The following is a 57671-nucleotide window of genomic DNA, read 5'->3' as shown; positions in this document are numbered from 1 at the left end:
TGATCGTCTCGTTCAGGATCACCCGGCCGCTTCAGGTGCTCGTCCGCAATATCCGGAACATCAAGAAGGGCAACATGCAGGTCGATTTCGACCGACTCGGCAGCGACGAGATCGGCATCGTCGGCGATCAGTTCAAGTCCATGGTCGAGACGATCCGTTCTCTGATGATCAAGGAATACAAGCTGGAAATTCAGAACAAGACGCAGCAGCTCAATACGCTGCAGGCCCAGTTGAATCCCCATTTTCTGAACAACGCCCTGCAATCGACCGCGGCGCTCGCGTACGAGAACGGGGACTACGAGGTCTACCGGCTCGTTCGGTCGCTGTCGAAGATGATGCGCTACAGCATGGACTTCGAAGAAGAGCGAGTGCCGCTCTCCAAGGAAATCGAGCATGTTCAAGCCTATCTCGAGCTGCAGAAGCACCGCTTTGAGGAGCGGTTGAGCGTCGAGATCGAGGCGGACCGGCAGAACGACGGCTGGTTCGTGCCGAAAATGACGATACAACCGCTGGTGGAAAACTATTTCAAGCATGCGTTCGACCGTCAAGCGGGAAACGGTCATTTGGGCATAAGCGTCGGGAAGATCGAGACCGCCGGCGGACCCCGGCTGCAAATCGTTGTGGAGGATAACGGACAAGGGATGGACGAAGCGGAGATGGCGAGCGTAATGCAGGCCGTGCATCGGCAGCCCGACCGGCACGAGCCTTACGGGAAGGTCGGCTTGGTGAATCTGTTTCGCCGCATTCGGCTGTATTACGGAGAGTCAGCGGAGATGGGGATGGAGAATCGCGAGGGCGGCGGATTTCGGGTAACGCTGCTGCTGCCGGAACGTATGGAAGAACGGGACAGCTCGTTGTTGTTCGGCATCGGGGAGGAAGGGACATGAAGGCCATTATCGTGGACGACGAACGGCGTACCCGGAAGTTTCTCGGCATGGCCATCGATTGGCGCTCGCTTGGCATTACGGAAGTGCTGGAGGCCGCGGACGGCGATGAAGCCTATCGCTTGATTGTGGAAAAGCGGCCGACGATTATTCTGACCGACATGCGGATGCCCAACAAGGACGGCGTCGATCTGCTGCGGCTTCTGCGGGAGCTTCCGTATCCGCATAAGACGATCGTGATCAGCGGCTACGAGGATTACGCGTTCCTGAAAAAGACGATTGAGTACGGGGGCTTCGATTATTTCATCAAGCCGATCGACGAGTCCGAAGTGTACGACAGGCTGAAGGACGCGCTGCGGGAGCTAAAACAGGAAAACGATAAAGCGGTCGCACTGCTTGGCAACGCCCGGGCGATAAACGAGCGGAGGCTGATGCTGAGGGACAGCTTGCTGACGCAGATCGCGGACCGTTCGGCGGCCATTCCGGCGGGCGAGGCCGAGGAACTGCTGGGCGACGAATGGCGGCTCTGGCAGGGCCGTCCGTATACGCTCTGCATGTGCCGGATCCAGGAGCGGGCAGGGCGCATCGAGAGAGCTTTCTCGGACAGGAAGGATCTGCTGTATTTCTCGATCATGAACGTCGCCGGCGAATTGCTCGACTTCCCGAGGAGGGGGACGGCCTTTCGCTACCAGTCGGAAGAAGGCGTCATCGTGCTGCTGCTCTTCGATTTGAGCGACGCGAAGGGGGTCTGCGGAGAACTGACCCGCACGATGCTTCGCACGTTCGGCATCCGCATCGAGATCGCGCTCTCTTCCCGGCGCGTTTTCCCGGACGAGATGGCGAGGGCGTTCGAAGAGGCGGAGGCGGTGCGCCAAAGCGTCAACCATCTGCGCCCCGAGCCGGACGGCGTGTATGCGGAAGCTTCGGAGCCGGCGGGAATGCTGTCTCTTCTGCAGGAGGAACGGGAGCTAAGGATGATCCTGTTCGGGCGAAGCCGGAGCGATATCCGGCGGTTCCTGTCCGGGCTGCTCTCCGGCTGCGCGCAGGCGGGCTTCCTGACGACCCGGCAGATTTTATGGTGGGAGCAGGAGTTGAAATGGCTGAAGGAGCTTTACGCTGGAGCGGGACGGCCGGAAGAAGGCTTGGGCGCTGCAGACGATCGCTCGCTTGTGTACTGGGACGATACGGGGGCGTTCGCTTTGGAGCGGCTGGCGGAGAGTCTGGAAAACCGCCTGCTGCGGCTGGCCGAGGAAATCGGCCGATTGCAGGGACGGGAACGAAAGGAAACGATCTACGAGGTCCGGGATTATCTGAAGCGGCATTACCACGAGCCGCTGATGATCAAGGACGTGTCCGCGCAATTTTTCATGAATTCGGAGTACGTGGCCCGCTTGTTTAAGCAGGAGTTCGGAATCGGCATCAAGGAATTTGTCACCGAGCTGCGCATGAACCACGCCAGGCTGCTGCTCGGCAATCCTTATCTGAAGGTCGGGGAAATCGCAGATCAGGTCGGCTTCGCGGACGAGAAGTACTTCAGCAAAGTGTTCAAGAAGGAAACCGGGCTCACACCCCAGCAATTCCGCAGATCGGACAAAGGCAGCCCTGACGAGGAATAGGCCGAGAGGCCGAAGCAAGCCCGGATGACGCAGGGTTTACTTCGGCCTCCCGGCCTTAGTCTTCTCGGCGATAGACGACCGGGTTGAGCGGGCTCGCCGCCGGTTCGCCCGGTTTGCAGCCCGGAAGGCTGAGCTCCAGCGCGTTCCGGTGAACGTTGCTTTGGGGCTCTATCACTTTAGCGTCGTCGGCCATGTAGATGACGGTCATTACCTTGCGCATGTGTTCCGTCGGATTTCCGGGGGCGCTATGCAGCGTCCAGCCTGCATGAAACGTCGCGTCTCCCGGCGCCATCGCGCCGTAATTGACCTGGGGAATTCCCTTGGCTTCGATATACTGTCCCAGCGTGCTGTGGGACTCGTCGGAAATGACCAGTCGGCTCACGTAACCCTTCGTGTGGGTGCCTGAAGCGAAAGTCATCGAGCCGATCTCTTCCGAGATGGGGACGAGCGGCATCCACATCGTGATGGTCTGATCCGTGTCCAGCGGCCAATAGATCTGGTCCTGATGCCAGGGCGTATGCCCGCCTCCCGGTTCCTTAAACAGCGCTTGATCGTGGTACAGGCGAACGCCTCGAACGCCCATGAGATCGGCCGCGATCTTCGCGAAGCGCCGGGCTAATGTGAAGCGCCGGATCGCCTCGCTTTTCGTCCACAGATTGCCGACTTGAATGAACGCCTTGCCGTAAGTGTCCCGTTGGCTCAGAGGTTTGTCGTGATGGTTCAGCTTGCGTACGACCTCCGAAATGATCGGTTCGTACGCGTCCGTCTCCGAGGGGGTCATCACCTGCTTCAAGCGAATGTGCCCGTCTTGTCGATAAAGGGCGAGCTGCGTGTCGCTCAGCGGATAATCCGAGATCAACTCGGGCGGTTCATGGTTGTCGATGCTCATGTTCATGGCCTCCTTTTGATTCGATGGATATAGAATAGCGAATCGGAGGCCGCAAGTCGTTATCCCGGCTGTCTGATTTCGTTGTCCAATATGACCGGGATTCGCCGGTCGGAGAGAGGGATCCGAGATGCATACGCTCGAAGAATGGATGTCCGCCCAGCTCGTCGTTCCTTACCTGCGGCACTGCGATTTGCCCGTCCGGCAGCCGTGGAAGTACGCGGCCAGACGCAATCTGCTCGACTACTTGCTGATTTACGTCGAAGAAGGGACGCTCGAGGTTTGTGCCGAAGGGGAAGAGCTTCTGTTGGAGGCGGGCGATTTTTGTTTGCTGCAGCCCGGCACCGTTCATACGCTGGCCGGAATCACGAGAACGAACACGCCTTATGCCCATCTTGATCTTTTCTATCAGGATCGGAGAACGGAAAGCTTCGCGACTTTGCCCGGCCAGGTCGATCTCTCTCCGTTCGAGAGGCTGATGCAGCCGAGGCTTAACGGCATGCCCGGCGTCCGCGTTCCCGTGAAGCTGGCTCCGCGCTATCCCGAGCGCTTCCGCGAGCTTTTGGTCGGGACGATCGAACGATGGCTGGAGCCGGACGGGCTGTCCCGATTGGATGCCCAGCATATGGCCATGGAATTGGTGCGGCAATTGATTCGCGATCATTATCGGGCCCGACCGGACACGGAAAGAAGGGGACCGTTCTCCCCTGATTGGGTGACTCCGTTTCTGTCCTATCGGCTGACGGATCCGCTGTCCGTCGAGGAACTGGCGCGCCGGGCGCACCTTTCCCCTTCTCGCTTCCGTTATTTGTTTCGGGAGCACTTCGGCATGCCTCCCCGCCGCTATCTGACACAGCTGCGACTGCGCTACGCCGCGGAACTGCTGGAGACGACGGCCTATCCGTTGGAGAAAGTGGCGGCTTACTGCGGCTTCGCCGACAAGCATCATTTCTCCAAAGCCTTCAAGCAGGCGATGCGGGTAACGCCGGGCGCGTATCGTTCGGGCTTTCGCTAAGACGTCCGGCCGCCGGCCTCAGCGCTCCGCCGGCCTTGACGCTTGCCGACGATCTTAAGAAATGTCCACAATCCCTAAACGAAGTGCGTATTTTTCTTCGGTCGGAAAGCGCTACGATGGTGCCATGCCAAGCGCATCACACTACCGATCGAGGGGGATTAGAAGCATGAAACACATACGGTTAAGCTTTGCCCGCGCGTTCCTGGCGCTGTCGATGGCGGCTCTGGTGCTCGCCGCATGCGGCGGCGGCAATGAAGGAGGGTCGGCCGCTCCGGAGGGGAGCTCCGCCGCCTCCGGGGGCGGCTCTGCAGCTGCAGGAGGCGGCAAGAAGACGGAATTCCTGTTCTGGACGCCGTTCTCAGGCGCGGACGGCGCCTTCATGAAGGACATCGTCGAGAAGTACAACGCTTCCCAGGACAGCTACAAGATCAACTTCGTCATTCAGCCTAGCGGCGAATATTACAAGCAGCTTGACGTCGCGCTAAGCGCAGGCAAGGAAAGCCCGGATTTGGCGATCATGCACGTGGACCAGATTCCGACTTACGCGAGCAAGGGCCAACTGCAGCCGATGGACGGCATCGCCGCCCAGGCCGGCATGGCCAAATCCGATTATGTCGAGGCTCCCGTCGAATATTCGACGATCGAGGACCAGTGGTACGGAATCCCGCTCGACATTCATCCGCTGGTCATGTATTACAACAAGGATCTGTTCGAAGCGGCGGGCGTTACGGCTCCGCCGACGAACCGCGCCGAGTTCGAGGACGCGGCGAAGAAGCTGACGGACGAGGGCAAGGGCCAGTACGGCTACGTCGTGCCGACGCTCTGGCCGCAGCAGTTCATCTTCCCGACGCTTGTCTGGCAGAATGGCGGCGAGCTGTGGGACGGCACGGACGTCGCGTACAATTCTCCGGAGGCGGTTGAGATGGTCGCATGGCTCCGCGGCCTGATCGACGAAGGGATTTCCCCGGCCAACGTTCAGCAGGACGGCGAGAACACGCTGTTCCTGCAAGGCAAGAACGCGATTCAGTTCAACGGTCCGTGGATGAAATCGCAGTTCGACGAGGCCGGTCTGAACTACGGCATCGCGCCGGTGCCGCAAATCGGCAAAGCCAAGCAAGCCGTCTATGCGGGCTCCCACAGCTTCGTCATTCCGAAAAATACGACCGACGAGAGCGTGCTCGCCGGCATCGGCGACTTCCTGAAATACGTCGCGAGCAATTCCCTGGCCTGGGCCGAGTCCGGCCAGGCGCTCGCCTCCAAGCCGATGCTGGACAGCGCGGAGTTCAAAGCGCTGCCGCAAAGCTCGGTCGCCGACAGCTTCGCCTACGTCCAGTTCGCGCCGAACGTGCTGAACTGGGGAACGATTATCGAGCCGGTGTGGGGCGAGATCAACAACGCGCTGCTCGGCAAGAAGGATCCGCAGAAGGCGCTTGACGAAGCGGTCGCCAAGTCCCGCCAGGCTATGGGCAAGTAAAAACCGGCCGGCAACCGGTCCGCCGACGAAGGAGACGGGAATTCCGGAAGGGATGCCCCGTCTTCTTTGGCCATGAATCCGAAGGAGGAAATCCGCGATGAATACCGGCTGGCAATCCCGCATCAGCTCGTCGCTGTTCGTTCTGCCCTACCTGATCAGCTTCTCCGTCTTTTTGCTCTTTCCGATCGGTTACGGATTCTACATCAGCTTGCACGAGTTTGAGCTGCTGTCCGAATCCCACCGGTTCGTGGGCTTCGCTCATTACGTCAACCTGTTCGCTTCCGGCGCCTACCTGAACAGCTTGTTCTTCCGGGGACTGTGGGCGACGGTTCAGTTCGTCCTGTATTCCGTGCCGCTTCTGATCGCCGTCGGTCTTGCTCTGGCTCTGCTCGTCAATGCGCTGCCGGGCAGCATTCGCAGCTGGTTTCGCACCGTCTACTTCATGCCGTATGCCGTATCGGCTTCGGTCATGGCGGTCATCTGGCTGATGATGTACGATACGAACGCGGGCTTGATCAACAGCATGCTCGGCAAGCTCGGCATCGATCCGATTCCGTGGCTGACGAGCGAGCCTTGGGTGTGGGCGGCGCTCGTGTCGACGACGCTGTGGTGGACGATCGGCTTTAACATGATCATTTTTATCAACGCGTTGAATCAGGTTCCCGAAGACTATTACGAGGCGGCTTCGATCGACGGGGCCGGTTCGTGGCGCAAATTCGCCAGCATTACGCTGCCCTCTATTCGCCCGGTCATGCTGTTCGTGATGATCACGTCGACGATCGCCTCCTTCAATATTTACGCCCAGCCGTTCCTGCTGACCCGCGGCGGACCGGGAGACACGACGAAGGTGCTGCTGATGAACGTGCTCGACCAGGCGTTCATCCGGAGGGAAGTCGGCTCCGCTTCGGCGATGGCGATTCTGATGGCGCTCCTGATCATGATCGTATCGGTCGTTCAGTACCGCGTCACTTACGGCAGGAAGGAGGAGTAGACGGTGCATTCGCGAAAGCTGAGAACGTTCGTCCTGGTCGCGGCTGCGGCTGCGGTGGCCCTCGTGTTCCTCCTGCCGCTCGTCTGGATGCTTTCCACTTCGATGAAGAACGATTTCGAGGCGCTGTCCGGCAAGATGAATTTTATTCCGAAGAAGCCGACTCTCGACAACTACATCGACGGCATCAGCGGCGAGCTCATGAACGTGCCGATCGTCCGCTGGATTGCGAACTCCCTGTCGGTCGGCGTGGCCGGCACGGCGATCGTGCTGTTCATCGATTCCTTGGCGGCGTACGCGCTGGCGCGGTTGAAGGACCTTCCGTTCCGCCGAACGCTGCTGTCCATGTTCATCGCTTCGCTGATGATTCCCGGGGTGCTGACCTTTCTTCCGATGTACATGCAGTTCAACGCTTTCGGACTGATCAACACCTACTCGGCGCTCGTGCTTCCCTATACGGCCGGCGCGTTCGGCGTTTTCCTGCTGCTGCAGTTTTTCTCTTCCTTTCCGAAGGAGATCGAAGAAGCGGCGAGAATCGACGGCGCGAATAAGTGGCAGGTGTATTGGAGAATTCTGATGCCGGCGTCCGTATCGATCATGGTGACGCTCGGAATTTTTACGTTCATGGGCATCTACAACGACTTCGTCTGGCCGCTCTACGCCACGACCTCGCCCGAAATGCGCACGATTACGGGCGGCATCGCGATGATGGCGCAGGGCAGCTATGTGCAGGCATACGGCAAGCTGATGGCAATGACGACCATCGCCACCATTCCGATGCTGCTCATCTTCATGGTCGGGCAGCGCTCGTTCGTGAAGGCCATTACGCAGAGTGCGGTCAAATAACCGGCCAGGCAGGGGAGGACGGACAAGATGAGGCGCAAGACGATTCTGATCTCGATCGCAGCAGTCGCGGCGGCTTTGGCCGTCGCTGCCGCCTTCGTCTGGCGGACAGGAGGAAGCATGAGCCATTCCGAAGCGGTCCGATATTCCGGACACGGAGGCACCTTCAAGAACACGCTTGCGGATCTGGACACGCCCGATCCGAGCGTCGTGTATAGAGACGGCTTTTACTATATGACTTTTACGCATAACGGCGCCGATATTATGGTAATGAAATCCCGGACGCTGGACTTTAAGCAGGCGCAGAGGAAGGTCGTCTGGTATCCGCCGGTCGACACGATGTACTCCGCGAATCTGTGGGCGCCCGAGATTCAGTATTTGCGGGGAAAATGGTACATTTATTTCGCTGCGGACGACGGGGCGAACGAGAATCACCGGATGTACGCGCTCGAAGCCGAGACGGACGATCCGCTCGGTCCTTACGCCTTCAAGGGGAAGGTGGCCGACGACACGGACAAATGGGCGATCGACGGTCTCGTTCTCGAGCAGGACGAGAAGCTGTATTTCGTATGGTCCGGCTGGGAGGGCGACGTTAACGTGCAGCAGAACACGTATATCGCTCCGATGAGCGATCCTCTCACGATCAGCGGTCCGCGCGTGAAGATCGGCGAGCCGGACCTGGAATGGGAGAGGGCGGGAGGGCCGCCGTATATTCACGAGGGCCAGTCGATTCTGCAGCGCGACGGAAGAACGCATATCGTCTATTCCGGCGCCGGAAGCTGGACGCCCTTCTACAGTCTGGGCCTGCTCTCGCTAGCCCCCGGGGCGGATCCGCTGATCGCCTCGAACTGGACCAAAGGAGACGGGCCGATTCTGACGATGGACGATGAAGCGGGCGTATACGGCCCGGGACATAACTCGTTCGTCCCCTCCCCCGACGGAACGGAGACCTGGATCGTCTATCACGCCACGACCGGCATTAGCGACGGCTGGAACAATCGGAAGGCCCGCGCTCAACCGGTGTTCTGGAACGACGAAGGGCTGCCGGAGATCGGCAAGCCGCTCTCGCTGGATACGGCCATCCCGGTGCCCTCCTCCGACGGAGTGTTCCGGGCGGAGCATGCGAGCCGCGAAGGCGGGAAGCTGACGTTCGATCTGATTCCGGCGTCTGTGGATACGAGCGCGCCGCTTCTGCTGCATTACCGGAATGAGACGGGCGGTCCGGCGGAGGTCGCGGTGGAGACGGACGGCGAAGAGCCGGTTGTTGTGCGGCTTCCGGCAGCGGAAGAAGGCCAGACGGGGTACGCTTACGCTTCGATCCGGCTTCGGTCCGGAATGAACGAGATCTCCGTCTCCTTCCCCGATGAGAAGGAGGGCTTGCAGCTGCTGGCGATCGAGCTTCCCCGCTACGAAGCGGAGAACGCGCACGCCGAAGGGGAAGCCGCTGCGGAGAGCAATCCGTTCGCGTCCGGTTGGGGCGTGACGAGGCTCGCGGGAAGCACGGGAAGCTTGGCGCGCTTCGACCGCGTGAACGTGCCCGCCGCGGGGGTGTATCGCGTGAAGCTCGCCGTCGCGAATCCGTCCGCCGAGGAGCTGACGCTCGTCGCGACGGTTAACGGCGCTCGCCGCGGCGAGAAGCTGAGGCTGGTTCGAACCGAACGGAACGAATACGCGCTTGCGGAAGCGAGATGGACGTTGCAGGCGGGCTCGAATGAAATTACACTGAAACTCGAACAGGCGGGAGCGGCTGTCCTCGTCGATTATATGGATGTCATCCGATAAAGGGCAGGTCTTTCGAGATTGTCAGCTTAGGCGGGAGGGATGGAAAATGAAGGTCAAGCCGTTGAACGCAGCCATCGTCCTGATGCTGCTGGCGGCCGCGGCCGGGTGTTCGTCCGGCGCCGAGGAGCCCGAGCATCGGCAGGCCCGGCAAGCCTCGGCGATCCGGATCGAATACTGGACGCCATTCAGCGGCGGGGACAATCAATTCATGACCGAGATGGTGGAGAGGTTCAACCGGGAGCAGAGCGCCGTTCACATCGTGCAGACGAACTCCAGGCTGGACGACTATTATTCTCGTCTGCGCACGGCTATTCTCTCGGGGAACGCGCCCGACGTCGCCATTAATCATGCCACCAATTTGCCGCAGTTCGTTCAGAACGGCTACATCGAGGATCTGACCGGCCCCGCGTCGGAGGTCGGGCTGGACTGGGACGTCTTCAACGGGAATATTATGGCTTCGGCCATGTACGACGGCCGTTCCTACGCCGTCCCTCTCGACACGCATGCGCTCGTCATGTATTACAACAAGCAGCATCTGAAGGTGGCCGGACTGCTCGATTCCGCCGACAAGCCTGTGCTGGAGGGGGGAGAGGAAGGCTTTACCGCCTTCCTGCAGCGCATTCGGGCAGCCGTTCCGCCCGACATCGCGCCGCTGGCCCAGCCGAGCACGCGAATCGATTCCGTGTGGCTGTGGTGGAGCCTGTACAATCAGATCGAAGGGGGCGGATCGTTCTACGACGAGATGGGAACCCGTTCGACGCTGAACAATCCTCAGGCCTTAAAGGCGCTCAAATTCGTGAACGGCTTGTATGCAAGCGGGCTCATTCCGCCCGATATTAACGACGCCTTCAAAATGTTCTACGACGGCAAGGCGGCGGTGCTGATTACGGGAATGTGGGGGACGGGCGCGTTCGAGCATGCGCCGGGGCTCGACTTCGGCGTCGCTCCGCTGCCGACCGTGTACGACACTCCGGCGGTCTGGGGCGATTCGCATTCCCTGGTCATTCCGACCAAGCACGGCATGACCGACGAGAAGCGCAATGCGATCATGACGTTCGCCAAGTGGATGGTCGAGCACGGCGAGATGTGGGCCGAGGCCGGGCACGTCCCGAGCATGACCCGCGTCGTCCGGGGGGAAGCGTTCCACGCGCTGAAATTCCGCAGCGATTATGCCGCCGCCGCCAACGACGTGAAATACTGGCCGAGGCATGTCCGCCAATGGTCGACGACGGAAGTGCTGATCCGCGAATTCGAGCAAATGAACTACGGCCGGCAAACTCCGGAGCAGGCGCTAAGGAACGCGGCCGCTATCATCGACGCCGAACTGAAGAGGTAGTGGGGGAGCTATGAAACGGAAACGGAGTCTCGTGCGCTGGTTCACCAACCAAGGGCTTGCCCGGAAGCTCATTCTGATCAATTTCCTTCTCGTCGTCGTCCCGATCGGCGCAATCGGCTTCTACACCTTCTCCAGCTTCGAGAGCGCGATGGAGAAGAACGTCGGCTCGTATCAGCTGCAGACGATCCAGCAGCTCACTCTGAACATCGACACTTATATGAACGAGTTGAACCGGCTCACGTTGTCTCCTTATCAATACAGCGAGATTCTCGAATATTTGAGCGGGCCGCGAGAGCCGGGACAGCCGCTGACGCTGGAGCAGATCGGTCACCTGAACGGATTCGTGTCGAAAATATTCATTAACGGCCGCATCGACATTATGGGCGTATCCCTGTACGGTGAGAAGGGCGCCTCGTACGTGGTGCTGCCGGACAGCCAATACGTGACCAACTATATTCTCGACGAGAGCGCGGAATGGCTGAAACAGGCGAAGGGTCTTCCCGGGCAGCCGACGTTCATCACGACGCACCAGATTACGTCCACCGGCGGGATGACGTACGACGTCTTCTCGATTGCCCGGGAGCTGAGGAGCTTCGACAGCGGGGAGAGGATCGGGTATATCGTGATAGATATCGATCCGTCGGCGGTGCGCAGCATTCTGCAGCAGGTCAATCTCGCGGCCGAAGAGTCGATGTATATCTTCGACCAGCAGGGGCAGCTCGTCATTCGCCGGGAAGACGGGGATCCCGGTCTTCCCCGGCTCGGCCTGCTTCAGGGCCAGGGCGTGAGTCATGTCGACGCGTCCGAAGGAATGCCGGAATCGTTAGTCGCTTACGTGACGTCGCCCGTCACCGGATGGACGACAGTCAGCATCGTGCCGGTCAAGGAGCTGATGCGGGACAGCCACAAGGTTCAAAGCTCCATGACGCTGGTGATCGTCGCCTCCGTTGGACTGGCGATGCTGCTGAACGTGGTCGTCGCCTTTCGCGTGACCAATCCTCTCCGCAAGCTGAGCCGGCTGATGAGGAAGGTCGAGCAGGGGGAGCTTCAGGTTGCGTTTCCGGTTCACGGACAAGACGAGATCGGGCGGTTGGGCGGTTCGTTCAATACGATGGTGTCGAAGCTCAGCGAGCTGGGCTATCGGCTGTACGAGACGGAGATTCGCGAGAAGGACGCTCAGATCGCCGCGCTGCAGAGCAAGATCAATCCCCACTTTTTGTACAACACGCTGGGAACGATCAGCATGAACGCCGAATTGGAGGGCAACAAGGACATCGTGACGATGGCCAACAATTTAAGCCGAATGCTGCGTTACAGCCTAAGCAGCCACCAGGAAATCGTGACGCTGGGAGAAGAGCTGAAGCACGTCAATGGCTACATGGCCATTCAGCTGATCCGCTACGGAGATCGAATCCGGTTCCGGGAGGAGATCGACGAGAGGGCGCTGGACTGCGTCGTTCTGCCGCTGATCGTTCAGCCGATCGTGGAGAACGCGATTCATCACGGCCTGGATCGGGGCACGGGTTCGGGGCTTATCCGGCTGACGGGAGCGGAAAAGGCGGGCGTGCTGACGATCGGGATCGAGGACGACGGAATCGGCATGACGAACGAGGAGCTGGAGGAGATTCGCGGCCGGCTTCGGCATTCCAGGGATCTCGGGGGCAAGACGGGCAACGGGCTGCTGAACGTACACCGCCGCATCCTGCTCCACTACGGGGAGCCGTACGGCTTGGCGTTCGAGAGCATGCCTTACCAGGGGCTGAAGGTGACGATTACGCTGCCGGCTCTGAGAAGAGGTCCGGAGCGATGCTCGGAAAGCTAGAGGAGGAGGCGCAGCCATGCCCAGAATCTTAATCGTGGACGACGAAGCGATCTACAGGAAAGGCTTGCGTGCGATGATCTCCTCCGAAGATCCGATCTGGGACATCGTCGGGGACGCGAAGGACGGCTACGAAGCGCTGGAGATGATCGGCGACTTGAAGCCGGACGTCGTTCTGACGGATATCCGCATGCCGCGAATGGACGGCCTGCAGCTGCAGAAGTTCGCTCGCGAGCGGTTCCCGGAGCTGGTCTGTATCGTCATAAGCGGTTATGAGGACTTCACGTACGTGCGGCAGTCGCTTCGCCACGGAGCCAAGGACTACTTGATGAAGCCGGTTGAACGGGAAGAGCTGTCGAGGGTGCTGAAGAAGGTGAAGGAGGAGCTTCGGGAGGCGTCCCGGAGAGCGAACGAGTCCGCCGGTCCGGAGGCGGAGGACGTCTTGCGCCGGCAGGCGAGCGATCATCTGGCGGCAGGATTGATGCGGGCCAGCATGAGCTCCTCGGATCTGGAAGGGGTAAGACGGCTGGGGGTCGAGCTGGAGGAGCCGTATTTCGCCTGCATGGTCATCAAGATGGACAAGGAATCGGTCGGACGGGAGCGCTACGGCCGAACGGACCCTTCTCTGTTCCAGCTCTACATCCGGCAGTTCGTGCAGGAGATTCTGGATCATCGTCTGGGAGGGTTCTGCTTCGCGTTCTCCGATTCCGAGGTGGTCGCCCTGGCCAACGTTCCGGATCGGGTCGCGTCGCGCCGCAAGCTCGTCGACACGGCTCACTCGATCCGGCGGCAGATTCAATCGCTGTCCAATCTGACGGTGACGATCGGGATCGGCAGCACGATGGAAGGGGCGGAGACGATTCCGAAATCTTATCGGGAGGCGCAGATCGCCTTGCTGTACCGGCTCGTCGTCGGAGGAGACAAGGTGATCGATTACGAAGACACGACTTCGGAGGCCCAGACGAAGGCCGGAACGAAGAAATGGTCGTGGAGGCCGCTGGAGGAAGCCGTTAACGAAGGGAAGGCCGCCGAGATTGACGGCCGGGTGGAGGAAGCGATCGGCGGGCTGTGCCGCTGGGCGCAGACGCCGGAAAGCGTACATCAGCAAATCTGCAAGCTCATTCTGCATTACTACGAATTGACCGAGGAATGGGGAACGACGAAGGAATGGATGGGGGATCACGATATACGCGCCCAACTGGTCGAGATCTGTTCGATCTCGTCCAGCGACGAACTGATCGAGCTCTGCAAGCAGCTGTTCGGGCGGCTTGCCGCCGCCGTCGCTCCGGGGAAACGCTCCGCCGGGCGGGATCCGATCCATCAGGCTTTGCGCTATCTGGCGGAGCATTATCGCGAGCCGCTCACGCTGAAGGATGTCGCCGAACGGGCGCATCTTCACCCGGCGTACTTCAGCGCGATTTTGAAAAACAGGACGGGCCGATCGTTCGTAGAGCATCTGTCCTCCCTGAGAGTGGAGGAAGCCAAAAGGAGGCTGGCCCTCACCGACGACAAAATGACGCTCGTGGCGGAGAGGACGGGCTTCGCCAACATTCGCCAATTCAACCGCGTCTTCCGCAGCGAGACGGGACAGACGCCCAAGGACTATCGCAACGCCGTCCGCGGCAGCCGCGAGAGCCGGATGTAGTTAGCTTTAATGGGCGCGATTCAAGAGGGCCTTGCGGCCCTCGTCCATGCCATTAAGAGCGGGGAGCGATCATAAGGCCGGAACCGCCGGTTTCGCTTGGCGGACCGCCTTTGCCGTCGAGGATGAGCTGGCCTTTATTCTGAATGTCCTCCAACGCTTCGGAGACGGTTTTTTCGCCTTGTTCCGCTTCGGACATTTCCGCCATGATCAAGCTCAAAAGCTGGGAAAACGACTCGTTCGGAAGCTTGCCGTAATCTTTATAGACGGTTTCTTCCCTGGGCGTCAACGCGTAGAACGCCTGCAGGTTATGGCCTTCTTCATCGGAGAAGTACTTAGGTCTGGACGATAGTCCCAAGTCGGCCTTGGATGTGACGCGGGCATAATCGTCCCCGTTCACGTACCGGAGGAACTTCCATGCCGCTTCGATATTGGGAGATTGGGCGTCAATGGCCAAAATCTCATTGACCGATGCCAGATCGGTGTAGCCGGGGTTGTTCGGGTCGACAGGCACCGTCACGACGTCCCAGTTTTGTACGACCTTCTCTTTCACGACCGACTGGGCTTCCTCGATTTGAGAGATCAGGTAGGTGGAGTCTATGGTCATGGCGGCTTTTCCGCTGATGAAAGCGTCCTGCAGAAGATACTCCTCGTACGTTTCGAATGACACGCTATTCGATCCGGTGTAAAGAGAACCGCTTTTGAGCGCTTGGTCCGCCATCTCGACGACCTTTTTCCACGATTCCGAATTCGCCGTCATCTTCATGTCGGAGCCGCTAAAATAGCTCAGCCCCATCGCTCCGCCGATTTTTCCCGCCAAGCCGTTCAAGTCGGATACGAAGGCAGGCTTTAATCCGTATACGCGCTCGTCGGGCTCCCCGTCGGTCGGAAACCGGGCCGCCAGTTGCAGCAGGCTTTCCCAGCTCATGCGATCCTCGGGGAAGGGGACTCCGTATTTCTGGAACAAATCCTTGTTGTAGAAGAGGGCTTGGGTGAAATAGCCGGGAGACAGCCCCTGCAGCTTTCCGTCGCTTAATCCCCGTATATACTCCAGAATCCCCGGCGAGATGCCGGACAGATCGAATCCGTCCTTCGCGGCTCTCGTCTCGAGATCGAGCAATCTTCCCTCGTGGGACAACTGCTTGTATTGAGCGACGTTGAGCACCAGCACGTCCGGTCTCTTTTCCTCGATGAGCTTCAGGATCGCCTCGTCATACGTTTCGTCCTCGCCGTTTTGCACGCCTTGCGTCGACACGATCTCCACCTGGATCTCCGGATGCAGTGCGGAGAAGGGCAGGCCATATTGTTGATAAAACCCGCCTTCCGAATAGAACATCACCTTTAACGTGGTCGGCGTATCCGGCTCCATTTTCGGCCCTTCGCTGCAGCCCGCCAGCAGCGTGAAGATCAGGCCTAGCGACAGCATCGTTTTTTTGCTCGTCATGAGATTCCCTCGTTCCTGCATTGTTTTTCTTTCCATTTCGAGTGTAAAGGGGAAAGTTAAACAACTTCTCACCAATTCCTTAAATTCTTCTTAAAGATCTCATTCATCGCGCTCGCGGCCGAATGGCCGCCGAGTTGCCAACGGCTCCCGCGTCAAGGCATAATGTAGGGGAAGAGGTGAGGCGAGTGCTGCGGATTATGGCCGCGACGGACGACGGGGCGTGGTTGAAGGACATTTCTCTGGACGGACTGACCGCTCCCGACGTCAGCTGGTTCTGGGTCGACTTCGATTGTCCGAGGCCGGAGGAGATCGAGCTTCTGGACAGCTACTTTCAATTTCATCCGCTGGCGATCGAGGACTGCCTGCATCTGCTGCAGCGGCCGAAGGTGGACCATTACGACGAGACTCATTTTTTCGTTCTGCACGCGCTGCATCCGGAAACGCTGAAGGCCGAGGAGGTCGACGTTTTTCTCGGACCGAGGGGCATCGTCACGTTCCATCTGATGCCCTCGCAAGAAATCGACGAAGCTTGGCGGCGGATGCAGGATCCGGAGTTTCGGCGGGGGAGGAACCACAGCTACGTTGCGTATCTGCTGATGGACAAGCTCGTCGACAATTACTTCCCGACACTATACAAGATTGAGGATCAGTTGAACGAGATCGAGGACCAGGGAGAGAACAAGGTCGATCTGCAGGAGATGACGGAGCAGATCTACGACATTCGTGCGGATCTGCTGCGCATTCGCCGGACGGTGCTTCCGATGCGCGATTTGCTGTACCGGCTGCTCAATTCGGACAAAATACCGGCCATCAAGGAGCAGCATGCCTATTTTACCGATATCTACGACCATCTGCTGAAGCTGACGGAGATGATCGAGTCCAATCGGGAGATGACGGCTGACCTTAGGGACAGCTACGATTCCCTTCGCTCCAACCGGATGAATTCGATCATGAAGACGCTCACAGTGATGACGACGATTTTTATGCCGCTCACCTTTATCGCCGGAGTATACGGGATGAATTTCGTGAACATGCCCGAGCTGGAGTGGGAAGCGGGCTACTTCATCGTCGTCGGAGTGATGCTGGCGCTCGGTCTGGGCATGTACACCTGGTTCAAACGCAAGGGCTGGTTCGATTAAAAAGGGGGACAGGCGATTGAATCGTGAGTTGCAGCAATTCAAAGCGGAGTTCTTCAAGGCGCTCGCGCATCCGCTGCGCATTCGGATTCTGGAAGTGCTGAGCGAAGGGGAAAAAAACGTGAACGAGATCCAGGCGGCGCTCGGTCTGGAGGGCTCGGCGGTGTCGCAGCAGCTGGCCGTCCTTCGGGCGAAGAACGTCGTCAGCGGCGTGAAGGACGGGACGAACGTCATCTATTCGCTGCGCGATCCTCTGATCGTGGAGCTGCTGGAGGTTGCCAGACGCATTTTCGATAACCATCTGGTAGACGCGATTTCGCTGCTGGAGACGATACGAAGCGAGTAAACGGGTGGGAAACGGGGCTAATCGCCGTACGGCGAACGTGGCCTCGTTTTTTAGGTCCCGCATTGGGCCAGAATCGCCTACAACGGCGCAAACGCGTTTTGACTTTCCCTGCTCGCGCTCTTATATTCTATATATTCAAATAATCAAATATTCAAAAATAAGAAGGGGTATAATGAAGCTGCAGAGGCTTGGAAGGTTTGCGGATTACAGCGTCGGGGCACTGCGCCGGGACCTGCTTGCGGGATTGATTGTGGGCATCGTAGCCATCCCGCTCGGCATGGCGTTCGCGATTGCCTCGGGAGTGAGTCCTCAATACGGATTGTATACGACAATGACGGCAGGCGTGCTGATCTCGCTGCTGGGAGGCTCCAGGTTTCAAATCGGGGGGCCTACGGGCGCGTTCGTACCGGTGCTGCTGATGATTGTGCTGCAGTACGGCTACGAGAATTTGCTGCTTGCGGGCATGATGGCGGGCGTGCTGATGCTGCTGATGGGCCTGTTCAAGCTGGGCGCGCTCATCCGCTTCATTCCCCGTCCGGTGACGCTCGGATTTACGACGGGGATCGCGGTGCTGATCTTTGCGGGACAGATTCCGAGCTTCCTGGGAATGGAGGGACTGAGCAAGCACGAGCGGTTCCTGCCGAACATGAAGGAGATCGCGACGCATCTGTCGCTGGTCGACGGATACAGCGTGGCGACGGCGCTGGCCAGCTTGGCGGCGATTCTGCTCGTGTCGCGGCTGGCGCCCAAGCTTCCTGCGCTGCTCATCGGACTGGCTGCCGCCGCGCTGACCGCAAGCTTGCTGCCGGACGGAAGCGTGGCGACGATCGGCTCCGCTTACGGCGCGATTCCGAGCGAGCTTCCGGCCCTGCGCATGCCGGAGATTTCCCTTGAGCGAATCGGGCAGCTGCTGTATCCGGCCTTCGTAATCGCGATGCTGGGCAGCATTGAATCGCTGCTGTCGGCCGTTGTCGCGGACGAGATGACGGGAACGAAGCACGACAGCAACCGCGAGCTGATCGGGCAGGGAATCGCGAATACGGTCGCCCCGCTGCTCGGGGGCATTCCGGCGACGGGGGCGATCGCCAGAACGGCGACGAACATCAAGTCGGGTGCGGTCAGCCCCGTATCCGGAATCGTCCACGGCGCCGTCGTGCTTGGCGTGCTGCTGCTCTTCGCGCCGCTGGCTTCCCGAATTCCGCTGGCCGGGATGGCGCCGGTGCTGATGGTTGTCGCGTGGAGAATGAGCGAGTACCGCAGCTTCGCGAAGCTGCTGCGAACGAAGACAGGCGATTCGCTCGTGCTGGGAGCGACTTTCCTGCTGACCGTATTTATGGATTTGACGGCTGCCGTCACCGCCGGACTCGTGCTGGCGATTGCGCTGTTCGTGAGGCGGATGGGCGGTATGGTCAAGGTGGATAAAGTGCTGCCCGACCCGCTGAGCCGCCGCGGCAAAGTGGCGCCGGACGGAGTGACGGAGAAGCGGGACTGCCCGCAAATTCGCATCGCGACGGTGGAAGGGGCGCTGTTCTTCGGAGCGGCGGAGGCGTTCGGCCAGTCGCTTCGCGAGGTCGTCGGACAATCCCATCGCGTGCTGCTCATTCGGATGTCGAAGGTTCCGATGATCGATCTGTCGGGAGAAGCGAATCTGGCCGCACTTGTCGGAAAGTTCCTCGACGACGGCGGCGTCGTGCTCGTGTCGGGCATTCAGAGGCAGCCGCTTGAGCTGCTTGAACGGACGGGACTCGCCGAAGCGATCGGGCGAGGCCATTTCTTCGCGCATACCGGCGAAGCCATCGGATATGCGCTGACCTGTCTGGATAGGGGGCGGTGCGTCGGCTGCAAGCAGCACGCGTTCCGCGAGTGCGAGGAGCTGTCGAAAGGCCGCACGGAGTCGAGAGAGCTGCGGGGAAGCATGCCGGACCACCGACTTTCGCGTAATCAAAGTTTACATGTATAAAGGGATAAACTCTCCATTTCTAATGAGATGTATTTATGTGTTATATTATATAACATATACACTCGGGCATGGGGAGGGGAGAGAATGCAGGATGAAGGTGTGCTCGACTGTATCGTTAAAGGAGGCAAGGTTGTGCTCCGGGACCGCGTACAGGTCGCCGACATCGGAATTAAACGGGGCATGATCGTCCAGATCGCTTCCGAGCTTCCGGCCGCTTCGAAGGAGACGATAGACGCGAGAGGGCTGTACGTCATGGCTGGCGTCATTGACGCGAACGTGCACCTGAGCGAGCCCGGACTGGATTGGGAGGGCTTCGATTGCGGCTCGGCCGCGCTGGCGGCCGGGGGGAGCACGACGTTCCTCGACATGCCGCTGCACGGCCGGCCCCCGACATTAAACGCCGAGGCGCTGCGCCTGAAGCTCGAGGCGGCCCGGGCGTCCGGCTCTCATATCGATTACGGACTATGGGGCGGACTGTCTCCCGATAATCTGGAGCATCTGGAGGAGCTGGCGGAAGCGGGCGTCGTCGGGTTCAAAGCCTTCATGTCGGCGGCCGAAGACCCGGGCGGCGGCCAGTTTCGATCGGTGGACGACGTCGCTCTGTTCGAGGGCATGAAGGCGGTCGCCGGTCTGGGCAAGGTGCTGGCCGTGCATGCGGAGAGCGAGGAGATCGTCTCGTCGCTGTTCGACAAGCTGGTGCGGAGGAGAACGCCGCGCACGCTGCGGGATTACGCGGCGACCAGACCGATCGCGGCGGAGCTGGACGCGGTGCGCAGGGCGCTGCTGTTCGCGGAGCGGACCGAGTGCCCGCTGCATCTGGTGCGCCTCAGCAGTCCTCAAGCCGTCGATGCGGCCTGGGAGGCGAAGATGAACGGGCTGAACGTGACGGTGGAGACGTGTCCGCACTATCTGGTGCTGACTGACGAGGAGGCGGAGGCGCTGGGAGCGTTGGCGAAGTGCGCCCCTCCGATCCGCGGCGCGCGAGAGAGGGAAGGACTGTGGGCGAGGCTGGCGGAAGGCAAGATCGATCTGGTCGCTTCGGCTCATTCTCCATGTCCGCTCTGGATGAAGGCGGGGCAGGGGGAGGACGGCTTCGCGGCGAGGGAAGGCATCGCCGGAGCCCAAAGTATGCTGGAGCTGGTGTTGGACGAAGGTCACTGGAAAAGAGGGCTGCCGTTGACGCTGCTGTCCAGAGTGCTGTCGGAGGCGCCGGCCAGACGGTTTGGCTTGCTGCCGCGCAAGGGCAGATTGGCTGTCGGCAGCGATGCGGACCTCGTCATCGTGAATCCCGACGCGCCGTACGAGCTGCGGGCGGAGCAGCTCCTGTACCGGCATCGGCACAGCGCCTACGAGGGACGCCGATTCCGCAGCCGCGTCGTCCTGACCATGAGCCGGGGCCATGTGGTTTACACCGCCGATAAGGGGATCGAGGCCGACGGAGCGGGGGAATGGCTGCAGGCGCCGGAGCGGCCCAAGCGAAGGAGGCATCTGATATAAGACGGAAGAAGGGGCTGCTTGTCGAGCGGTCCCTTCTTCTTGTTTTCGCGCCAACGCGAGCAGCTCGATTGGAGAGGTACGTACAAGTGTGCCTGTGTGCTATAATGGCTCTAGCATGTTGGAGGGGTTCGTTCAACGAGGAGGAAAGAGCAATCGTGCAATCGCCGAAGTATATACAGCTGAAGGAAGAAATCATGTCTTGGATCGCTTCGGGCCGGTATCGGCCGGGCGACAAGCTGCCCTCGGAGAACGAGCTGGCCGAACAGTATTCGTTAAGCCGGCAGACGGTGAGGCAATCGATCGGAGAGCTGGTCCAGGAAGGCTGGCTCGCCCGGGAGCAGGGCAAGGGGACGTTCGTCGGCAGGCAGTCGCCGGAGCGCCGGGCGTCCTCGGGCAATCGGACGGTCGGCATTATTACGACGTCGATCTCGGATTATATTTTTCCCTCGATCGTGCGCGGCGTGGAGTCGGCCTTAAAGGATAAAGGCTACAGGCTGCTGCTCTCCAGCACCGATCATCGCAAGGACAGGGAGAGGGAATGTCTGGAGATGATGCTGAGCCATTCGGTATGCGGCCTCATCGTGGAGCCGACCAAGAGTGCGGAGGGCAATCCGAATTTCGATCACTATCTGGCGATCGAAGATCACGGCATCCCGATGCTGATGATTAACGAACGCTATCCGGACTTGGACTACCCGAGCGTCAGAATGGACGACGACGCGGGAGGATATATGGCGGCCGACTACTTGCTCGGGCTGGGTCACCGGAGAATCGCGGGCTTCTTCAAGACGGACGACATGCAAGGCGTCAGACGGATGAAAGGGTTCATCCGGGCCTGCCGCGATCGCCATCTTCCGTCGGAGGCCATGGAGATCGTCAGATATTCGACCGAAGACAAGGCTTCGCGTCCTCCGCGCAAGCTCAGGGAGATGCTGCTGTCCGAGCAGCGGCCGACGGCGATCGTCTGCTATAACGATCAATTGGCCGTGTCGCTGCTGGATACGATAAGGGAGCTCGGTTTGCGCATTCCCGAGGATCTGTCGATGATCGGCTACGACGATTCCTTCCTGGCGACGGCGACCGAGATTAAGCTGACGACGATCGAGCATCCGAAGTCCGGCATGGGAGAGCGGGCGGCGAATCTACTGATCTCGCAATTGGAGAGAGGCGAGCAGCTGCCGGGCAAAGACGTGCTGTACGCACCCAAGCTGATCGTTCGACATTCCGCATCGCCAGTCCAGGAACGGAATGCCTCGACATAAATGTACGTACAAGTGTATAATAAACCTTATTCGCACTCGATATTTATCGTAAAGGAACTCTTGTTTTTCTAAGGGAGGAAGTGTGTTTAACTTGTTAGGTCAACTTAAGGAGCAAGTCTGCAGAGCCAATGCCGAGCTGCCCAAGTACGGACTCGTCACGTTTACCTGGGGGAATGTAAGCGGCTTCGACCGGGCCTCGGGCCTGATGGTCATTAAACCGAGCGGAGTGCCCTATGAGGAGCTGGAGCCGGAGCATATGGTCGTTGTCGACCTGGAAGGACGAGTCGTGGAGGGCGAGCTTCGTCCTTCCTCGGATACGCCCACGCATCTGGTTCTGTACCGGGCCTTCCCCAACGTCGGAGGCATCGTGCATACGCATTCGCCTTGGGCGACGATCTGGTCGCAGGCCGGGCAGGGCATCCCGGCTCTCGGAACGACGCAGGCCGACTACTTCTACGGGACGATTCCGTGCACGCGTCAGATGACGGACGAGGAGATTCGAGGAGAATACGAGGCGGAGACCGGCCGCGTCATCGTAGAGACGTTTCGCGGCATCGACCCGGATCGGGTTCCCGGCGTGCTGGTGAACAGTCATGCGCCCTTCGCCTGGGGCAAGGATGCGATGAATGCGCTGCATAACGCCGTCGTGCTTGAAGAGGTCGCCAAGATGGCCTATCATACGCGCCAGCTTAACGCCGGCGTTCCTCCGATGAACCAGGCGCTTCTGGACAAGCATTATTTGCGCAAGCATGGCGCGAACGCTTATTACGGTCAGCCAGGAGAAGCCCGTCATTAACCGTCCCATTCCCATAATCAAGGAGGTCTACCATGAGCCAGAAATACGCTATCGGTGTCGATTACGGCACGCAATCCGGCCGCGCGGTTCTTGTCGATCTGTCTAACGGCAATGAAATCGCGGATCACGTTACCCCTTATCCGCACGGCGTCATCGACGAGACTTTGCCGACTTCCGGTCAGGCGCTGGAGCACGATTGGGCTCTGCAGCATCCGGACGATTATTTGGAGGTGCTGCGCCGCTCCGTCCCCGAAGTGCTTCGGCAATCCGGCGTATCCCCCTCCGACGTAATCGGGCTGGGCATCGATTTTACGGCATGTACGATGCTGCCAGTAGACGCGCAAGGGGTGCCGCTCTGCTTCAAGCCGGAGTGGAAAAACCATCCTCACGGCTGGGTGAAGCTGTGGAAGCACCATGCCGCTCAGGACGAGGCAGATCGCTTGAACGCGATCGCCGCCGAGCGGGGGGAGAAGTTCCTGCCCCGGTACGGCGGGAAAATCTCTTCCGAATGGATGATCGCGAAAATCTGGCAGATCGTGAACGAAGCGCCGGAGGTGTACGAAGCGACGGACCTGTTCACCGAAGCGACCGACTGGGTCGTATCCCAACTGACCGGACAATTCGTGCGCAACAGCTGCACGGCCGGCTACAAGTCGATCTGGCATAAGCAGGACGGCTATCCGAGCAACGATTTCTTCAAGGCGCTGGATCCCCGTCTGGACGGTTTGACGAATACGAAGCTTCGCGGCGAGATCGTCCCGCTGGGCACGAAGGCGGGAGAGCTGACGGAGGAAATGGCGAAGCTGATCGGCCTGAATGCGGGCACGGCCATCGCCGTCGGCAACGTCGACGCGCACGCGGCCGTGCCGGGCGTAGGCGTCGTCACGCCGGGCAAGCTTGTCATGGCGATGGGCACCTCGATCTGCCACATGCTGCTGGGTACGGAAGAAGTGGCTGTCGAGGGCATGTGCGGCGTCGTCGAAGACGGGATCATTCCGGGCTACCTGGGCTATGAGGCCGGACAGTCCGCTGTCGGCGACATCTTCGAATGGTTCGTCGAAGAAGCCGTTCCCGCTTACGTGAAGGAGGCGGCGGAGAAGGAAGGCGTCGGCGTCCATCAGTGGCTGACGGAGCGCGCGTCCTCTTACAAGCCCGGGGAGACGGGATTGCTCGCGCTCGATTGGTGGAACGGCAACCGTTCCGTGCTCGTAGACACGAATTTGACCGGCGTCATCGTCGGCTACAGCCTGCTTACGAAGCCGGAGGAAGTGTATCGCGCGCTGCTCGAAGCGACGGCATACGGGACTCGCAAAATTATCGATTCCTTCCACGAGAATGGGGTACCGGTAGAGGAAGTGTACGCGTGCGGCGGGCTGCCTCAGCGCAATGCGCTGCTCATGCAGATCTATGCCGACGTGACCAACCGGGAGATTAAAATCGCCGATTCCAAGCAGACGCCGGCGGTCGGCGCGGCGATGTTCGGCGCGGTTGCCGCCGGCAGCGCAAGAGGCGGCTACGACAGCGTCGTCGATGCGGCCCAGGCGATGGCCCGGGTTCGCGAGGAGTCGTTCAAGCCGATTCCCGAGAATGTGGCGGTTTACGAGAAGCTGTACCGGGAGTACAGCGAGCTGCACGACTATTTCGGCCGCGGCGCCAATGACGTCATGAAGCGCTTGAAGTCGCTGAAAGACGAGGCTTCCCGCTAACGACGATGCAAACATAAGAGCAGGGGGCGTTCCGAAATCGAGGGAGCGCCCCTTTTTGCCGTTCGCCCGTTCCTTCCGCACCGGGAGCCCGGCTCGGCCGGCAAGCTTCGGCGAAGCTGCGAGGCGCCGTTCGGCAGACGGCACAAAAAAATCAAAAAAATGTCGAATGATGGTGCAACCTTTGTCCTTGCAAATTGTGTATATAGTGAACAACATTGAGAAGAGAAAGGTTGATGACGATGAGACAAGGCAAAGTTGTGAAAGCAGCGCAAGGTTTACTGGCAGCAATTCTTGTCGCAGGCATCGCGTTCGTACCGCACGGTGAGACCGCTCGAGCGGCCGAGAGCCAGCCCTTCGCCGCGCCGACCGGGGCGGTTGCGCGGACAGCGGCTCCTCCTGTCGAGCCGTTCGGCATCTTTAACCCGAACCATCAGTATCTGGACAACGGGATCAGCTCGATTACGCCGAGTGCGGGGAAGGTGACCGTCTCTGCTACAACCGTCGCCAATACGACTGTCGATTCGGTTGGAGTTATATTCTATGTGCAGAAATGGAACGGAAACTCTTGGGAAAATGTCGGAGCGGGTGCCACAATGGGCAGCAATTCGACGTCTTTCTACCACAATACGTTGACCAGATCTGTAGAGGCGGGGTACTATTACCGGGCGCGGACGATTCATTGGGTCATTCATAACGGTGTTCAAGAACAAGGCGAAGTGATTACCGGTTCGATTCTGGGAATATAATGGGCTCTGCCGGCGAATGGATCAAAGAAACGCACCCTCAGCCGGATTCTATGGAAGTTCCGGAAGATACGCTGATCTCTATTACTTTCTATCCGGAGATTAACAGGAATACGCTGAACACGAGAAACATTCTGATTTTGGACGGCAACAACGGAGGCAGACTGATCTCGAACCGGTTTCTGTACCGGTACGAGCAGGAGGCGCGAACTTTGCTGATCTATCTGAAGGAAGAGGCGGAACGGCTGGGAGCGGGCAACACGATCGAAATCATTTTGACGGGAAGGATTGCAAACATTCGCAATCAGAGAATGGAAATCCCGTATCACTTGCGTTTCACGACAAAATAAGGTGCGGCGTCCGAGGTCTCTGCAGACTTTCGGGCGCCGTATCTTATTTTCGTTACCCACGCATCCCCTCGTAAATCCGAACGAGCGTCTCGACATCAAATTTACCGCTGATGGAAAAGCGAATCCCATTGGTGATCGTCTCAAGAGTACTGCTCGCATCATTCTCTGTCAGAAGAATGGCCGGTCCGTCGCTCAATTGCAGGGTTTGCGAGGAAATACCGTCCTGGGTATTCCTCGTTCCGAAGCTTGAACGTGCGTCCACCTTCTGCATTACAACGCTCAGAATATCGTCCTGCTCGGAGCGAAGCCTGAACACGGCATAATTCGCTTTTTCTTCCCCGTCTTGGAAGTACAGAACGGCATTATGGAATGCGACCCCTTCCGGAAGATATTCGAATGCCGGGGGCCGGAAGGAAAGCAGGCTGTTCGCCTGAGCCTCCGTCACGGTCGCCATGAGCGTCGAATCGTTGACCCTCTCGAAGGAGAGCCCCTCAAGGTGCGCCGGAGGCGGAGAGGTTTTCGCCCCGTAGGGAGCCGAATGCTCGTCGCGGCCGAAGATGAGGTTCAACAGCCCGGAAGGATATTCTTTAATCGTCGTGTAGATCGGTTCGATCGCTTTCACGGCGCGATCGCTGCCGAAGAGAAAGGCGCCCAGCGCAAGCGAGGCCGACACTACGGCCAGCTTGGCCAGCATCGAGCGGATGCTTTTCTTGCGGCGCTGGGCGTTCAGACGCTGCCGTACCCGCTGCCAGGAAGCGCGGTGATCGACCGACGGGCCTTCCTTCTCCGGCATGTCCGCTCCTTCGAATGCGGCATCGAACAACCGATCGAATTGCGCGTTATTCATCCCGGCTCCCCCATTCCTTTAACAATTTGCGCTTTAGATAGCTTCGGGCTCTGTGCAGCTTGTGCTTGACCGCGCCCTCCGACTCCTGAATCTCCGATGCAATTTCCTTGTAAGTCAGTCCTTTTTTCCACTTCAGCTCGATCAGCGTTCTCTGCTCGGGCTTCATTCCCATCAGATGCCGGGAGATTTGCTCCTCCAGCGACTTTGCCTCGACCTCCTGCTCGACCGACACCGCAGTGGCATGCGAGTAAGGGCCTCCGTCCCAAGTCAGTTCCAGGCTAATATCGTTTTTTGTTTTTTTTCGCTTGCGTATGTAATTAATCGTTAGATTTTTGGCAACGACTTTAATCCAAGCCTTAATATGCTCCTCGCTCTCGGCGGCCGGACTTTTGGCGAGCGCAGTCATGAAAGCCTCCTGAATAATATCCTCCGTTGCAGGATGATCGTTGATCATATACATAATAGGTTGATATAGAAAATGGTAAAACTCGCGGTAAATTTCCTCTTGCAGAGTTACGTTCAGTTGCTGAAAGTTCGATCCGAGCAAAAGGAGCAAATTCCGTTGCATACGAAGCTTCACCCTATTCCACGTCATGTGACCTTCGGCTTAATCTATTCTTTCTCCAGTGTAGTCGAAAAGGCGGAGCTAGAGAAGCTTATTTTATTTGACTTACCCAAGAAAGGGGTTTGTCCGTATGCGGTTTTCGACGGGGTGGAAAATAGCGGGGACTGTCGCAATCGCGGCGGCGCTCGTCTGGTTCGATCTCAAAATCCTCAAGGTCGACCCGGAGACGATCAGGGAGTGGGTGCTCGGCTTTGGATGGACAGCCCCTCTGCTCTATATCGGCCTGTACACGGTCCGTCCGTTCGTTCTGTTCCCGGCTGCCGTATTGTCGATGGCGGGAGGGCTCGCTTTCGGAGCGTGGCCGGGCATGCTGTATACGCTTGTCGGAGCGGTTGCGGGCGCGGTTCTGTCGTTCTTGCTGGCGGGAAAGATCGGCAAGAGACTGCTCCGGGGGGTGGGAGATTCGCGGCTGAAAAGCATGGAGCGCTCGATGGCGAAGCGGGGGTTCCTCATGGTCCTCCTGCTCAGAATCGCGCCGTTCGTGCCTTTCGACCTGGTCAGCTATGCGGCCGGAGCGGCCGGGGTGAAGCTGCGGGCATTTCTGCCCGCAACGGTGATCGGCACCCTTCCCGGCACGTTCGCTTATAACTTTCTCGGCGCCAGCTTCGCCAAGCACGGCTGGAGAGAGCTGATTGTCGCAGGCTGCGTGTTCGCCGCGGCCCTGTCGATTCCTTTCCTGTTCCGCCGCCGCGTCGAGCGGGAGCTGGAAGAGGAAGATCATAACGGAATCGGGATGGCCCCCGTCGACGAATAATGCAGCTCCAAGCCGACGATGCTTCCGGGCTCCGCAGGAGCGTTAAGCAGCGTCTGCGGGAAGATCCGGCCATTATAGCGAAGCCGGACTTCAACCGTTTCGAAGATCGGGATGCCGGCTACGTTGCGGATAAAGCCGGCGGGACCGAAGTCGACGAGACCGGTGGAAGCGAGCGCTTGTCGGATCGTAATGCCCGGGAAGTACGGAACGTAGCGCGTATAATGGACTCTGGGGAACGCCGTTCCTCCGGTGATCCATACGGTGATGAACGCCGGCGGCACCGGCAGGGGTCCAGGGACCGGAATCGGGACCGGGATCGGAAGCGGAATCGGGCCGGATCCCGGAAACGGAGGGGGCGTCGGGAACGGACCGGGCCCCGGCGCCGGGCCGGGGAAGGGCGGAGGCGAAGGGAAGAACCCTGGGCCAAGCCCCGGCCCTCCTGGTCCTCCTGGTCCTTCCATTCCGCCCGTTCCGCTTGCCGGTCCGCCAAGAAGCCCGCGCTCCTGCTCCTGCGGGAATACCCACCACGGAATCGGACGAGTCACTTGGGGGGCCTCGTCCTCGCTCTGATGCAGGTGCACGACTTCGCCTTTGTCGGTTTCTTTTTTATTCCCTTTGTTGGCCGGGTTTTTGGGGGAGGGGGGCGGGCTCGCAGAAAGCTTGGCCTTGGGATCGGCGGACGTTTTGCGCGTGAGCGGCTTCGCTTCCGTCGATCGTAATTTTGGCATAGTCACGTTCCTCCTTCGCTTTGGGCAGATGTCATTAATGCAGGATATGCGCCTACTCCCGACCGGGTGCAGAAGCCGCCGTCAGGCTGGCGCTCGCGGGGCGAAAGAGCATGACGGAACAACGTTGCCGGATTCCGCCAACGTTTTTTGGTGATTCACTAAGTCAAATTCGCAATCCTTATCTGAATCCCCTCCGACATAAACGTTATCCCGCCGATCCTAAGGACGGCGTAAGCCGTTTATGCTTGGTTGAAGAATGATTTTCCCGCGAAGGGAACTTTCCGCCGGTTGGCTCGTCCTATTGTTCGGGAGGGATTCGTTTGGCTTTCGATTATTTGAAGCATATAACCGGCGGGGTGGACAAGAACGCCCTGTTCGATGAACTTATGATGACCTACGGCAGAGACGTATGGAACTACGCCTACTTCATGACCAAACGCAGAGATCTGGCGGAGGATATCGCTCAGGACGTGTTCGTGAAAGCCTACGAGCATCTGGACTCCTTTCGCGGCGGATCGAGCGTGAAGTCCTGGCTGCTGACGATCGCCCGGAATACCGCCCTCGACTACCTTAAGACGGCCTGGATGCGCAAGGTGCAGCTGTTTCCTTCGTGGTTCCGGCAGGACGCCGCACGTTCCGCAGAGAGCGAATGGTTCGGAAGCGAGGAGAAGAACCGCATCTGGGGCCTGGTGCTGGAGCTGCCGCGCAAGCAGCGCGAAGTGCTGATCCTGTTCGCTCACTATCGCATGTCCATGAAAGACATCGCCGACATGCTGGGCATATCGGAAGGAACGGTCAAATCCCGCCTTCACCGAGCGAGGCAAGCGATCGGATTAAGCCTGTCGGACAAGGCCGAAGAGAGGAGCGGGCGATCATGATTCGTAACGAGGACCATTGGGAAAAGGAGCTGTCCGAGGCCCCGCTCGGAATCGGGGGCTTCAATGAACGAACGATACGGAAAATCAAGGAGCGTGTTGCCGTGACTTCCGCGCGCAAAAACCAATATCAACCCGTCCTAGCGGGCGCGATGGTCGTCATGCTTGCCGCTGTCGGTTGGCTGATGAAGGATCCGCTTACAGACTGGTTCGCCGGGAGGGGCGCCGGGGAGAACGCCCGGATCGACGCCTGGGACAACGAGCCTGTCGTCTTGAAAGTCCAATACCCCGACCGGGAAAGCTTCATGAGGGAGGTCGGTCTTCCTTTCGTCGTGCGGCATCCGAATGCGCAGTTCGAAATTCCTATCCCGCCGGACTCGATGGAGCCGGAGGATTACCTGCAATGGATTCGCGAGCAGGAGCCCGATCTGATGCAGATTCCGCTGTTTCTGGTCGAACCGCTGGCAGAGGCGGGTGTTATTCAACCGCTGGACGCCTGGGTCGGAAGGGACGGGGTTGAACTGGAACCATTTCACTCGCCGGTCATCCGCACGATACGGGAAGCGGGGGGCGGCGCCCTGTACGGCCTGACTCCGTTTTTCGAAACCTATGCGCTGTACTATAACAAAAGCTTGTTCGAGCGATTCGGCGTGGCGGCGCCTCAGGATAGAACGACTTGGAAGGAAGCGCTCGAGCTTGCCTCCCGGTTCGGCGGGCAGGACGCGTCCGGACAACCGATCTACGGGCTGACGAACGGCTGGGGAGTGTCGCCCTTCGAGCTGATCCGGACCGTCGGGGAAGCGGACGGACTTCGGCTGACGGACCCCGACCTGAATCCGACGATCGACTCCGTTTCGTGGCAGGACGTCTGGGAGCGCGTGATCCGGGGGTACCGGGAGGGCTGGATTTTCGACGGGCAGTGGCCCTCCTCGGCATCGGACGGCCACATGGCGGAGACGGATCTGTACAGAGCCGACCCGTTCCTGACCGGCCGAGCCGCGATGGCGTTCAGACCGCATTATTATCGGCAGAACGTTCTCTCCGCCGTCGACCGGATCGGATTCAAGGACGAATGGGGGATCGTAACTCAGCCGGTGTCTTCGGACCGTTCCGCTCTTGCCTCGGAATTCTCGATCGTGACGGTGTTCGCGGTCAACGCGAATTCTCCGAACCGGGATGCCGCCTGGGCGCTGCTTAAGTTTATGACGGGTCCGGAGCTGGCGAAGAGCAATCGGAGCAAGGGTTGGGGGGCACTGTCAACGAGGCTCCCCGATGCGGAAGAGGAATCGGCGACGGGAGAAGCCGCTTTCTACAAGCTCGACGTTGACAGTTCGGCGGTGCTTCGGCGAGAAGAGGCGAGGCTTAGGCCGTCGAGTTCGATCTTCATCCAGTCCTTGCAGTCGGCCGGAGACGAGGAAGTCCGCTCCGCGCTGAAGGGCAATCGGACTTTGGAGCAGGCGATGAGCCATCTGCAGAAGCGTGCGGAACAACTCGCCGCTTCGATGCGGACGGAGCCGAAGGATGGAAGGGAGAGTCAGGAGTGAGCGAAACGTTTAACGCGGCTTTGCGAGGGCGGTTATTGAAGCTGGCGATTGCCGCGGTCGCCGCGCTTGTTCTGGCCGGATGCCAGCCGGAGGACAAGCCCGAGGCGCCGAAAGAGCTTAGGCTGGCCGTGACGGATGAAGGAACGTATCAGCATTTCTTCCGGACCTTGTTTGAAGGGCGGTTTCCGGACTGGGACATCACAGTGCTGCCGATGGACGGCTTGAAGCTGCACGAGCTGGAGACGGAGCCAGCCCTTCAGGCGCTCGACGGGTTTCTGCAGCGCGAGAAGCCTGATCTTCTTCTTGTGAACAGCTTGATGTACAGGCCGGTGGCCGACGCCGGAATGTTAAGGGATTTGGGCGAGTGGACCTCGCGCGATGGGATGGATATGAACGTCTTCGTTCCCGGCATGCTCGAGCTGATGAAGGACAACGAGGAGGGCAAGCTGTTCGGGCTGTCTCCGGGCATCCGGACCTCGGTTCTGTATTACAACAAAACGATGTTTCGTTCCTACGGGATTGAAGAGCCCTCGGATCCGATGACCTGGAGCGCCTTGCTGAGCCTGTCCGATCGCTTTACGCAGGATGCGTCTCTGGAAGAAGGAAGCTACGGCTTCTACGAGCCGTATGTCAGATCGCCCTTCGATCTTGTCCAGGTTGCCGCGCAGACGGAAGGGCTGCATTTCGTCGACACTCGCCATGCGCGAATGACGATGCAGAGCGAGGAGTGGAAGCGTCTATGGCGCATGGTCGCCGACTCCTATCGCCGAGGCTCGCTCGGAGTGAACAGCCGGGAGCTTAAAGTCGTCGACGGCGTGACGTACGTCTCCCGGGAAGATCAGGAGGCTTCGGATCTGTTCTACAAGGGCAAAGTCGCCATGACTTACGGTCAGGTCGATCTGATGCAGAAGCTGAAGGCGAAACCGCCGTCCTTCGAATGGGGCGTGCTCCCCGGACCGGTCAGCGAGAGAGACCCGGAACGGACGTGGTGGTTCGTTTCCGATTACATTTTCGCGATCCCGACCGCAGCCGGCCGTCCGGAATCGGCCTGGAACGCAGTGCGCGAGCTCCACTCCGAAGAGGTCGGCAAAATCTACGCCTCGGCCGGCAGCGAGCTGTCGTCGTTAAAGGATTATCCGAAATGGAAGAACGATCCCGACTATGAGCCCTTTTACCTTCAGAAAGGCTGGCCGAATCAGCCGAACTATCGCATGAGCATCATCCCGACCGAGTTTTACGGTCCGTTCAACGAGCTTGTCGTCGAACGGATGAACGCCACGATCGCGAATGAGATAACGACGGAACAGGCGCTCGACTCTCTCCAGCAGGAGGGGCAGCAGCTGCTCGACAAGTTCGTTCCCGCGAGCGAATAAGAGGCTTGAACCGGCAGTTCCAGCCGGGAAGCCGGCTCATGAAAAAAAAGTAGGCTAGCGGCAACGGGCCGCTAGCCTCAAGGAAATCTATATCATTGAAAAGGGGGGTCATGTTTGTATTGTAACCCTTCAACATGAAAATCTGATGAAAGCTATATTACGGTTCGATTACAAATTGGGCGAGTTTCCTACGCATGATGGATTCGGGGCATCGGCATCGGCTCCTTGCCCAGCTCGGCCCAGATATATTTCAGCAGCAGCTTCCCCTTTAGTTCCCCGTATTCCGGATCGTCCCACAGGTTGCGGTGCTCTCCGGGATCCTCCTCCAGATCGAACAATTCTCCGTAGGTTTGGTTGTAATAAACGGTGATCTTATAACGTTCGTCGACGTATGTTTTCTGATGAATCGTCGTAGGCTCGTGACGAAATTCGCAGATGGCGTGCTCTCTCGCCTTGTCCCGGGTTCCGAGCCACACCTCCTTCTGGTCGACCCCCGTCATGGACGGCGGAGTCGGAAGGCCGCAGAAGGAGAGGAACGTAGGCGCCAGATCGACGAGCGACTGAATCGCACTGGACGTTGCCGCCGCCGGCACATGCCCTGGATACCGGACGATGAACGGCAGCTTGATCAGATCCTCGTAGTGAAATCCCCCCTTCGCCTGCAGACCGTGCTGGCCGAAGAAATGACCGTGATCCGTCGTGAACGCCACGAGGGTATTCTCCGTCAACCCGAGCTCGTCCAGCTTGTTCAGAATATGGCCGATATACTTGTCCATCATGCTGATCATTCCGTAATATACGGCGACCAGCTTCTTGCGGTCGGCATCGGTGAGCCGGAACTTCGCGCCGTATTCGTAATAGTGATGGGAGCGGTAGCCGTGGATTCCGTATCCGGTCTCCTGCAAGTGGGAGAAGTCGGGGTTCTCCTCCTGGGTCATGCGGAAGTGCGGCGGATTCCGGTCGTGCTCTCCCGGCGCGGCGGACGGAATCGTCAGCTTGTCCGGATCGTACATCGTATCCCAAGGCTCCGGCGCCAAGTATTCCGGATGCGGATCGAAGAAGCTCGCCCACAGAAAGAAGGGGGAATCCTCCTTCTTGTAGTTTTCCAGCAAAGCGTTCGTCCGGTCCGCTATCCACGTATTGTAATGATACTTCTCCGGAATGGGCCACTTGTACGTCGTCGCCGGATCCATCGTGCCGGTCGGAGGAAGAAAGTAATCCCGCCAATTGGCGCAGCCCTGCTCTTCCATCCACAGCGCGTAGTGCTGGCCGACATGCGCCTCGTTCGTGTGATTGCGGGCGAGCTCGACATGATCGAAGCCGTAGAACGGGCCGTTAAAGCTTCTCCAGTAGTCCAAATCCTGCAGCAAGGGATAAGCTTCCAGCGAAGGATAGCGTTCCGTCGATCTAAGCGGTTGAAAATGAGCCTTGCCGACCAATGCCGTTCGATAGCCGGCTTCCTTGAAATCTTCCCCTACCGTATGACGATCCTCCAGCAGCTTCGTTCCCAGCGTCCAGGCGCCGTGCTGGCTCGGATACGTCCCGGTGATAATAGAAGCTCTGCTGGGCGTGCAGGTCGGATTCGGACAATACGCTCGAGTGAAGACGGTGCCTTCACGGGCCAGACGATCCAAGTTCGGCGTAGAGATTTCCGGATTAAAAGCGCCGAGGGTATTCCAGTGCTGTTGATCGCTTGTAATTAGCAAAATGTTAGGTTTGTTAGACAATTGAAATCGCCTCCACCTATGATATTATGGAATATATCGCATTCAGTAAATGGCATGATGTTAGGTATCGTTTGTCATTTTGTTGTCTTGGGTAAGTCGATGAAGGAGGAGACGGGATGCAGGAGTACGATTACGAGTTCGCGGAATTTATTTATTATACCCCCGGCAGCTTGGACCGGGACGGGAGACTGTGGCCGGTTCGGGCCGGTCGCAGCCTTGCCAAGCCGAATTATAAAGTCGGACCGAAGCGGATCGAATGCTACAGCCTTCACTTCGTTCAAGACGGGATGATTCGGCTCGAATACGGAGACCGGCACGCGGATTTGCGGAAGGGCGACCTGTTCTGTCTCTTCCCGGGCCTTACCTATCATTATCGCATGCTTCCGTCCGATGCGCCGCTTCGGATGAGCTGGCTCGCGCTGGATGGAGACCGAGTCCGGCCGCTGCTGGAGCTCGCCGGATTGACCCCGGACAAGCCGTACGGCAGAGAACGGATCGACGACCGCGTCCGGGAATCGGCCGAAAGAACGATTCAAGCGCTGCAAGCCGGCGCCCGGTGGAGTCCGTCGACGGCGCTGGAGCTGCACGGTCTCGTATGCGGCCTATTTGCCGATCTGATCCCGGATACGGCAGCGGTCTATTCGTCGGAGCCCGCCGGATGGATCGAGGAATGCCTGGAATATATGGAGCTTCATGCATCGGAGGGAATCTCGGTTCAGCAGGTCGCCGACTTCGCGGGGGTTCATCGCTCCTATTTTACCCAGACGTTTACTAGGCAGATCGGAATATCGCCCATGAAGTTCATCCAAAGAATTCGTATGGAGAAAGCGAGCCGCCTGCTTCGGGAGACGAACGCGACGGTAACGGAGATCGCCCTCTCCCTCGGCTATCCGAATGTATACACCTTCACGAGAGCGTTCAAAAGCTACTACCGCGTTTCCCCGCAAGCCCTTCGATCGACAGGCAGTTAAGGCTAAATTCCCGTCCATTTTGCAAGCGCATTCAAGATAGGAGGCCTCCCCATGGCGTCAATGCTGCTTCGAAGATGGTTTACCCCCAAACTCAATATCCAAGGAAAAATATTTATCGCGTTCGGTCTCGTGACGCTGCTGTCCATCGTGTCCGTCACTTCCATCGTCTACGTCAACATGAGCGCGACCATCAAGAAAAACGCCGTGACGTCGGTGTCGGACAGCATCCGTCAGGCGGACGAGTCGTTGAATATCATGCTCCAGGAAATCGATCGGCTGAACACGGTGGTGGTGACGAACAAGACGACCGTCCTTGATACGCTGCTTAGCCCGAACGACCCGATCAGCTACGAAGGCTTTCAGGAGCAGAAACGAATGGAAGAATTTCTGTCCGGATTGATCACGTACAAGCCATATATTGCAAGGATGGCGGTCGTCGGCTTGAACGGGAAGGTCATCTTCTCCGGCGGACCGTGGCTGGATCGCCGGTTTCTGGACACCGAGATGATGGCCTACATGCTGAGCCACGGGTCCCGTCATGCTTATTTCAAGCCTCCGGGAGAGATGAACGTCATTACCGTCGGCAGGGAGATTCGTTATAATCGCGAGACGATCGGCGTCGTCATGGTGGATCTGGACTACGAATTTATTAAGAAAACGTTCGGCGTGAGACCGACGAAGGACAGCCTGCTGTACGTTCTGGACGCCCAGAACGAGTTCGTCTACCAGACGGAGGAGACCGCGCCCGACGCCAGTCCTTCGATGGCGACGATTAACGACATGAACCGGAAGCATGCGGGCCTGACCCATTCGGTAGAACAGGAGCTGGACGGCAAGCCCTATATCGTCGTGCGGCATCAATCGGATTATACGGGGTGGACGACGCTGGCTCTCGTTCCGATGGACTCGCTGCTCAGCGAATCGACCCGAGTGCGCAATCTGATGGTCGAGGTTTCGGTCATCGTCTTTCTCGTCGTTCTGACGGGTTCCTTGCAAGTATCGTTCCGGACGACGGTGAACATCAGACGGTTGAAATCGATGATGATGCAGGTAAAAGCGGGGAACTTATCGTTCCCCCGGACGGAAATCAAATCCAGAGACGAGATCGGAGAACTGTACCGCGTATTCGTCAGCATGGTGGAGGAGTTGAAGCGTCTGATGGCAGGGATCCGGGTCAGCGAGAAAAAGAAGCGGGAAGCGGAGCTCACGGCGCTTCAAGCGCAGATTCGGCCTCATTTTCTCTACAATTCTCTGAACACGATCAAGTATTTGGCCAAGCTGAACGGCGTGCCCAATATCGAGGAGGTGTCCGGATCGTTGATCGAGCTCATGAGAGCCGTATTGGGCAACTCCAACGAGTATCTTACGGTTCGAGAGGAGCTGGAGTACGTATCCAGCTATGTTTCGGTCGTGAAATACAAGTATATGGAGCCGATCCGGATCTCGACCCGAATCGAGGACGAGGCATTGCTGGAGCATCGGGTGCTGAAGTTGACGCTGCAGCCGCTTGTGGAAAATGCCGTCATTCACGGCATAGGAAGGTCCGGTCGTGAAGGAACCGTCGTCATCCGCGTTTACGGGGAGCGCAACGATCTTTTCCTGGAAGTGGAAGATAACGGCGAGGGGATGACGCAAAGTCAGATAGACGCTCTGTTGAAGCCGGAAAACGATGGTGCGTCGTCGCGGTTCAGCGGGATGGGCGTTCGCAACGTGCATGAACGAATCGTTCGCATGTACGGCGAGCCTTACGGCATCCGGTTGTTCAGCGAGCTTGGCCGGTATACGAAAGCGGTCATCCGGTTTCCCAAGCTCCATGAGGATGAAGTCCGAAATTTTGCCAAAGAGGTGAACTCGAATGCTTCAAGTGCTGCTGGTTGACGACGAGCCGTTGGCGCATCACCATCTCCGACATTTGCTGGACTGGGACAAGCATGGATTTCAGTTGGCCGGGGAGGCCTATTCGGCCGGCATGGCATTGGAGATGATCGAACGCAGCCGACCTCACGTCGTCATTATCGACGTGGATATGCCGGGCGCGAACGGCGTCGAGCTCAACCGGACGATCCGCGACCGCTATCCGGACATTAAGACGTTCATGCTCAGCAGCTACGACGATTACGACTACGTGCGGGAATGCCTGAACAGCGGCGCCCTCGATTATCTTCTGAAGCACCGGCTGGACGAGTCCGCCCTGATCTCGATGTTGAACAAGGCGGAGAGAGATTTGCGGCAAGAGAGCCGCAACTTCCATAGGCCTCCTTCCGCGCGCGCGAGTCTGGATCCGGCCGCCCTTCGCGACATCGTCTCCGATCTGGCCAGAGGCAAGCCGGAATCCGCCAAGGAGCTCGAGGCGTATGCCGACGGGCACGGCCTGTATCCCGATGCGAAAAGCTATGTGGCCGCGGTCGTACAGATCATTCCCTTCTTGCTGTTGACGGAGTCGTACAGCGACGTGCAGAGGAACCGGATGGTTCAACAGGCCGTCGATATCCTTCAGCAGAGCTTGGGCGACATTCGCGAGCGCACGGCCGCTTACGTCGAGGACGGAAGGTTCATCGTCCTGTTCGCTTTTCAGGAACGCAGCGAGCATGCCGTCGCAAGCGAGGCCGACAGACAGATGAGCAAGCTGCGTCATTCGCTGGAGCTGTTCCTAAACTTGAAATGCATCTGCGAGATCGGGCATGCCTGCGGAAGTCTGCCGCAGCTCGCCGCGAGCTACGCTTCCGCCCAACGGAAGCTGGATCGCCCGGGACCGGGCCTGTTCGAAGAACGCGCCTCGTTGTCGATCGAAGAGCAGAAGCTGCTGCTTCTGGCCGTCGAGAGGCAGGACCATGAAGCGATTCAGCGCCTGCTTGCCGCCATTTTCGCCTCTCTCCGCAGCTATCCGTTTCATTCCCATACCGTGCAGGCCATTGTCGGAGAGCTGCTAAAGGTGAGCGATAAAGCGTTTAAAGAAGGGCTGGCGCCGGCTCGAATCGAGCCGAACGAGCTGCCCCCGCGCGACGATCTCGGCAGGATCGCGGCGATCGGGCAGCTGGAGCGGTGGATGCAGAATTATTATGCCGCGATGCTGAATCTGCTCAAGCGGCAGCGGGCGAGCGGATCGTATTCCCGCCATGTGTCCCAAGCGATCCGCTACGTTCGCGAACGGTATCGGGAGAGCGTCACCCTGGAGTTGGCGGCCAAGCACGTCGGCTTGAATCCTTCGTATTTAAGCCGGATTTTCAAGGAAGAGACGAACTCGACCTTCTCCGAATATTTGAACCGGGTGCGTATCGAAGCGGGCCGCAAGCTGCTGGAAAGCGGCCAGTATTCGGTCAAGCAGATCAGCGATCAAGTCGGATTCGGGACGTACAACTATTTTTTTAAGGTGTTCAAGGAAACGACCGGAATGACCCCGCATGCGTACGTCAACAGCTTGGGCCGCCAATAAAACCGTAAAATATGTGGAGTAAATAGTCATATTATTGTAATTTTGCTCTTTCATCGGTGACTTATAATGAACGCACATTGACGGAAACGCTTACATGGGCCGTCGGTGAATCATCGATAAGTGGAGGTCACAGCTTTATGCGCACACATTGGAAGAGATCTGCGATCAGTCTCGCGATCGCGGCGAGTCTGGTGTTGGCCGGATGCAATTCCGGCTCCGACTCGAAGAACAAAGAGAACGATCCCCCGGCCGCTCCCTCGTCTTCGTCCGCAGGCGTTAGCGAGAGCGGGTTTCCAATCGTTCCGGAGCCGATCAAGCTCAAGATGTTCACCCGCATCGCGCCGGTCAACGGTCCGTTCAAGGACATGCCCGTCTTTCAGGATTACGAGAAAATGACCAACATCCAGGTGGAATTCATCGAAGCGCCGACGGACGGCTTCGCGGAGAGGAAGAACTTGCTGTTCGCGTCGAACGAGCTTCCTGACGCCATCTACCGCTCCGGCCTGTCGCCGCTCGAAGCGACCCGCTATGGGGCTGCCGGCCAACTGATTCCGTTGGAGGATTTGATCGACCGATACGCGCCCAACCTGAAAGCGTTAATGGATCAGTACCCGGAAATTCGGGCGGGCATTACGACGCCGGAAGGCCATATCTATGCGATTCCGGGCATTGTCACGCTGGGAGCGGCGCGTACGGACAAGAAGTGGATCAACAAGGCTTGGCTGGAGAAGCTGAACCTGAAAGTGCCCGAGACGACCGAAGAGCTGTACGAGACGCTGGTCGCTTTCCGGGATCAGGATCCGAACGGCAACGGCGAGAAGGACGAGATTCCGATGACCGCCCGGGCCGGCCTGTCCGTAGTCACGATGATGAGCGGCTCGTTCGGACTGGACCAGCAGCTCGGCTATAACATCAACATAAATGACGGCAAAGTAGAAATCTGGATGGGCAGCGATCGCGATAAGGAAATGCTGCAGTATCTCAATAAGCTGTATACGGAAAAGCTGCTCGACCCGTCGATCTTTAACTTTAAGGAAGCGGAGTATCTGGCCAAGCAAGGCTCGGGCAACGCAGGTTTCTTCTTCGATCAGACGAATAACAACTTCCGGAATCTGGAAGACCAGTATGTCGGGATTGCGCCGCCGGCAGGTCCGCATGGAGACCGGCTGCAGGCTCAGGCGGCGCCGATCGCTCGGGACTTCGGAGCTTTCGCCATCACTTCCGTGAACAAGCATCCGGAAGCGACGATGCGGTGGATCGATTACTTCTACAGCGATGAAGGCTCGACGATGCTGAGATTCGGCAGAGAAGGCGAGCATTATGAACTAAGGGACGGCATTCCGCATTATAGGGAAGAGTTCCTTGCGGTGGACGGCGAACAGGCGAAGATCACGCCTTACGCCGGCGGCGGAGCGCCTCACATCATCAGCGAAAAAGTGGCTTCCTACATCAACCCGCCGCTGGTCCAGGAAGCGCAGAAAACGCTGGATCCGTTTATGCCTGAGGTGAAGTACGGCCCGCCTATGTTCGATGAGGAAACGGCGCAGCAAGTCAATATCCTGCGCAACGACATCGATAAGTATTACGAAGAGCAAAGCACGAAATTCATCGCGGGGGCTCTCAGCTTCGACAAATGGGAAGAGTTCCAAAGCACCATGAAAAAGATGGGGTTGGAAGAACTGCAGAAGATTTACCAGGAAGCCTTCGACAAAGCTGTAAAATAACGATGGCCTACTTGGCTATAATCGAGCCGGCTAATCGAAGCGCCCGGAAAGATGACCACCCTTCCGGGCGCTCCGGCTAAAAACGGAATCCCGATATGCAAGTCGCGGGTTCCGAACAAGGAGCAGATTTTTATGGAAAGCGCGCGTGGAGATACGGGAGCCCCTCAGACGCTCATCGGCGACAACCGAGGCAGGCGCCTGTTGAAGCAGATGGCCAAGCGGTATGATTTGTATTTGATGCTGCTGCTGCCGGTCGCCTGGTATTTAATTTTCCATTACGGTCCGTTATACGGCCTGCAGATCGCATTCAAAAACTTCAACCCGGGCAAAGGCATTCTAGGCAGCAGTTGGATCGGTTTCGATCATTTCGAACGATTTTTCGATTCCTATTATTTCGGCAGGCTGTTATGGAATACGCTCACCATCAATTTATTTTCGATGCTCATCGCTTTCCCGATTCCGATCCTGCTGGCGCTTATCGTCACGGAAATCCGCAGCAGAAGGTACAGTAAGCTGCTGCAAAATATAACGTATATGCCGCATTTTATTTCAGTCGTCGTCATCGTGGGCATTCTGACCGTCTTCCTCTCCGCGTCGACCGGCCCCGTCAATAAGCTGATCGAAGCTCTGGGCGGTTCGCCCGTCGAATTTATGCAATCCGCCGGGTGGTTCAAGACGATCTATATCGGCTCGAATATTTGGCAGAGCATGGGGTGGCAGTCGATTATCTACATCGCGGCGCTCGCCGGGGTCAACCCGGACCTGTACGAAGCCGCGAAAATAGACGGAGCCTCGCGAATGCGCCGCATCTGGCACGTTTCGCTGCCGGGCATCATTCCGGTTATCGTCATCTTGCTCATCCTGGATGTCGGCCACTTTATGAACATCGGATTCGAGAAAATCCTGTTGATGCAGAACAATCTGAATATTGAATCCAGCGACGTCATTTCTACATTCGTCTACACCACCGGTATTCTAAAGGGCGAATATAGCTATACGGCCGCGATCGGACTGTTCAATTCCGCCATCAATCTGATCTTGTTGCTGCTAGTCAATCGGTTCGCCCGGAAAACGTCGGAGACGAGCTTATGGTGAGGGAGGGGAGATGCCGCTATGACCAATGAAACGACCATAAGCCGATCGTCGGACGATCGGGTGTTCGACGCGATTATATACGCCGTTGCTGCGGTGATAATCGTTGTCGTCTTGTATCCGTTGATCTTCATCGTCAGCGCTTCATTCAGCGACCCGACGAAGGTATTGGCTGGGGAGGTGTGGCTGCTGCCGAAGGGCTTCAACCTGAATGCCTACGCGAATATTCTGCATAACGAGAAAATCTGGATCGGTTACCGCAATACGATCCTGTATACCGTGATCGGCACTTTCGTCAATCTGATCATGACGATACTCGCGGCTTACCCGCTGTCCAGACCGGACCTTCCGGGACGCGGCTTCATCATGCTGATCATTACGCTCACGATGTTCTTCAGCGGCGGACTGATTCCGACTTATCTGCTGGTCAAGGACCTGGGCATGGTTAATACGATGTGGGCGCTCATCGTGCCCGGCGCCATCGCCACCTACAATCTGATCGTCATGCGGACGTATTTCCAATCCAGCATACCGTGGGAACTGCAAGAAGCCGCGCATATTGACGGATGCTCTAACTGGCGGCTGTTGACGAGCATTATTTTGCCCCTGTCAAAACCCATCATCGCGGTCATGGTGCTGTTCTACGCGGTAGGCCATTGGAATTCATTTTTTGGCGCCTTGATCTATATTCGCGATGAAGCGCTTTTTCCGCTTCAGTTGGTGTTGCGCGAAATATTGCTGATCAGCCAATCCGTCGCGGAAGACGGCGCCAATGTCGGACTCGAGGACAAGATTCTGCTTGCCGAGAGCATCAAGTATGCCGTGATCCTTGTATCCAGCTTGCCGGTCTTGATCATGTATCCGTTTGTGCAGAGGCACTTCGTCAAAGGGGTCATGATCGGATCGATCAAAGGGTAATTCGAATTGGGGGATTTGAAGTTGAACGTACTCGTGATTATGTCCGACGAGCATTCCCATCAAGCGATGGGTTGCGCGGGACATCCGATCGTCAAGACGCCTGTATTAGACCGGTTGGCGCAAGAAGGCGCCCTGTTTTCCAACTGTTATACGCCAAGTCCCTTGTGTACGCCAGCGAGAGCCAGTTTTTTCACAGGCCGATACGTGCATGAGCTCGGCACATGGGATAATGCAACCCCCTACGACGGCCGATTAACCGGGATATCCCAGCATTTGCATGCGCATGGGGAGTCCATGACTTCGTTCGGGAAGCTTGATCTGCATCCGAATGGGATCTACGAAGGCCTTGATGCGACAATGTCCGTCCCGCGCGTGCATGCGCAAGTGGAAAGTTGTTTTCGGGGCGAACGAATTGATATCGGTCTTGAAAAGCGGTTTGATCTCATGGGCTATCGGGATGGAGAGTGTTTCGACGACAAAGTCCGAGACAAAGCGCTGGCTTGGTTGGAAAGCCGAAAGGGCGGGTCTCAACCCTGGGTGCTGTATGTCGGATTTATGGATCCGCACTTTCCTTTCTTCGCCGAGAAGGAAAGATGGGATCAATATGAACCGCTCGTTACCGATATCCCTGAAACCGCGAAAGGACCTTTCACCAAATTAAATGAGCCCCTTCGCCAATTAAGAAATCATTTTCGCGGCGACTATGCCGTAGACTCGCTCGTTCGGAAGGCTCATATCGGTTACTATGCGCTAACTGCCCGATTGGACGAGAACGTCGGAGCCATCTGGGATAAGTTAAAGGAACTGGAAATGGAAGAGGATACGCTCATCATCTATACGAGCGATCATGGAGAACAATTGGGGCATCATGGCTTGTGGTGGAAATGCTGTATGTACGAGGAATCGGTGCATGTTCCGCTCATCCTGAAAGGGCCGGGAGTCAAGAAAGGCTCAGTCGTTGACGCGCCTGTCAGTCTCGTTGATATTTTCCCGACGATTTGCGATGCGAGAGGGATGGCGGCTCCAACGAATGCTGCCGGGAGCTCCTTGCTTCCTTTGGCACGAGGGGATGCGGACCCGGTTCGGCCGGATTTTGCATTCAGCGAATATCACGCGCACGGTGTTCCTACAGGCATGTATATGATTCGCTGGAGACAATGGAAATTCGTCTACTATGTCGGATATGCTCCTCAGCTTTTTAATTTGGAGGAAGATCCGGAGGAGAAGAACGATCTGGTTCCTGCCGCCGAAGGCTCGCCGATGCTGAGAGAGGTTCTGGTATCATGTGAGGAGAGGCTTCGTCAACTATGCGATCCCGAGAAGGTTAGCGAGCGAGCCTTGCGATTTCAGAAAAATTTGAAGGAAAAGTGGGGACTGAAACCGGACTTTTCCCATCCGAAGGTCGAGGAAATCCCCCATCCAGTAAGTATAGACGAAGCGGAGGTAGGATGAAAAATGGCGAAACAAGCGACGATTACCGTAGACGCCGGCGCTCCGAGCGGGCATACGGTCAACCCTTATCTGTTCGGGCATTTCGTAGAGGATATCCGGGATCATATGGATGCGATGCTCGCTTTTCCTTTAAAGGATATGGATTTCGAAAGCGAATCGGTTACGAAAATCGAGGTTTCGGGAAGCTGGCGTCCTTATACGAACGGGAGAAATACGCAGTATGCGCTTGAAGCGCCGGCCCCGAGACATTCCGGCCGAGCCCAACGCGTTCGAATACAGAGCGACGACGAGGCTTATGCCGGCGTCGCGCAGACAGCGGCGTTGAAGGGGCCGGTCGATTATGCGGTTAAGGTGGTCGCGCGTGCTTCCGTCGAGCTTGAATTCCTGTACGTCGAAGCGGCGGACCGGCGCACCGGGGAATTGCTGGGCCGAACGCGCATCGAGCTCGCGAGCCATAACTGGCGGGAATACGAAGCGCGGCTGCCCGTCTCCCGCGCTTGCTCCGACGCGGAAATACGAGTCTACGTTCCGGAGGAGCACCCGAGATGGGTCGATCATGTGTCTACCGGCATGCTCTGGCTCGATCACGTCTCTCTGCTGCCTGAGGACAGCGCCGGCTTCGTGAAGCGCGAAGTGATCGAGATGGCGCGTCCGCTGAACGCCGGCATGATGCGAATCTCCGGCAACTATATCAGCGCGTACCATTGGGAGCACGGCGTCGGCCCCGTTCTCGAAAGGCCGGTTATGTACAACGAAGCCTGGGGCGGATGGACGAGCAAGTATTTCGGCACGGACGAGTTCATCCAGTTTTGCCGGGAGCTGCGGGTAGAGCCGCTCATCAGCGTGAACGACGGCTCCGGCACGCCGGAAGAAGCCGCGTTATGGATCGAATACTGCAACGGGGGCGTCGATACGCCAATGGGCGCGCGACGGGCCGCGAACGGTCATCCCGAGCCTTACAACGTTCGGTACTGGGAAATCGGCAACGAGGTGTGGGGACAGTGGCAGGTCGGAACGTGCACCGCGGAGCAATTCGCCGAACGCTGCGTAAGCTTCGCCCGGGCGATGAAGGCGGCCGACCCGTCCATCGTCCTTCTGGCCTGCGGCCATTTCGATCAGGAATGGAACAAGGCGGTGCTGGATATCGCGGGCGAGCATTTCGAGTATTTGACCTTGCATCTGTATCATGGTCTCGGACGTTTCGGCATGGACCGGAACACTCCGGCCGAGGAGCGCTACAAAGCGATGGCGGCGTTCTCGGAGTGGACGCGGGAAGACATCCGGAGGACGACGGAGAACATCCGCAGGGATGCGAAGACAAGCCACGTGAAGCTGGCGATCACCGAGTACAATACGATGTACTACCCGAACACGATCCGCAAAGGGCTGCCGGACGAGCATACGCTCGGAGCCGCGGTCGCCAACGCCGCCAACCTGAACGAGATGCTCCGCGGCAGCGACAGGGTCGAGATCGGCAGCTTCTCCGACTTGGTGAACGGCTGGCTCGGAGGCTGCATCCGCGTAGGAGATTATTACGCCGATCAGTACCGGGGCAAGCTGCCGGGCTGGAGCGGGCAGCCCCTTGCCGTATACGGGACGCCGACCTATGAGGTGCTGAAGCTGTATGCGGGGCGGAACGTCCGGCGGATACTTCCCGCAGATGCCGACTGCGGCACCTTCTCGGTCCGGTCGCATAGGCCGGCGCCGATCCCGCTCGACGCGCTGCCGGATTTGGACGTCGCGGCCTGCGCGAACGACGACGGGAGCGTCGTTACCGTGTTTATCGTGAACCGCAGCCTGCAGAAGGTCAAGGCGGAGCTGAACCTGCGAGATTTCGAGGCTTCCGGGGACGCGGTTCTCTACGAAATTACGGGAGATTCCTTCGAAGAGATTAATTCGGCAATCGAACCGGATCGAATCGTCTGCACGACGCGGGAAGTTCCGGCGGCGGCTTGGCGGGACGGCGTTACCCTGCGCCCGTTTTCCGTATACGCGATTGAATTCAAGGCAGGGAATGCAACGGGAGGCAAGGCATGACGACGAAAGCTTATATCAAAGATTATCCCAGGCCCCAATTCGTGCGCGAGAATTGGTTGAACTTGAACGGCGAATGGAGCTTCCGCTTCGATGATCTCAATGTGGGCGAGGCGGAGAAGTGGCAGGAGACATTCGAAGGAACGCATAAGATTACCGTACCTTTCACCTATGAGACGAAGGCAAGCGGCATCGGACTGGAGGAGTTTCATCCCCGGGTTTGGTACGATAGAGCGGTGGCCGTTCCGCGCGAAGCGGAAGGGAAACGGGCGATCCTGCATTTTCAGGCGGTCGATTACGCTGCCAAGGTGTGGGTGAACGGTACGATGGCGGGCAGCCACCAGGGTGGATACGCGGCTTTTTCCTTTGACATTACGCCTTACCTGGCATTCGGAGCGGACAATCGGATTACGGTGAAGGCGGAGGACAGCGACAGCTGCGCTCAACCGCGGGGCAAGCAGCGCTGGACCCGGGATAATTTCGAATGCTTCTACGTGCAGACGACGGGCATCTGGCAGACGGTATGGCTGGAGTACGTGGAGGAGGAGCGGCTGGACGCGGTCAAAATGACGCCGGACGTCGACCGCAATACGATTCGTTTCGACTATCAGGTTCACGGAGCGGAAGCGGGCAGGGAGTTGAGGCTGGAAGCAATCGTAACGCTGAAAGGCAAACCGGTGAAGCGGGTGAGTCTGGCGGTGGACCGTCCGAGCCTGACGGTGGCGGTCGACTTGACGCACGAATCGAACGGTCCATGGAAAAGAAGCCTCTGGTCGCCTCAGCGCCCGAATCTGTACGATGTGGAATTCGTCCTGTACGCGGACGGTCGGGTGGCTGACCGAGTGTTTTCCTATTTCGGAATGAGGAAGGTGTCGATCGAGAACGGCCAAGTGCTGCTGAACAACGTGCCGATCTATCAAAGGCTGATTCTGGACCAGGGCTACTGGACGGATACCCATCTGACGCCGCCAAGCGAGGAGGCGCTCATCGAGGATATCGACAAGATGCTGGAAATGGGCTACAACGGGGTGCGCAAGCATATGAAAATCGAGGACGAGCGATTCCTCTATTGGTGCGACGTGAAGGGGCTTCTGGTTTGGTCCGAGATGGCGGCTACGTTCGAGTTCAACGATCGGGCGATCGAAGCTTTCTCGAAGGAATGGCTCGAGATCGTCCTGCAGCAATACAATCATCCCAGCATTGTGACATGGGTCCCGTTCAACGAGTCATGGGGCATTCAGAACGTCCTTCGCGACAAGAGACAGCAGAAATTTACCGAGGGCATCTATCATCTGACCAAATCGATCGATCCGCACCGTCCGGTCATTACGAACGACGGCTGGGAGCATACCGTATCGGATATTTTGACACTGCATAATTACGTCGAGACCGGCGAAGGCTTCGAGCGGCAGTACAAGAGCAAAGAAGCGATCGTGAGCAACGAAACGGGCTGCAATCAATGGAAATTCGCGTTTGCCGAAGGCTACGAATACCGCGGGCAACCGATCATGATAACCGAATACGGCGGGATCGCCTACCAATCCGACAAGGGTTGGGGCTATGGCCGCCAGGTGGCTTCGGGCGAAGAGTTCCTGAAGCGGTTTGAAGGGCTGACGCGGTCGATCAAGAGCAAGGAGTACATCTGCGGCTACTGCTACACGCAGCTTACAGACGTTCAGCAGGAAATCAACGGTCTTCTGACGGAGGACCGCAAGCCGAAAATTCCGTTGGAGAAAATCAGGGAGATCAATTTGGCTTAAGGCGGCGCATTGGAAATCACCGGGCCGGGCGCGGAAAGAACGCGCCCGGCTAACGGCGCGATTACGACTGGAACACCTCGATCTCCGCGTCGCCGAACGAAGGGATCGCGCGGCCTTGAGCCGCCGCCTCCAGCGTCTCCACGATACGGCGCCCCCACTCCTCTTCCTGCTGCGACAGCACTGCGGTTAGCTGTCCGTTGCGCAGCCCTTCCCGGTGCTGAGGGCTTAGTCCGATCGTTAAGGCGTACCGCGACAAGCCCTTGGCTTTCCAGACGAGAATCGAAGCAGAGCCGGACACGGCATCGAGCCCGACGAAGGCGTCGAAGTGGGGATGCGCGTCGAGCATCTCCTCCAGATCCTGCAGCGCCCGAGCTTCGTTGCCTTCGTGATAACGGACCTCGAGCACCTGGATGTCTGTGCGCTCGTTCAAGTAGGCGAGCAGGCCCTCCAGCCGCTCGTTCAAGCTTCGCATTCGGGGCATTCCCGTCTCCACGAGGATCATTCCTTTGCCTTTAAGCCGCTCGTTCAGCTGCTCTCCCATTTTCCTTCCCGCGTCGGGATTGCTGCCGCCTACGTACGCCAGCCGTTTGCTGTCCGGGGAGTCGGATTCGAAGCAAATGACGGGAATGCCGCTGTCGACGGCCTTGTCGATCAGCGGGGCGAGTGCGTCGGCGTCGATCGGAGCGATCGCGATGCCGTCGACCCGCTGGACGATCAGCGTCTCCATCATCCGGATTTGCTGCTCCAGATTCGCCTCCCCCGGAGCTTTGACGACGAGACGCACGCCGATCTTCGCCGCCGCTTCCTCCGCGGAACGCGTTATCGTCTCGTAAAAGGAATGCATCATCGGATAGATGATGCCGAAAGTATGCGTCTGTTTCGCAGCCGACGGCGAGGAGGGACGGGCGGAAGCGCCTGGCTCCGCCGGCAGCGTCTCTCCGCGGCATCCTCCGATCGCGGCGATCGCCGCGAACAGAAGGAGAGTGAGCAGGAGCGGGAGCTTCCGGTTAAGCCGTTCGGTCGTTGTCGCCATCGCCATCCCCTTCCGCGGCGGTCGCTCCGGGAACGCCCTGACGGCGAAATTCCCGGGTCGTCATGCCCGTCATTTTCTTGAACAGATTGGAAAAATAGTGCGCATCGTTGTAGCCGACCCGATAGGCGATCTCGTACGATTTGTCGTTGGTCGTCCGCAGCAGCTCCATCGCTTTGCGAATGCGGGTTTGCGTCAGAAATTCGATGAACGTCTGGCCTGTTTCCTGACTGAACACCTTGCTCAGATGGCTGGGGCTGACCTTCACGTGCTCTGCGGCGTCTTGCAGCGATAACCGGTCGTTGGCGTACTCGCGGCGGATGTAGGTCTGAGCGGCGGCGATGATTTCCCCGTAACGGCTGGCCGCTTCCGAGCGCCAAGCCCAAAGCTTGCCGAGCAGCTCCTCCAGAAACAGGCACGCCTCTTCCCAGCAGCCGATTCCGCGAATGCCGGCCTGCAGGGCCGAGACGGAATCGTCCGCAATCTCGCCTGACCGGAACGTCTTCTTCGCCTCCTGAACGGCTTCCAGCACGATCTCGTTCAGCAGATAGTATCCGTAGAGCGACGCCTGCCAATCGATTCCCTTCAAACCATCGGCGAAAGTCCTGACGAAATCGCGTGCCTCGGAAGGCGTCCCCAGGCGCAGGAACTCGATGAACCGCGCTCTGTCGAGATAGACGGTCGTCGCTTCCGCCGAGCTGCCGGCCGTGTGCCACAGATCTCTGCGGTTCGCGGATGACAGCCGGCGAAGATTGCGATCCTCCTCTGCCTCCAGGAAAGAGACGTGGATGCCCTGCAGCCGGTCCTGCACGCTGCCGATCCCGAAGACGACAGGGACCGGATCGTTGTCGAACAAGGGAATGATCCGGTCGCGGATACGCGCGATCGTCTGTTCCAGCTGCACCGCCGAAGCGCTCTTCAGAATCCAGACCCTCTCCGTGCGGCTGCGCTTATAGCGCCAGCCTTCCGCCGCCACCGCCAGGCGCTCGTCGAGAAGCCGCTCGGCCTGCGCGACGGAGACGGAGTCCGTATAGCCCTGCTGATTCAGTCCCCTCAGATCGCAGATCAGCACCGCATAGACGGAGGCGAGCAGATTCAGCGACAGCTTCGAAGCGATCTCCAGCGCTTCCGGAGCCGAGATCAGCCCGCCGCACAGATCGCCGAACAGCTTCTCGGGGGTGCAGGCCCGTTCCTCGCGCAGCCGCCGCTCCCGGTCGATCTTGTCTCCGACCGCATGCAGCAGCTTGATCAGGTCCAGCGAACGGACGGGCTTCAGGCAGTACTCTTCTACGCCGATTTGGAGAGCCGAGCGCGCATAGCCGAATTCGTCGTGTCCGCTCAGGATGACGATCTTCGTATTCGGCCAGCGCTTGCGGACGATCGAGCTGAGCTCGAGCCCGTTCATGAACGGCATTTTGATGTCGGTGATCAGAATGTCCGGCTCCCACTTCTCGATGAGCGGAAGCGCGACTTCTCCGTCCGAAGCGTCCCCGCAGTAGATAAACCCTTCCCGTTCCCATTGGACGCAGTCTCTGATGTTCTCCCGGATGACGATTTCGTCGTCGACGAGCATCACCTTTTTCATCGCGACTCCTCCTATTTCTTCGGTATACGAACGCTGACGCGGGTGCCTTCGTTTTCCGCGCTGTCGAGGGTAAGCCCGTACCGCTCTCCGAAATACAGCTTCAGCCGCTGATGGACGTTAGCCAAGCCGAAGCCGATATTCCGTCCGTCCTGTTCCGCTTCGTCGTCATGCTCGAGCTCTCTGGGAGCGTCGAGCTGCCTGCGGATTTCTTCCAGCCTGTGTCCGGGAATGCCCACGCCGTTATCCTCGACGAACAGGACGATGTCCTGAACCTGTTCGACGAACGCTCCGATGCGGATGAGCCCCTGTCCCCTTTTGTTTTTGATCCCGTGATACAGCGCGTTCTCCACCAGCGGTTGCAGCGTCATTTTCAAAATCGGGAACACTTGCAGCTCCTGGCTGACCTCGATCTCATAATCCAGAATGTCGCGGTACCGCATCTTCTGAATAAACAGGTAGCTTTGCACGTGGTCGAGTTCGATCTTGATGGAGATCCAATCCCGCCCCTTGTTCAGGCTGATGCGAAAAAGACGAGACAGCGCCTGCACGAGCTGGATGACTTCCTCGTTCTTGCCGGCTTCGGCCATCCAGACGATCGAATCCAGCGTGTTATACAGAAAATGAGGGTTAATCTGCGCCTGGAGCGTTCGCAGCTCGGCTTTCTGCAAATGCTCCTGCTCGCGGATGCTTTGCTCGAGCAGCATTTTGATTTTCTCGATCATCGTATTGAAGCTCGTTCCGAGATCGGCGATTTCGTCTTGGCCGCTGGGCTTGACTTTGGCGTCGAGATAGCCGGAGGCGGCTTGGCGCATCTTGCTCTTCAGCAGCTGGATCGGGCGCGTCAGGCGCGAGGTGATGAAGAAGTACAGCGTAATTGTGAAAATGATGCTGAGCGCGACGCTGACGATAATGAGCTGCCGAATCCGATTGGCGTCTTCTACGATCTCCCGCAAAGGGACGCTGCCGACGATTTTCCAGCCGGTCGCTTGCGAGGTGGCGAATACGACGAACGACGGCTGATCTCCTGCCGAATCGACGAAGCTGTCCCGGTCCGCGACCATTCGCGCTCCGAGCTCCGCAGGGCGGAAAGGAATGCCGGAGCGTTCAAGGGAGGGGGGAGCGAACAGGGGAGCTCCCTGATCGTCCACGACATAGAAATAGCCCGTCTTGCCGATCGAGGCGCTGTCCGCATAGCTTTCGACGACCGAATCGTCCAGATCGATGACGATAAAGCCGATCACCTCATGGGTAATCTGCTGCTTGACGGCGGCCAGCATCGTAATGACGTTGCGATCCGGGTACAGGAAGCCGTCCAGCCGATCCAGGTCGGAGGCGTTCGCCGGAGGGACGATAAGCACCTCGTCCGGGTCGTTCATCAGCTGCGCGAACCGGGGATTTCGCAGCGGGTTGTAATCCAGCTGGAATACTCCCCGACGGTCGCTGATCCCTCTGCCGTACAGATTGATCATCGTCATGTTGAGGACGCTTTCATATTTGTACGTTTTGCGGTAGAGATCGAATGTTTGCAAAATAAACTTCGCGTCGTCGTAGGTTTCGCTGTGCGAGAACAGGAAGCGAAGCACCTGGGGGTTATTCTCCAGCTCAAGCAGCCGCTCCGTGTCCTGGAACAGAATGTCGACGTCCCTCGCGAGCCGGTCGGCGACGAGCATCGTGGCCGCCTTGCTGTGCGCGGATACGGTCGAGAACGATTTCTGGTAGGAGACGAGTCCGACCGCGACGAGAGGGATCGAGGTTAAGATGACGAACATGGTCAGCAGCTTGGCTCGCAAGCTGGAGGCGATCGTCCGAACGACGTTCATTTGCAGGTTCCTTCCTTAGGAAGTCGTTCAATGATGAATCTACTATAGCAAAAAAAATGACTTTCGTGGATCGCTCCCGGCCAACGTGAAGATTATCTCTACCTTTTGAACAAAAAAACGCAACATTGTCCGAATTCTTGTCCGTACATCCCATAAAAATGCAAAATAAGGCGGCGTTTCTCCGTATAAGCGCGCCCTGCAAGCGCCTTATAATGAGCTCACGCCGCTCGTTGGCGAACTAAACGGAAAGGGTGTCATCGGATGATCGGAAAGAAAAAGCGGGGCGCATCGTTGGTTTTGGCTTCTTTAATGCTGTTTGCCGCAGCTTGCGGAAGTAACAAGGATAACGGAGGCAGCCCGAGCCCGAGCGCCGTTCCTTCCAGCCCAGCCGCCCAGGCGTCGGAAAGCGCCGCGGCGAGCCCGCCGGCGGCCGGCAAGAAAATCGTGCTCGGCTTCTCCCAGGTCGGCGCGGAGAGCGGCTGGAGAACGGCCAACACGAATTCGATTAAGGAATCCGCGGCGGAAGCGGGCTTCGAGCTCAAGTTTTCCGACGCGCAGCAGAAGCAGGAGAACCAGATCAAGGCGATCCGCACGTTCATTCAGCAGAAGGTTGACGTTATCGCTTTCTCGCCGGTCGTTGAATCCGGATGGGATACCGTGCTGAAGGAAGCGCAGGACGCGGGCATCCCGGTCATTCTGACGGACCGCGCGGTCGATTCCAAGGATACGACGCTGTACAAAACGTTCATCGGCTCCGACTTCGTGGAGGAAGGACGCAAAGCCGGCCAATGGCTGGTCGACCAATACAAGGATGCCCAAGAGGACGTGAACATCGTCGAGCTTCAAGGAACGACAGGCTCCGCTCCGGCCAACGACCGCAAAGCAGGCTTCGAGGAAGTCATCAAGTCGAACGGCAAGCTGAAGGTCATCGCTTCTCAGACCGGGGACTTCACGCGCGCCAAAGGCAAGGAAGTCATGCAGGCGTTCCTCAAGGCGCATAAGGACATCGACGTGCTGTACGCCCACAACGACGACATGGCGCTGGGCGCCATCCAGGCGATCGAAGCGGCCGGTCTCGTTCCGGGCAAAGACATCGTCATTATCTCGGTAGATGCGGTCAAGGACGGCATGATTGCCGCCAGCGAAGGCAAAATCAACTTTATCGTGGAATGTAATCCGTTGCTGGGACCTCAACTGATGCAGGCGGTTCGCGACGTGCTGGCAGGCACGGAAATTCCTCAGCGCGTCGTGACGGAGGAGACGACGTTTACTTCCGAGCAAGCGAAGGCGGCGCTGCCGGACCGGAAGTATTAAAGCGCCGCTGCAGCCGCGCGCGGGAAGTCGGCCGCTCCGCATTCGATCGCTCGGCGACGGAGCGGCCTTTCTCTTAAGGGGGACCGAACGAATCATGAATGCCCAACCGATTTTGCAAATGAACGGCATCCGCAAAAGCTTTCCCGGGGTACGCGCGTTAAAGGGAGTCGATTTTCGCCTGTTTCCCGGAGAAGTTCACGCTCTCATGGGGGAGAACGGGGCGGGGAAATCCACGTTGATCAAAACGTTGACGGGCGTATATTCCGTTGACGAAGGAAGCGTTCTGTTGGAAGGCAAGCCGATCCGCGTGCACAGCCCTCTGGAGGCTCAGGCAGCGGGAATTAGCACGGTCTATCAGGAAGTGAACCTGTGCCCGAATCTATCGGTGGCGGAAAATATATTTATCGGACGCGAGCCACGCCGATTCGGACGTATCCGTTGGAAGGAGATTAACCGCCAGGCCGAACGGCTGTTGATCGAACGTCTGAATCTGCGCATCGACGTCCAGCGAACGCTGAACGCTTACCCGGTAGCGATCCAACAGCTCGTCGCCATCGCGCGGGCGTTAAGCGTCTCGGCCAAGGTGCTCATCCTGGATGAACCGACTTCTAGCCTGGACCGCAACGAGGTTGAGCAGTTGTTTACGATTATACGAAAGCTGAAGAGCGAAGGCATGGCGATCCTGTTCGTCACGCATTTTCTCGACCAGGTGTACGAGGTGTCGGACCGGATTACGATACTGCGCAACGGAGAGTTCGTAGGCGAATATAGGGCGACGGAGCTGCCGAGGATCGAGCTGGTGTCCCGTATGATCGGCAAGGAGCTGGATCTGTTGGAGGAGTTGCCGAGAGAGGCGGCGCGGACCGATCGCAAAGTGTGGATCGAAGCGGCCGGACTCGGCCGCCAAGGGGCCATCGAGCCGTTCGATCTGGCGATTCGCGAAGGGGAAGTCGTGGGGCTGGCCGGCCTGCTCGGATCGGGCCGGACGGAGATCGCCCGCTTGTTTTTCGGAGCGGACCGGGCGGACAGAGGCACGCTCAAGCTGTCCGGGGAAGGCGGAGGCGTACGCTCGCCGCGGGAGGCGATCTCCAAAGGCATCGGCTTCTGTCCGGAGAACCGGAAGACGGAAGGAATCATCGACGATCTGTCCGTCAGGGAAAACATCGTTCTCGCGATGCAAGCTTCGCGAGGCTGGTTAAGGGCGATAGGCCGCAAGCGGCAGGAGGAGATCTCCGACGAATATATCCGGGCGCTGAACATCAATCCGCCGAACCCGGAGCATCTGGTCAAGAACTTAAGCGGCGGAAATCAGCAGAAGGTCATCTTGGCCCGCTGGCTGCTCACCGAGCCGAAGCTGCTGATTCTGGACGAACCGACCCGAGGCATCGATGTCGGGGCGAAGGCCGAGATCCAGAAGCTTGTATTGGCGCTTTCCGGCAAGGGAATGTCCGTCCTGTTCGTCTCGTCCGAGCTGGAGGAAGTGCTGCGGGTCAGCGGAAGGATCGCCGTGCTGCGGGATCGCCGGTTGGTCAAGGAATTCGAAGGGCAGGACATCGGCCAGCAGCAGGTCATGCAGGCTATCGCGGGAGGCTGATCTAGGATGAACGGAATGATGAAGCATCACTTATTCTGGCCGCTCTCCGTTCTGGGAGCGCTGTTATTATTTAATCTCTTCTATTCTCCGGATTTCTTCTCCATTCGGATGCAAGGCGGACAACTGTACGGCAGCTTGATCGATATTCTGAACTTCGGGGCGCCGCTCATCCTGGTCGCGATCGGCATGACGCTTGTCATCGCGACCAAAGGCATCGACTTGTCGGTCGGCTCGGTCGTGGCGATCGCCGGGGCGATGTCCTGCCTGATCATCAGCCGGGGGGCGGATCAAAATTCGCTCGGCCTTGTGCTGGGGGGAGTCGGGCTGGCGCTCGTACTGTCGCTTGCGACCGGTTTATGGAACGGCTTGCTCGTGACCGGCTTCGGCATCCAGCCAATCATCGCGACCTTGATACTGATGGTGGCCGGCCGGGGCATCGCGCAATTGATTACGGACGGGCAGATCATTACGCTATCGAGCGATCGATATAAATTCATCGGCGCCGGCTCGCTCGCCGCGCTTCCCTTTGCCATCTTCGTCGTCGCGGCAGTGTTCGCAGCCGCCGCGCTGTTGACTCGCAGGACGGCGCTCGGCTTGTTTATCGAATCGGTCGGCACGAACCCGGAAGCGAGCCGCCTGGCAGGCGTTCGCTCGAACGTCGTTATCCTGGTCGCCTACATGTTCTGCGGCCTGTGCGCGGGCATCGCCGGACTGCTGCTCAGTTCCAACGTGTCCAGCGCCGACGGCAACAACGCGGGAATGTGGTACGAGCTGGACGCGATTTTGGCGGTCGTCATCGGCGGGACGTCGCTGAACGGCGGCCGTTTCTACCTGTCGGGGACGCTGGTCGGCGCGCTGATCATCCAGACGCTGTCGACCACGATTTACTCGGTCGGCATCGCGCCGGAAATTACGCTGGTCGTGAAGGCTTTCGTCGTCCTTGCGGTATGCCTGATCCAATCGGAAGCGTTCCGCAAGACGATCGCGCAGCGCTGGAAAACCCGTCGCTTCCCGGGGGAGAAGGAGGTCGCGCGGCATGCTTCTTAATCGGAAGTACTTCCCGATTCTCGTTACGGTGGCTTTGTTCGCGTTCATGATGGCGACGGGGGCGTTCCGTTATACCGGGTTTCTCTCCCTGCAGGTGTTCTTCAATCTGTTGATCGATAATGCATTTTTGCTTGTCGTGGCGGTAGGAATGACGTTCGTGATTTTATCGGGAGGCATCGATCTGTCAGTCGGCTCGATGATCGCGCTGACGACGATGATGTCGGCAAGCCTCGTCCAGCAGCACGGCGTGCCTCCGCTCGTCGTCATTCCGCTCGTGCTCTTGTTCGGATGCGTTTTCGGCTGGGCAATGGGAGCGGTCATTCATTATTTCAAGGTGCAGCCATTTATCGTCACGCTAGCTGGCATGTTTCTCGCGCGGGGACTCTGTTACGTTATCAGCTTGGGTACGATCACGATCGACCACCCCGTCTACACGTCTATCGCCATGGCGAAAATATCGCTTCCGGGAGGAAGCTTCCTGTCGATCAACGTCGTCATCGCGCTTGTCGTTGTGCTGGCGGGAATCTTGGTGGCTCACTATACGCGCTTCGGCCGCAACGTATACGCGCTCGGAGGCAGTGAGTCGTCCGCTTTGCTGATGGGACTTCCCGTCGGAAGGACGAAGATCGGCGTTTACGTCGTGAGCGGATTCTGCTCTTCGCTTGCCGGCGTTATCTACACGTTCTACATGCTGTCGGGCTACGGTCTGCATGCGGTCGGCACGGAGCTGGACGCGATCGCCGCGGTCGTCATCGGAGGCACGCTGCTGACCGGCGGCGTCGGTTATATCGCCGGCACGTTCTTCGGCGTATTGATCTATGGCGTCATCCAGACGCTGATCAGCTTCGAAGGGACGCTGAGCTCCTGGTGGACGCGGATCGCCATCGGCGTGCTGCTGTTCGTGTTCATCGTTCTTCAAAGAACGCTTAGCTCGCGTCGTTCGGCGGTCGAACTGTAAAGCCAAAGTCCATTCGGCTGCTCGCCGAGCCCAAACAGCTCGCCCAACAGCCGACCCAACAGCTGGCCCAACAGCTGCCAGGCTTTCTGGTATAATGAAAGCGCGTGCAATTGTCGTTCGTAGATCATCGATTGCTCTGGAGGCCGGTGCCATTGATAACTCCGTATTCGCGTTTGCTATTGCTGGGCGTACTCCTGGTCCTGTTCGCCGTTGCGTCAGTCGGCTGCACCCCGTATTCTTCCCCAACGGAATGGCGGACTCCCGTTACTGCCGAGAGGGAAGTCCCATCGGAGGCGGCAGACGAATTTCCGGTCGCATCCGGCCAAGACATCAAGTTGGGCTTCTCCCAGCTCGGCTCAGAGAGCGATTGGCGGCTTGCCAACACGGCCTCGATCCGGGAAGCGGCGAAGGAAGCCGGCATCGAGCTGCTATTCGATAATGCGGAGCAATCCCAGGAAAAACAGTTCGAGGCGATTCGGCGGTTCATTGCGCAGAAGGTGGACGTGATCGCTTTTTCCCCTGTCGTACAGTCCGGCTGGGAACCGATCATGAAGGAAGTGAAGCAGGCGGGTATTCCTATGATCGTCTCCGATCGGTCCGTGGAAGTGAGCGACTCTTCGCTCTACGTGACCTTTATCGGCTCCGACTTCACGGAAGAAGGCCGGAAAGCGGGCAAGTATTTGCTGGACAAAATGAGGGACGTGCCCGGACCGGTTGCGATCGCGGAACTAAAAGGAACGGAAGGCTCGGCGCCTTCTGTCGAGCGCGGCAAAGGCTTCCGCGAGATTATCGCCAAGCGGGAGGATTTCCGAATCGTCGGCAGCGAATACGCCAACTTCACGCAGAAGGAAGGCAAAGAGGCGATGCGGGCGCTTCTTCGGGAGCAGGGGAACCGGATCGACGTGCTCTTTGCCCATAACGACGACATGGCGCTGGGAGCC

General features: G+C 58.4%; 46 protein-coding genes (2 of these 46 only partly in view). 37 read left to right on the top strand and 9 right to left on the bottom strand.

Annotation, left to right across the window (positions count from 1 at the left end; all coding sequences use genetic code 11):
- Both ACFO3S_RS04760 and ACFO3S_RS04755 read left to right on the top strand, forming a co-directional pair.
- A protein-coding gene (locus tag ACFO3S_RS04760) for a cache domain-containing sensor histidine kinase (RefSeq protein WP_378092834.1) crosses the window boundary here: on the top strand, window positions 1–887 show its 3' portion. The gene continues 919 nt to the left of window position 1, outside the view; the window shows 887 of its 1806 coding nt (coding positions 920–1806); the start codon falls outside the window, past its left edge; the stop codon is at window positions 885–887.
- Entirely contained in the window at window positions 884–2500 is a 1617-nt protein-coding gene (locus tag ACFO3S_RS04755; protein ID WP_378092832.1) for an AraC family transcriptional regulator, read from the top strand. The genes ACFO3S_RS04760 and ACFO3S_RS04755 overlap by 4 nt, the downstream gene beginning before the upstream one ends.
- A 55-nt stretch (window positions 2501–2555) precedes the next feature.
- Here the strand turns inward: ACFO3S_RS04755 and ACFO3S_RS04750 are convergent, their stop codons facing one another.
- A complete protein-coding gene (locus tag ACFO3S_RS04750; protein WP_378092830.1) occupies window positions 2556–3389 on the bottom strand; it encodes a phytanoyl-CoA dioxygenase family protein in 834 nt (277 codons plus the stop codon).
- A 127-nt stretch (window positions 3390–3516) separates the two neighbouring features.
- On the opposite strand from ACFO3S_RS04750, the gene ACFO3S_RS04745 reads away from it, so the two are divergent.
- The 8 genes from ACFO3S_RS04745 (at window position 3517) to ACFO3S_RS04710 (ending at window position 14288) form a co-directional block, all read left to right on the top strand.
- Window positions 3517–4401, top strand: a complete 885-nt coding sequence (locus ACFO3S_RS04745; RefSeq protein ID WP_378092828.1) for a helix-turn-helix domain-containing protein — start codon at window positions 3517–3519, stop codon at window positions 4399–4401.
- Window positions 4402–4567: 166 nt separating this feature from the next.
- A complete protein-coding gene (locus tag ACFO3S_RS04740; protein WP_378092826.1) occupies window positions 4568–5875 on the top strand; it encodes an ABC transporter substrate-binding protein in 1308 nt (435 codons plus the stop codon).
- A gap of 97 nt (window positions 5876–5972) precedes the next feature.
- Entirely contained in the window at window positions 5973–6866 is an 894-nt protein-coding gene (locus tag ACFO3S_RS04735) for a carbohydrate ABC transporter permease (RefSeq protein ID WP_378092824.1), read from the top strand.
- A gap of 3 nt (window positions 6867–6869) precedes the next feature.
- Window positions 6870–7709 carry a carbohydrate ABC transporter permease gene (locus ACFO3S_RS04730; protein ID WP_378092822.1) on the top strand — a complete coding sequence of 280 codons (840 nt, stop codon included), beginning with the start codon at window positions 6870–6872 and terminating at the stop codon, window positions 7707–7709.
- A 27-nt stretch (window positions 7710–7736) separates the two neighbouring features.
- Window positions 7737–9488 (top strand): family 43 glycosylhydrolase, encoded by a 1752-nt coding sequence (locus ACFO3S_RS04725; RefSeq protein ID WP_378092820.1) that lies wholly within the window; start codon window positions 7737–7739, stop codon window positions 9486–9488.
- A 46-nt stretch (window positions 9489–9534) separates the two neighbouring features.
- Window positions 9535–10824 (top strand): ABC transporter substrate-binding protein, encoded by a 1290-nt coding sequence (locus tag ACFO3S_RS04720; RefSeq protein ID WP_378092818.1) that lies wholly within the window; start codon window positions 9535–9537, stop codon window positions 10822–10824.
- A 10-nt stretch (window positions 10825–10834) separates the two neighbouring features.
- Window positions 10835–12646 carry a cache domain-containing sensor histidine kinase gene (locus ACFO3S_RS04715; RefSeq protein WP_378092816.1) on the top strand — a complete coding sequence of 604 codons (1812 nt, stop codon included), beginning with the start codon at window positions 10835–10837 and terminating at the stop codon, window positions 12644–12646.
- A 16-nt stretch (window positions 12647–12662) separates the two neighbouring features.
- Window positions 12663–14288 carry a response regulator gene (locus tag ACFO3S_RS04710; protein WP_378092814.1) on the top strand — a complete coding sequence of 542 codons (1626 nt, stop codon included), beginning with the start codon at window positions 12663–12665 and terminating at the stop codon, window positions 14286–14288.
- 52 nt (window positions 14289–14340) lie between these two features.
- On the opposite strand, the gene ACFO3S_RS04705 is transcribed toward ACFO3S_RS04710, so the two are convergent.
- The gene (locus tag ACFO3S_RS04705; RefSeq protein ID WP_378092812.1) at window positions 14341–15729 is read right to left on the bottom strand and encodes an ABC transporter substrate-binding protein; all 1389 of its coding nucleotides are present in this window, start codon (window positions 15727–15729) and stop codon (window positions 14341–14343) included.
- A 185-nt stretch (window positions 15730–15914) separates the two neighbouring features.
- Here ACFO3S_RS04705 and corA point away from each other — a divergent pair, with 185 nt between their 5' ends.
- The 9 genes from corA to ACFO3S_RS04660 all read left to right on the top strand — a co-directional run bounded on the left by corA (window position 15915) and on the right by ACFO3S_RS04660 (window position 25525).
- Entirely contained in the window at window positions 15915–16868 is a 954-nt protein-coding gene (corA, locus tag ACFO3S_RS04700; RefSeq protein ID WP_378092810.1) for a magnesium/cobalt transporter CorA, read from the top strand.
- A gap of 16 nt (window positions 16869–16884) precedes the next feature.
- Window positions 16885–17211, top strand: a complete 327-nt coding sequence (locus ACFO3S_RS04695) for an ArsR/SmtB family transcription factor (protein ID WP_378092808.1) — start codon at window positions 16885–16887, stop codon at window positions 17209–17211.
- Between the two features lie 172 nt (window positions 17212–17383).
- The gene (locus tag ACFO3S_RS04690; protein WP_378092806.1) at window positions 17384–19171 is read left to right on the top strand and encodes a SulP family inorganic anion transporter; all 1788 of its coding nucleotides are present in this window, start codon (window positions 17384–17386) and stop codon (window positions 19169–19171) included.
- An 84-nt stretch (window positions 19172–19255) separates the two neighbouring features.
- Complete coding sequence (gene allB / locus ACFO3S_RS04685) at window positions 19256–20668, top strand: allantoinase AllB (protein WP_378092804.1); 1413 nt, start codon at window positions 19256–19258, stop codon at window positions 20666–20668.
- Window positions 20669–20823: 155 nt separating this feature from the next.
- Complete coding sequence (locus ACFO3S_RS04680; RefSeq protein ID WP_378092801.1) at window positions 20824–21930, top strand: GntR family transcriptional regulator; 1107 nt, start codon at window positions 20824–20826, stop codon at window positions 21928–21930.
- Window positions 21931–22021: 91 nt separating this feature from the next.
- Entirely contained in the window at window positions 22022–22726 is a 705-nt protein-coding gene (gene araD / locus ACFO3S_RS04675) for an L-ribulose-5-phosphate 4-epimerase (protein ID WP_378093164.1), read from the top strand.
- Between the two features lie 32 nt (window positions 22727–22758).
- Window positions 22759–24432: a ribulokinase gene (locus tag ACFO3S_RS04670; protein ID WP_378092799.1), complete on the top strand. Its 1674-nt coding sequence runs from the start codon at window positions 22759–22761 to the stop codon at window positions 24430–24432.
- 233 nt (window positions 24433–24665) lie between these two features.
- The gene (locus ACFO3S_RS04665; RefSeq protein ID WP_378092797.1) at window positions 24666–25178 is read left to right on the top strand and encodes a hypothetical protein; all 513 of its coding nucleotides are present in this window, start codon (window positions 24666–24668) and stop codon (window positions 25176–25178) included.
- Window positions 25178–25525 (top strand): Ig-like domain-containing protein, encoded by a 348-nt coding sequence (locus tag ACFO3S_RS04660; protein ID WP_378092795.1) that lies wholly within the window; start codon window positions 25178–25180, stop codon window positions 25523–25525. Before ACFO3S_RS04665 ends, ACFO3S_RS04660 begins: the two co-directional genes overlap by 1 nt.
- Window positions 25526–25577: 52 nt before the next feature.
- Here ACFO3S_RS04660 and ACFO3S_RS04655 read toward each other — a convergent pair whose 3' ends face one another.
- Both ACFO3S_RS04655 and ACFO3S_RS04650 read right to left on the bottom strand, forming a co-directional pair.
- Window positions 25578–26372 (bottom strand): DUF4367 domain-containing protein, encoded by a 795-nt coding sequence (locus ACFO3S_RS04655; protein WP_378092793.1) that lies wholly within the window; start codon window positions 26370–26372, stop codon window positions 25578–25580.
- Window positions 26365–26940 (bottom strand): RNA polymerase sigma factor, encoded by a 576-nt coding sequence (locus tag ACFO3S_RS04650; protein WP_378092791.1) that lies wholly within the window; start codon window positions 26938–26940, stop codon window positions 26365–26367. The genes ACFO3S_RS04655 and ACFO3S_RS04650 overlap by 8 nt, the downstream gene beginning before the upstream one ends.
- 127 nt (window positions 26941–27067) lie before the next feature.
- Between ACFO3S_RS04650 and ACFO3S_RS04645 the strand changes: the two genes are divergently transcribed.
- Window positions 27068–27751, top strand: coding sequence for a TVP38/TMEM64 family protein (locus ACFO3S_RS04645; RefSeq protein ID WP_378092789.1), 684 nt, complete (start codon window positions 27068–27070; stop codon window positions 27749–27751).
- On the opposite strand, the gene ACFO3S_RS04640 is transcribed toward ACFO3S_RS04645, so the two are convergent.
- Window positions 27715–28479: a hypothetical protein gene (locus ACFO3S_RS04640; protein WP_378092787.1), complete on the bottom strand. Its 765-nt coding sequence runs from the start codon at window positions 28477–28479 to the stop codon at window positions 27715–27717. The two genes, ACFO3S_RS04645 and ACFO3S_RS04640, sit on opposite strands and share 37 nt — an antisense overlap.
- A 320-nt stretch (window positions 28480–28799) precedes the next feature.
- Between ACFO3S_RS04640 and ACFO3S_RS04635 the strand changes: the two genes are divergently transcribed.
- The 3 genes from ACFO3S_RS04635 to ACFO3S_RS04625 are packed head-to-tail and all read left to right on the top strand — an operon-like array spanning window position 28800 to window position 32271.
- Window positions 28800–29357 (top strand): RNA polymerase sigma factor, encoded by a 558-nt coding sequence (locus tag ACFO3S_RS04635; protein ID WP_378092784.1) that lies wholly within the window; start codon window positions 28800–28802, stop codon window positions 29355–29357.
- The gene (locus ACFO3S_RS04630; RefSeq protein WP_378092782.1) at window positions 29354–30898 is read left to right on the top strand and encodes an ABC transporter substrate-binding protein; all 1545 of its coding nucleotides are present in this window, start codon (window positions 29354–29356) and stop codon (window positions 30896–30898) included. Before ACFO3S_RS04635 ends, ACFO3S_RS04630 begins: the two co-directional genes overlap by 4 nt.
- Window positions 30895–32271: an extracellular solute-binding protein gene (locus ACFO3S_RS04625; RefSeq protein WP_378092780.1), complete on the top strand. Its 1377-nt coding sequence runs from the start codon at window positions 30895–30897 to the stop codon at window positions 32269–32271. Before ACFO3S_RS04630 ends, ACFO3S_RS04625 begins: the two co-directional genes overlap by 4 nt.
- 188 nt (window positions 32272–32459) lie before the next feature.
- Here ACFO3S_RS04625 and ACFO3S_RS04620 read toward each other — a convergent pair whose 3' ends face one another.
- On the bottom strand, window positions 32460–33998 hold the full coding sequence (locus ACFO3S_RS04620) for a sulfatase family protein (protein WP_378092778.1): 1539 nt from the start codon (window positions 33996–33998) through the stop codon (window positions 32460–32462).
- A gap of 116 nt (window positions 33999–34114) precedes the next feature.
- Between ACFO3S_RS04620 and ACFO3S_RS04615 the strand changes: the two genes are divergently transcribed.
- From ACFO3S_RS04615 to ACFO3S_RS04575, 9 genes are all read left to right on the top strand, one after another.
- Entirely contained in the window at window positions 34115–34969 is an 855-nt protein-coding gene (locus ACFO3S_RS04615) for a helix-turn-helix transcriptional regulator (RefSeq protein WP_378092776.1), read from the top strand.
- Between the two features lie 51 nt (window positions 34970–35020).
- Window positions 35021–36847: a sensor histidine kinase gene (locus tag ACFO3S_RS04610; protein ID WP_378092774.1), complete on the top strand. Its 1827-nt coding sequence runs from the start codon at window positions 35021–35023 to the stop codon at window positions 36845–36847.
- Entirely contained in the window at window positions 36825–38402 is a 1578-nt protein-coding gene (locus ACFO3S_RS04605) for a response regulator (RefSeq protein WP_378092772.1), read from the top strand. The genes ACFO3S_RS04610 and ACFO3S_RS04605 overlap by 23 nt, the downstream gene beginning before the upstream one ends.
- 137 nt (window positions 38403–38539) lie before the next feature.
- Window positions 38540–40126, top strand: coding sequence for an extracellular solute-binding protein (locus ACFO3S_RS04600; protein ID WP_378092770.1), 1587 nt, complete (start codon window positions 38540–38542; stop codon window positions 40124–40126).
- A 132-nt stretch (window positions 40127–40258) separates the two neighbouring features.
- On the top strand, window positions 40259–41221 hold the full coding sequence (locus ACFO3S_RS04595; RefSeq protein WP_378092768.1) for an ABC transporter permease: 963 nt from the start codon (window positions 40259–40261) through the stop codon (window positions 41219–41221).
- Window positions 41222–41239: 18 nt separating this feature from the next.
- Window positions 41240–42136, top strand: coding sequence for a carbohydrate ABC transporter permease (locus ACFO3S_RS04590; protein ID WP_378092766.1), 897 nt, complete (start codon window positions 41240–41242; stop codon window positions 42134–42136).
- A gap of 33 nt (window positions 42137–42169) precedes the next feature.
- A complete protein-coding gene (locus ACFO3S_RS04585) occupies window positions 42170–43588 on the top strand; it encodes a sulfatase-like hydrolase/transferase (RefSeq protein WP_378092763.1) in 1419 nt (472 codons plus the stop codon).
- Between the two features lie 3 nt (window positions 43589–43591).
- Window positions 43592–45625, top strand: coding sequence for an alpha-L-arabinofuranosidase C-terminal domain-containing protein (locus ACFO3S_RS04580; RefSeq protein ID WP_378092761.1), 2034 nt, complete (start codon window positions 43592–43594; stop codon window positions 45623–45625).
- The gene (locus ACFO3S_RS04575) at window positions 45622–47382 is read left to right on the top strand and encodes a glycoside hydrolase family 2 protein (RefSeq protein WP_378092759.1); all 1761 of its coding nucleotides are present in this window, start codon (window positions 45622–45624) and stop codon (window positions 47380–47382) included. Before ACFO3S_RS04580 ends, ACFO3S_RS04575 begins: the two co-directional genes overlap by 4 nt.
- 61 nt (window positions 47383–47443) lie before the next feature.
- Here ACFO3S_RS04575 and ACFO3S_RS04570 read toward each other — a convergent pair whose 3' ends face one another.
- The 3 genes from ACFO3S_RS04570 to ACFO3S_RS04560 are packed head-to-tail and all read right to left on the bottom strand — an operon-like array spanning window position 47444 to window position 51817.
- Window positions 47444–48415, bottom strand: a complete 972-nt coding sequence (locus tag ACFO3S_RS04570; RefSeq protein WP_378092757.1) for a sugar ABC transporter substrate-binding protein — start codon at window positions 48413–48415, stop codon at window positions 47444–47446.
- A complete protein-coding gene (locus ACFO3S_RS04565; RefSeq protein ID WP_378092755.1) occupies window positions 48390–49997 on the bottom strand; it encodes a response regulator in 1608 nt (535 codons plus the stop codon). The genes ACFO3S_RS04570 and ACFO3S_RS04565 overlap by 26 nt, the downstream gene beginning before the upstream one ends.
- 11 nt (window positions 49998–50008) lie before the next feature.
- Window positions 50009–51817, bottom strand: a complete 1809-nt coding sequence (locus ACFO3S_RS04560) for a sensor histidine kinase (RefSeq protein ID WP_378092753.1) — start codon at window positions 51815–51817, stop codon at window positions 50009–50011.
- Window positions 51818–52078: 261 nt separating this feature from the next.
- Between ACFO3S_RS04560 and ACFO3S_RS04555 the strand changes: the two genes are divergently transcribed.
- From ACFO3S_RS04555 to ACFO3S_RS04535, 5 genes are all read left to right on the top strand, one after another.
- The gene (locus tag ACFO3S_RS04555) at window positions 52079–53131 is read left to right on the top strand and encodes an ABC transporter substrate-binding protein (RefSeq protein ID WP_378092750.1); all 1053 of its coding nucleotides are present in this window, start codon (window positions 52079–52081) and stop codon (window positions 53129–53131) included.
- Between the two features lie 94 nt (window positions 53132–53225).
- A complete protein-coding gene (locus ACFO3S_RS04550; protein WP_378092748.1) occupies window positions 53226–54725 on the top strand; it encodes a sugar ABC transporter ATP-binding protein in 1500 nt (499 codons plus the stop codon).
- A 6-nt stretch (window positions 54726–54731) separates the two neighbouring features.
- Window positions 54732–55772 (top strand): ABC transporter permease, encoded by a 1041-nt coding sequence (locus ACFO3S_RS04545; protein ID WP_378092746.1) that lies wholly within the window; start codon window positions 54732–54734, stop codon window positions 55770–55772.
- Complete coding sequence (gene yjfF, locus ACFO3S_RS04540; protein ID WP_378092744.1) at window positions 55762–56730, top strand: galactofuranose ABC transporter, permease protein YjfF; 969 nt, start codon at window positions 55762–55764, stop codon at window positions 56728–56730. Before ACFO3S_RS04545 ends, yjfF begins: the two co-directional genes overlap by 11 nt.
- A 152-nt stretch (window positions 56731–56882) precedes the next feature.
- A protein-coding gene (locus tag ACFO3S_RS04535; RefSeq protein ID WP_378092742.1) for an ABC transporter substrate-binding protein crosses the window boundary here: on the top strand, window positions 56883–57671 show its 5' portion. Its footprint extends 264 nt past the window's final position; only the first 789 of its 1053 coding nucleotides appear in the window; its start codon is at window positions 56883–56885; the stop codon falls past the right edge of the window.

The organism is Cohnella hongkongensis, assembly GCF_042654645.1.
Taxonomy (GTDB): domain Bacteria; phylum Bacillota; class Bacilli; order Paenibacillales; family Paenibacillaceae; genus Cohnella; species Cohnella hongkongensis.
This window is presented reverse-complemented; position numbering and strand designations above follow the sequence as displayed.

Excerpts from the sequence above, each read along its gene's own strand:
- ACFO3S_RS04605 (WP_378092772.1), top strand. The coding sequence starts at position 36,825 with ATGCTTCAAGTGCTGCTGGTTGACGACGAGCCGTTGGCGCATCACCAT.
- ACFO3S_RS04590 (WP_378092766.1), top strand. The coding sequence starts at position 41,240 with ATGACCAATGAAACGACCATAAGCCGATCGTCGGACGATCGGGTGTTC.
- ACFO3S_RS04745 (WP_378092828.1), top strand. The coding sequence starts at position 3,517 with ATGCATACGCTCGAAGAATGGATGTCCGCCCAGCTCGTCGTTCCTTAC.
- ACFO3S_RS04575 (WP_378092759.1), top strand. The coding sequence starts at position 45,622 with ATGACGACGAAAGCTTATATCAAAGATTATCCCAGGCCCCAATTCGTG.
- ACFO3S_RS04555 (WP_378092750.1), top strand. The coding sequence starts at position 52,079 with ATGATCGGAAAGAAAAAGCGGGGCGCATCGTTGGTTTTGGCTTCTTTA.
- ACFO3S_RS04670 (WP_378092799.1), top strand. The coding sequence starts at position 22,759 with ATGAGCCAGAAATACGCTATCGGTGTCGATTACGGCACGCAATCCGGC.
- ACFO3S_RS04715 (WP_378092816.1), top strand. The coding sequence starts at position 10,835 with ATGAAACGGAAACGGAGTCTCGTGCGCTGGTTCACCAACCAAGGGCTT.
- ACFO3S_RS04720 (WP_378092818.1), top strand. The coding sequence starts at position 9,535 with ATGAAGGTCAAGCCGTTGAACGCAGCCATCGTCCTGATGCTGCTGGCG.
- ACFO3S_RS04740 (WP_378092826.1), top strand. The coding sequence starts at position 4,568 with ATGAAACACATACGGTTAAGCTTTGCCCGCGCGTTCCTGGCGCTGTCG.
- ACFO3S_RS04595 (WP_378092768.1), top strand. The coding sequence starts at position 40,259 with ATGGAAAGCGCGCGTGGAGATACGGGAGCCCCTCAGACGCTCATCGGC.
- ACFO3S_RS04545 (WP_378092746.1), top strand. The coding sequence starts at position 54,732 with ATGAACGGAATGATGAAGCATCACTTATTCTGGCCGCTCTCCGTTCTG.
- ACFO3S_RS04645 (WP_378092789.1), top strand. The coding sequence starts at position 27,068 with ATGCGGTTTTCGACGGGGTGGAAAATAGCGGGGACTGTCGCAATCGCG.
- ACFO3S_RS04640 (WP_378092787.1), bottom strand. The coding sequence starts at position 28,479 with ATGCCAAAATTACGATCGACGGAAGCGAAGCCGCTCACGCGCAAAACG.
- ACFO3S_RS04705 (WP_378092812.1), bottom strand. The coding sequence starts at position 15,729 with ATGACGAGCAAAAAAACGATGCTGTCGCTAGGCCTGATCTTCACGCTG.
- ACFO3S_RS04600 (WP_378092770.1), top strand. The coding sequence starts at position 38,540 with ATGCGCACACATTGGAAGAGATCTGCGATCAGTCTCGCGATCGCGGCG.
- ACFO3S_RS04565 (WP_378092755.1), bottom strand. The coding sequence starts at position 49,997 with ATGAAAAAGGTGATGCTCGTCGACGACGAAATCGTCATCCGGGAGAAC.
- ACFO3S_RS04690 (WP_378092806.1), top strand. The coding sequence starts at position 17,384 with ATGAAGCTGCAGAGGCTTGGAAGGTTTGCGGATTACAGCGTCGGGGCA.
- allB (WP_378092804.1), top strand. The coding sequence starts at position 19,256 with ATGCAGGATGAAGGTGTGCTCGACTGTATCGTTAAAGGAGGCAAGGTT.
- ACFO3S_RS04735 (WP_378092824.1), top strand. The coding sequence starts at position 5,973 with ATGAATACCGGCTGGCAATCCCGCATCAGCTCGTCGCTGTTCGTTCTG.
- ACFO3S_RS04560 (WP_378092753.1), bottom strand. The coding sequence starts at position 51,817 with ATGAACGTCGTTCGGACGATCGCCTCCAGCTTGCGAGCCAAGCTGCTG.
- ACFO3S_RS04550 (WP_378092748.1), top strand. The coding sequence starts at position 53,226 with ATGAATGCCCAACCGATTTTGCAAATGAACGGCATCCGCAAAAGCTTT.
- ACFO3S_RS04570 (WP_378092757.1), bottom strand. The coding sequence starts at position 48,415 with ATGGCGACAACGACCGAACGGCTTAACCGGAAGCTCCCGCTCCTGCTC.
- ACFO3S_RS04610 (WP_378092774.1), top strand. The coding sequence starts at position 35,021 with ATGGCGTCAATGCTGCTTCGAAGATGGTTTACCCCCAAACTCAATATC.
- ACFO3S_RS04755 (WP_378092832.1), top strand. The coding sequence starts at position 884 with ATGAAGGCCATTATCGTGGACGACGAACGGCGTACCCGGAAGTTTCTC.
- ACFO3S_RS04580 (WP_378092761.1), top strand. The coding sequence starts at position 43,592 with ATGGCGAAACAAGCGACGATTACCGTAGACGCCGGCGCTCCGAGCGGG.
- ACFO3S_RS04655 (WP_378092793.1), bottom strand. The coding sequence starts at position 26,372 with ATGAATAACGCGCAATTCGATCGGTTGTTCGATGCCGCATTCGAAGGA.
- yjfF (WP_378092744.1), top strand. The coding sequence starts at position 55,762 with ATGCTTCTTAATCGGAAGTACTTCCCGATTCTCGTTACGGTGGCTTTG.
- ACFO3S_RS04650 (WP_378092791.1), bottom strand. The coding sequence starts at position 26,940 with ATGCAACGGAATTTGCTCCTTTTGCTCGGATCGAACTTTCAGCAACTG.
- ACFO3S_RS04750 (WP_378092830.1), bottom strand. The coding sequence starts at position 3,389 with ATGAGCATCGACAACCATGAACCGCCCGAGTTGATCTCGGATTATCCG.
- ACFO3S_RS04710 (WP_378092814.1), top strand. The coding sequence starts at position 12,663 with ATGCCCAGAATCTTAATCGTGGACGACGAAGCGATCTACAGGAAAGGC.
- ACFO3S_RS04665 (WP_378092797.1), top strand. The coding sequence starts at position 24,666 with ATGACGATGAGACAAGGCAAAGTTGTGAAAGCAGCGCAAGGTTTACTG.
- ACFO3S_RS04725 (WP_378092820.1), top strand. The coding sequence starts at position 7,737 with ATGAGGCGCAAGACGATTCTGATCTCGATCGCAGCAGTCGCGGCGGCT.
- ACFO3S_RS04630 (WP_378092782.1), top strand. The coding sequence starts at position 29,354 with ATGATTCGTAACGAGGACCATTGGGAAAAGGAGCTGTCCGAGGCCCCG.
- ACFO3S_RS04615 (WP_378092776.1), top strand. The coding sequence starts at position 34,115 with ATGCAGGAGTACGATTACGAGTTCGCGGAATTTATTTATTATACCCCC.
- ACFO3S_RS04660 (WP_378092795.1), top strand. The coding sequence starts at position 25,178 with ATGGGCTCTGCCGGCGAATGGATCAAAGAAACGCACCCTCAGCCGGAT.